General features: G+C 69.1%; 62 protein-coding genes (1 of these 62 cut by a window edge). 29 read left to right on the plus strand and 33 right to left on the minus strand.

Annotated elements, in window-relative coordinates:
• Positions 1-831, minus strand: an 831-nt coding sequence (locus QM638_RS00480; RefSeq protein WP_415139963.1) for an S-adenosylmethionine:tRNA ribosyltransferase-isomerase, incomplete at its 3' end; no start/stop codon positions are given.
• Positions 831-1,547 carry an SDR family oxidoreductase gene (locus QM638_RS00485; RefSeq protein ID WP_415139964.1) on the minus strand — a complete coding sequence of 239 codons (717 nt, stop codon included), beginning with the start codon at positions 1,545-1,547 and terminating at the stop codon, positions 831-833. The genes QM638_RS00480 and QM638_RS00485, both read right to left, overlap by 1 nt.
• 71 nt (positions 1,548-1,618) lie before the next feature.
• Between QM638_RS00485 and soxR the strand changes: the two genes are divergently transcribed.
• A complete protein-coding gene (gene soxR / locus QM638_RS00490; protein WP_415139965.1) occupies positions 1,619-2,110 on the plus strand; it encodes a redox-sensitive transcriptional activator SoxR in 492 nt (163 codons plus the stop codon).
• Here soxR and QM638_RS00495 read toward each other — a convergent pair.
• Positions 2,097-2,828, minus strand: a complete 732-nt coding sequence (locus QM638_RS00495; protein WP_415139966.1) for a peptidylprolyl isomerase — start codon at positions 2,826-2,828, stop codon at positions 2,097-2,099. The two genes, soxR and QM638_RS00495, sit on opposite strands and share 14 nt — an antisense overlap.
• Positions 2,829-2,912: 84 nt before the next feature.
• Between QM638_RS00495 and QM638_RS00500 the strand changes: the two genes are divergently transcribed.
• The 4 genes from QM638_RS00500 (at position 2,913) to QM638_RS00515 (ending at position 4,891) form a co-directional block, all read left to right on the plus strand.
• Positions 2,913-3,788: an LLM class F420-dependent oxidoreductase gene (locus QM638_RS00500; RefSeq protein ID WP_415139967.1), complete on the plus strand. Its 876-nt coding sequence runs from the start codon at positions 2,913-2,915 to the stop codon at positions 3,786-3,788.
• Positions 3,789-3,858: 70 nt separating this feature from the next.
• Positions 3,859-4,107, plus strand: a complete 249-nt coding sequence (locus QM638_RS00505; RefSeq protein ID WP_415139968.1) for a DUF2630 family protein — start codon at positions 3,859-3,861, stop codon at positions 4,105-4,107.
• 8 nt (positions 4,108-4,115) lie between these two features.
• Positions 4,116-4,697: an ABC transporter ATP-binding protein gene (locus tag QM638_RS00510; RefSeq protein ID WP_415139969.1), complete on the plus strand. Its 582-nt coding sequence runs from the start codon at positions 4,116-4,118 to the stop codon at positions 4,695-4,697.
• Between the two features lie 5 nt (positions 4,698-4,702).
• On the plus strand, positions 4,703-4,891 hold the full coding sequence (locus QM638_RS00515; protein ID WP_415139970.1) for a hypothetical protein: 189 nt from the start codon (positions 4,703-4,705) through the stop codon (positions 4,889-4,891).
• A gap of 22 nt (positions 4,892-4,913) precedes the next feature.
• Here QM638_RS00515 and QM638_RS00520 read toward each other — a convergent pair whose 3' ends face one another.
• Positions 4,914-5,888: an ABC transporter ATP-binding protein gene (locus tag QM638_RS00520; protein ID WP_415139971.1), complete on the minus strand. Its 975-nt coding sequence runs from the start codon at positions 5,886-5,888 to the stop codon at positions 4,914-4,916.
• Between QM638_RS00520 and QM638_RS00525 the strand changes: the two genes are divergently transcribed.
• The 4 genes from QM638_RS00525 to QM638_RS00540 are packed head-to-tail and all read left to right on the plus strand — an operon-like array spanning position 5,887 to position 9,674.
• The gene (locus tag QM638_RS00525; RefSeq protein WP_415139972.1) at positions 5,887-6,579 is read left to right on the plus strand and encodes an ABC transporter permease; all 693 of its coding nucleotides are present in this window, start codon (positions 5,887-5,889) and stop codon (positions 6,577-6,579) included. The genes QM638_RS00520 and QM638_RS00525 overlap by 2 nt on opposite strands.
• Entirely contained in the window at positions 6,576-7,274 is a 699-nt protein-coding gene (locus QM638_RS00530) for an ABC transporter permease (protein WP_415139973.1), read from the plus strand. The genes QM638_RS00525 and QM638_RS00530 overlap by 4 nt, the downstream gene beginning before the upstream one ends.
• A gap of 16 nt (positions 7,275-7,290) precedes the next feature.
• Positions 7,291-8,268 (plus strand): ABC transporter substrate-binding protein, encoded by a 978-nt coding sequence (locus tag QM638_RS00535; protein ID WP_415139974.1) that lies wholly within the window; start codon positions 7,291-7,293, stop codon positions 8,266-8,268.
• Positions 8,265-9,674 carry a dihydrolipoyl dehydrogenase family protein gene (locus QM638_RS00540; protein WP_415139975.1) on the plus strand — a complete coding sequence of 470 codons (1,410 nt, stop codon included), beginning with the start codon at positions 8,265-8,267 and terminating at the stop codon, positions 9,672-9,674. Before QM638_RS00535 ends, QM638_RS00540 begins: the two co-directional genes overlap by 4 nt.
• Here QM638_RS00540 and QM638_RS00545 read toward each other — a convergent pair.
• On the minus strand, positions 9,646-12,684 hold the full coding sequence (locus QM638_RS00545; RefSeq protein WP_415139976.1) for a glycosyl hydrolase: 3,039 nt from the start codon (positions 12,682-12,684) through the stop codon (positions 9,646-9,648). The two genes, QM638_RS00540 and QM638_RS00545, sit on opposite strands and share 29 nt — an antisense overlap.
• Before the next feature lie 107 nt (positions 12,685-12,791).
• Between QM638_RS00545 and QM638_RS00550 the strand changes: the two genes are divergently transcribed.
• A complete protein-coding gene (locus tag QM638_RS00550) occupies positions 12,792-13,424 on the plus strand; it encodes an HD domain-containing protein (RefSeq protein ID WP_415139977.1) in 633 nt (210 codons plus the stop codon).
• Between the two features lie 37 nt (positions 13,425-13,461).
• Here the strand turns inward: QM638_RS00550 and mftR are convergent, their stop codons facing one another.
• Positions 13,462-14,064 (minus strand): mycofactocin system transcriptional regulator, encoded by a 603-nt coding sequence (gene mftR, locus QM638_RS00555; protein WP_415139978.1) that lies wholly within the window; start codon positions 14,062-14,064, stop codon positions 13,462-13,464.
• Positions 14,065-14,206: 142 nt separating this feature from the next.
• On the opposite strand from mftR, the gene QM638_RS00560 reads away from it, so the two are divergent.
• Complete coding sequence (locus QM638_RS00560) at positions 14,207-15,037, plus strand: mycofactocin-coupled SDR family oxidoreductase (protein WP_415139979.1); 831 nt, start codon at positions 14,207-14,209, stop codon at positions 15,035-15,037.
• 28 nt (positions 15,038-15,065) lie between these two features.
• On the opposite strand, the gene QM638_RS00565 is transcribed toward QM638_RS00560, so the two are convergent.
• Entirely contained in the window at positions 15,066-15,431 is a 366-nt protein-coding gene (locus QM638_RS00565; protein WP_415139980.1) for a cupin domain-containing protein, read from the minus strand.
• A gap of 85 nt (positions 15,432-15,516) precedes the next feature.
• Here QM638_RS00565 and QM638_RS00570 point away from each other — a divergent pair, with 85 nt between their 5' ends.
• Positions 15,517-15,957 carry an NUDIX domain-containing protein gene (locus tag QM638_RS00570; protein ID WP_415139981.1) on the plus strand — a complete coding sequence of 147 codons (441 nt, stop codon included), beginning with the start codon at positions 15,517-15,519 and terminating at the stop codon, positions 15,955-15,957.
• Between the two features lie 33 nt (positions 15,958-15,990).
• On the opposite strand, the gene QM638_RS00575 is transcribed toward QM638_RS00570, so the two are convergent.
• Positions 15,991-16,392, minus strand: coding sequence for a nitroreductase family deazaflavin-dependent oxidoreductase (locus QM638_RS00575; RefSeq protein ID WP_415139982.1), 402 nt, complete (start codon positions 16,390-16,392; stop codon positions 15,991-15,993).
• 57 nt (positions 16,393-16,449) lie between these two features.
• Here QM638_RS00575 and QM638_RS00580 point away from each other — a divergent pair, with 57 nt between their 5' ends.
• The gene (locus tag QM638_RS00580) at positions 16,450-16,809 is read left to right on the plus strand and encodes a gamma-glutamylcyclotransferase family protein (RefSeq protein WP_415139983.1); all 360 of its coding nucleotides are present in this window, start codon (positions 16,450-16,452) and stop codon (positions 16,807-16,809) included.
• A gap of 35 nt (positions 16,810-16,844) precedes the next feature.
• Here the strand turns inward: QM638_RS00580 and QM638_RS00585 are convergent, their stop codons facing one another.
• A complete protein-coding gene (locus tag QM638_RS00585) occupies positions 16,845-17,360 on the minus strand; it encodes a hypothetical protein (RefSeq protein ID WP_415139984.1) in 516 nt (171 codons plus the stop codon).
• Between the two features lie 220 nt (positions 17,361-17,580).
• Between QM638_RS00585 and QM638_RS00590 the strand changes: the two genes are divergently transcribed.
• On the plus strand, positions 17,581-18,021 hold the full coding sequence (locus QM638_RS00590; RefSeq protein WP_415139985.1) for a hypothetical protein: 441 nt from the start codon (positions 17,581-17,583) through the stop codon (positions 18,019-18,021).
• A gap of 64 nt (positions 18,022-18,085) precedes the next feature.
• On the opposite strand, the gene QM638_RS00595 is transcribed toward QM638_RS00590, so the two are convergent.
• From QM638_RS00595 to QM638_RS00610, 4 genes are all read right to left on the minus strand, one after another.
• Positions 18,086-18,232 (minus strand): hypothetical protein, encoded by a 147-nt coding sequence (locus tag QM638_RS00595; RefSeq protein WP_415139986.1) that lies wholly within the window; start codon positions 18,230-18,232, stop codon positions 18,086-18,088.
• A gap of 3 nt (positions 18,233-18,235) precedes the next feature.
• On the minus strand, positions 18,236-18,805 hold the full coding sequence (locus QM638_RS00600; RefSeq protein WP_415139987.1) for a hypothetical protein: 570 nt from the start codon (positions 18,803-18,805) through the stop codon (positions 18,236-18,238).
• Between the two features lie 56 nt (positions 18,806-18,861).
• Entirely contained in the window at positions 18,862-19,380 is a 519-nt protein-coding gene (locus QM638_RS00605) for a hypothetical protein (RefSeq protein WP_415139988.1), read from the minus strand.
• 147 nt (positions 19,381-19,527) lie between these two features.
• Entirely contained in the window at positions 19,528-20,451 is a 924-nt protein-coding gene (locus tag QM638_RS00610) for a metallophosphoesterase family protein (protein ID WP_415140033.1), read from the minus strand.
• A 247-nt stretch (positions 20,452-20,698) separates the two neighbouring features.
• Between QM638_RS00610 and QM638_RS00615 the strand changes: the two genes are divergently transcribed.
• Positions 20,699-21,157 carry an SRPBCC family protein gene (locus tag QM638_RS00615; RefSeq protein WP_415139989.1) on the plus strand — a complete coding sequence of 153 codons (459 nt, stop codon included), beginning with the start codon at positions 20,699-20,701 and terminating at the stop codon, positions 21,155-21,157.
• Positions 21,158-21,447: 290 nt separating this feature from the next.
• Positions 21,448-22,611, plus strand: a complete 1,164-nt coding sequence (locus QM638_RS00620) for an NAD(P)/FAD-dependent oxidoreductase (RefSeq protein ID WP_415139990.1) — start codon at positions 21,448-21,450, stop codon at positions 22,609-22,611.
• A 231-nt stretch (positions 22,612-22,842) separates the two neighbouring features.
• Here QM638_RS00620 and QM638_RS00625 read toward each other — a convergent pair whose 3' ends face one another.
• Positions 22,843-23,646 carry an inositol monophosphatase family protein gene (locus QM638_RS00625; protein WP_415139991.1) on the minus strand — a complete coding sequence of 268 codons (804 nt, stop codon included), beginning with the start codon at positions 23,644-23,646 and terminating at the stop codon, positions 22,843-22,845.
• A 120-nt stretch (positions 23,647-23,766) separates the two neighbouring features.
• Between QM638_RS00625 and QM638_RS00630 the strand changes: the two genes are divergently transcribed.
• Positions 23,767-24,276 (plus strand): GNAT family N-acetyltransferase, encoded by a 510-nt coding sequence (locus QM638_RS00630; protein WP_415139992.1) that lies wholly within the window; start codon positions 23,767-23,769, stop codon positions 24,274-24,276.
• A gap of 37 nt (positions 24,277-24,313) precedes the next feature.
• Here the strand turns inward: QM638_RS00630 and mraY are convergent, their stop codons facing one another.
• Positions 24,314-25,396, minus strand: a complete 1,083-nt coding sequence (gene mraY / locus QM638_RS00635; protein WP_415140034.1) for a phospho-N-acetylmuramoyl-pentapeptide-transferase — start codon at positions 25,394-25,396, stop codon at positions 24,314-24,316.
• Between the two features lie 1,815 nt (positions 25,397-27,211).
• Between mraY and QM638_RS00640 the strand changes: the two genes are divergently transcribed.
• The 3 genes from QM638_RS00640 to QM638_RS00650 all read left to right on the plus strand — a co-directional run bounded on the left by QM638_RS00640 (position 27,212) and on the right by QM638_RS00650 (position 29,343).
• The gene (locus QM638_RS00640; protein ID WP_415139993.1) at positions 27,212-27,430 is read left to right on the plus strand and encodes a tyrosine-type recombinase/integrase; all 219 of its coding nucleotides are present in this window, start codon (positions 27,212-27,214) and stop codon (positions 27,428-27,430) included.
• A gap of 82 nt (positions 27,431-27,512) precedes the next feature.
• Positions 27,513-27,866 (plus strand): helix-turn-helix domain-containing protein, encoded by a 354-nt coding sequence (locus QM638_RS00645; RefSeq protein ID WP_415139994.1) that lies wholly within the window; start codon positions 27,513-27,515, stop codon positions 27,864-27,866.
• Positions 27,867-27,873: 7 nt separating this feature from the next.
• Positions 27,874-29,343 carry a hypothetical protein gene (locus QM638_RS00650; RefSeq protein ID WP_415139995.1) on the plus strand — a complete coding sequence of 490 codons (1,470 nt, stop codon included), beginning with the start codon at positions 27,874-27,876 and terminating at the stop codon, positions 29,341-29,343.
• A gap of 313 nt (positions 29,344-29,656) precedes the next feature.
• Here QM638_RS00650 and QM638_RS00655 read toward each other — a convergent pair whose 3' ends face one another.
• The 6 genes from QM638_RS00655 to QM638_RS00680 all read right to left on the minus strand — a co-directional run bounded on the left by QM638_RS00655 (position 29,657) and on the right by QM638_RS00680 (position 34,028).
• Complete coding sequence (locus QM638_RS00655; protein ID WP_415139996.1) at positions 29,657-30,289, minus strand: DUF4276 family protein; 633 nt, start codon at positions 30,287-30,289, stop codon at positions 29,657-29,659.
• Positions 30,290-31,690: an AAA family ATPase gene (locus QM638_RS00660; RefSeq protein WP_415139997.1), complete on the minus strand. Its 1,401-nt coding sequence runs from the start codon at positions 31,688-31,690 to the stop codon at positions 30,290-30,292.
• Between the two features lie 9 nt (positions 31,691-31,699).
• Positions 31,700-31,981 carry a hypothetical protein gene (locus QM638_RS00665; protein ID WP_415139998.1) on the minus strand — a complete coding sequence of 94 codons (282 nt, stop codon included), beginning with the start codon at positions 31,979-31,981 and terminating at the stop codon, positions 31,700-31,702.
• Between the two features lie 219 nt (positions 31,982-32,200).
• Positions 32,201-32,497 (minus strand): hypothetical protein, encoded by a 297-nt coding sequence (locus QM638_RS00670; RefSeq protein ID WP_415139999.1) that lies wholly within the window; start codon positions 32,495-32,497, stop codon positions 32,201-32,203.
• Between the two features lie 350 nt (positions 32,498-32,847).
• Positions 32,848-33,561: a C39 family peptidase gene (locus QM638_RS00675; RefSeq protein WP_415140000.1), complete on the minus strand. Its 714-nt coding sequence runs from the start codon at positions 33,559-33,561 to the stop codon at positions 32,848-32,850.
• Positions 33,558-34,028 carry an MFS transporter gene (locus QM638_RS00680; protein WP_415140001.1) on the minus strand — a complete coding sequence of 157 codons (471 nt, stop codon included), beginning with the start codon at positions 34,026-34,028 and terminating at the stop codon, positions 33,558-33,560. The genes QM638_RS00675 and QM638_RS00680 overlap by 4 nt, the downstream gene beginning before the upstream one ends.
• A 171-nt stretch (positions 34,029-34,199) precedes the next feature.
• Here QM638_RS00680 and QM638_RS00685 point away from each other — a divergent pair, with 171 nt between their 5' ends.
• Positions 34,200-34,952, plus strand: a complete 753-nt coding sequence (locus tag QM638_RS00685) for an acyl-CoA thioester hydrolase/BAAT C-terminal domain-containing protein (RefSeq protein WP_415140035.1) — start codon at positions 34,200-34,202, stop codon at positions 34,950-34,952.
• Positions 34,930-35,733: a nucleotidyltransferase domain-containing protein gene (locus tag QM638_RS00690; RefSeq protein WP_415140002.1), complete on the plus strand. Its 804-nt coding sequence runs from the start codon at positions 34,930-34,932 to the stop codon at positions 35,731-35,733. Before QM638_RS00685 ends, QM638_RS00690 begins: the two co-directional genes overlap by 23 nt.
• Positions 35,734-35,882: 149 nt before the next feature.
• Here QM638_RS00690 and QM638_RS00695 read toward each other — a convergent pair whose 3' ends face one another.
• From QM638_RS00695 to QM638_RS00710, 4 genes are all read right to left on the minus strand, one after another.
• On the minus strand, positions 35,883-36,893 hold the full coding sequence (locus QM638_RS00695) for a S66 family peptidase (RefSeq protein ID WP_415140003.1): 1,011 nt from the start codon (positions 36,891-36,893) through the stop codon (positions 35,883-35,885).
• Between the two features lie 360 nt (positions 36,894-37,253).
• The gene (locus QM638_RS00700; protein ID WP_415140004.1) at positions 37,254-37,697 is read right to left on the minus strand and encodes a hypothetical protein; all 444 of its coding nucleotides are present in this window, start codon (positions 37,695-37,697) and stop codon (positions 37,254-37,256) included.
• 310 nt (positions 37,698-38,007) lie between these two features.
• Positions 38,008-38,748, minus strand: a complete 741-nt coding sequence (locus tag QM638_RS00705; protein WP_415140005.1) for a class I SAM-dependent DNA methyltransferase — start codon at positions 38,746-38,748, stop codon at positions 38,008-38,010.
• Positions 38,749-38,965: 217 nt separating this feature from the next.
• Complete coding sequence (locus QM638_RS00710; protein ID WP_415140006.1) at positions 38,966-39,595, minus strand: hypothetical protein; 630 nt, start codon at positions 39,593-39,595, stop codon at positions 38,966-38,968.
• A 771-nt stretch (positions 39,596-40,366) separates the two neighbouring features.
• On the opposite strand from QM638_RS00710, the gene QM638_RS00715 reads away from it, so the two are divergent.
• Positions 40,367-40,909: a DinB family protein gene (locus tag QM638_RS00715; RefSeq protein ID WP_415140007.1), complete on the plus strand. Its 543-nt coding sequence runs from the start codon at positions 40,367-40,369 to the stop codon at positions 40,907-40,909.
• A 178-nt stretch (positions 40,910-41,087) separates the two neighbouring features.
• The gene (locus QM638_RS00720; protein WP_415140008.1) at positions 41,088-41,747 is read left to right on the plus strand and encodes a GNAT family N-acetyltransferase; all 660 of its coding nucleotides are present in this window, start codon (positions 41,088-41,090) and stop codon (positions 41,745-41,747) included.
• Here the strand turns inward: QM638_RS00720 and QM638_RS00725 are convergent.
• The 3 genes from QM638_RS00725 to QM638_RS00735 all read right to left on the minus strand — a co-directional run bounded on the left by QM638_RS00725 (position 41,708) and on the right by QM638_RS00735 (position 43,180).
• Positions 41,708-42,235 (minus strand): GNAT family N-acetyltransferase, encoded by a 528-nt coding sequence (locus QM638_RS00725; protein ID WP_415140009.1) that lies wholly within the window; start codon positions 42,233-42,235, stop codon positions 41,708-41,710. The two genes, QM638_RS00720 and QM638_RS00725, sit on opposite strands and share 40 nt — an antisense overlap.
• 81 nt (positions 42,236-42,316) lie before the next feature.
• Positions 42,317-42,694: an iron chaperone gene (locus tag QM638_RS00730; RefSeq protein ID WP_415140010.1), complete on the minus strand. Its 378-nt coding sequence runs from the start codon at positions 42,692-42,694 to the stop codon at positions 42,317-42,319.
• A gap of 48 nt (positions 42,695-42,742) precedes the next feature.
• Complete coding sequence (locus QM638_RS00735) at positions 42,743-43,180, minus strand: YdeI/OmpD-associated family protein (RefSeq protein ID WP_415140011.1); 438 nt, start codon at positions 43,178-43,180, stop codon at positions 42,743-42,745.
• A 173-nt stretch (positions 43,181-43,353) separates the two neighbouring features.
• Between QM638_RS00735 and QM638_RS00740 the strand changes: the two genes are divergently transcribed.
• The 3 genes from QM638_RS00740 (at position 43,354) to QM638_RS00750 (ending at position 45,887) form a co-directional block, all read left to right on the plus strand.
• The gene (locus QM638_RS00740) at positions 43,354-43,740 is read left to right on the plus strand and encodes a hypothetical protein (RefSeq protein ID WP_415140012.1); all 387 of its coding nucleotides are present in this window, start codon (positions 43,354-43,356) and stop codon (positions 43,738-43,740) included.
• A 68-nt stretch (positions 43,741-43,808) separates the two neighbouring features.
• Positions 43,809-45,392, plus strand: coding sequence for a DUF2332 family protein (locus tag QM638_RS00745; protein ID WP_415140013.1), 1,584 nt, complete (start codon positions 43,809-43,811; stop codon positions 45,390-45,392).
• A gap of 24 nt (positions 45,393-45,416) precedes the next feature.
• Positions 45,417-45,887: a VanZ family protein gene (locus QM638_RS00750; RefSeq protein ID WP_415140014.1), complete on the plus strand. Its 471-nt coding sequence runs from the start codon at positions 45,417-45,419 to the stop codon at positions 45,885-45,887.
• Here the strand turns inward: QM638_RS00750 and QM638_RS00755 are convergent.
• The 5 genes from QM638_RS00755 to QM638_RS00775 form a co-directional block, all read right to left on the minus strand.
• Complete coding sequence (locus QM638_RS00755) at positions 45,867-46,664, minus strand: SDR family oxidoreductase (protein WP_415140015.1); 798 nt, start codon at positions 46,662-46,664, stop codon at positions 45,867-45,869. The genes QM638_RS00750 and QM638_RS00755 overlap by 21 nt on opposite strands.
• A gap of 254 nt (positions 46,665-46,918) precedes the next feature.
• The gene (locus tag QM638_RS00760; RefSeq protein ID WP_415140036.1) at positions 46,919-47,941 is read right to left on the minus strand and encodes an LLM class flavin-dependent oxidoreductase; all 1,023 of its coding nucleotides are present in this window, start codon (positions 47,939-47,941) and stop codon (positions 46,919-46,921) included.
• Between the two features lie 18 nt (positions 47,942-47,959).
• The gene (locus QM638_RS00765; protein WP_415140016.1) at positions 47,960-49,159 is read right to left on the minus strand and encodes an MFS transporter; all 1,200 of its coding nucleotides are present in this window, start codon (positions 49,157-49,159) and stop codon (positions 47,960-47,962) included.
• Positions 49,156-50,862 carry an AMP-binding protein gene (locus QM638_RS00770; protein ID WP_415140017.1) on the minus strand — a complete coding sequence of 569 codons (1,707 nt, stop codon included), beginning with the start codon at positions 50,860-50,862 and terminating at the stop codon, positions 49,156-49,158. Before QM638_RS00770 ends, QM638_RS00765 begins: the two co-directional genes overlap by 4 nt.
• 87 nt (positions 50,863-50,949) lie before the next feature.
• Positions 50,950-51,969, minus strand: a complete 1,020-nt coding sequence (locus QM638_RS00775; protein WP_415140018.1) for a zinc-dependent alcohol dehydrogenase family protein — start codon at positions 51,967-51,969, stop codon at positions 50,950-50,952.
• 127 nt (positions 51,970-52,096) lie between these two features.
• On the opposite strand from QM638_RS00775, the gene QM638_RS00780 reads away from it, so the two are divergent.
• Together QM638_RS00780 and QM638_RS00785 are read left to right on the plus strand one after the other, a co-directional pair.
• Positions 52,097-53,623, plus strand: coding sequence for a UDP-N-acetylglucosamine 1-carboxyvinyltransferase (locus QM638_RS00780; protein ID WP_415140019.1), 1,527 nt, complete (start codon positions 52,097-52,099; stop codon positions 53,621-53,623).
• A 36-nt stretch (positions 53,624-53,659) separates the two neighbouring features.
• Positions 53,660-54,121, plus strand: partial view of a glycerophosphodiester phosphodiesterase family protein gene (locus QM638_RS00785; protein ID WP_415140020.1) — the 5' portion only. Its footprint extends 366 nt past the window's final position; 462 of the gene's 828 nt are visible here — the first part of the coding sequence; it begins with the start codon at positions 53,660-53,662; its stop codon lies beyond the right edge, outside the window.

Below are 54,121 nucleotides of genomic sequence, written 5' to 3' on the forward strand. Positions count from 1 at the left end.
CCGGCGGACGACCGCCGACTCGACCGCACGGGCGGCGGTGGTGCCGACCGCGATCACGCGGCCACCGGCGATCGCGGTCTCCCGGATCACCCGGGCGGTGCTCGCCGACACCTCGAACCACTCCGCGCCGGGCGCCTCGCCGGCCTCCTGGGAGGAGACGCCGGTGTGCAGGGTGATCGGCGCGAGCGAGATCCCGCCGGCCACCAGCCGGGTGACGAGCTCGGCGGTGAACGGCCGCGACGCCGAGGGCGACTCGGCGCTGCCCGGCCGGATCCCGAAGACGGACTGATAGGCGGACAGCGGATAGCGCCGGTCCAGGTAGCCGTAGGCGATCGGTCGGGCGTGGGCGCGCAGCTCGGCCTCGACCGGCCCCTCGGCGCGGGCCCGCCAGAGCCGATTGCCTCGACCCGTCGGGGAGGAGGACCGGCCGGGGTAGGGGGCGACCAGCGTGAGCCGCGCCGGTCCGAGGGTGACCTGGTCACCCGGATCGGCATCGAGCACCGACCGCGACGCGTTCGGGCTGCTCCGCAGCTCGATCACCCAGGAGTCCCGGTCGAGGCGCTGCGCCAGATGGGCGATCACCCGGCCGCGCCCCACCAGGTTCGCGTCGAGCTGCCGTGGCTCGACCGCGGAGTTGTTGACCACCAGCAGGTCGCCGGGCTGGAGCTGGTCGGGAAGGTCGCGGAAGCGCTGATGTCGGAGGCCGTCCCCGGTCGCCACCAGCAGTCGGATCTCGTCGCGGGCCAGGCCGCGCCATTCCGCGGGCGCCGGCGCCGTCGTCGTACCCGGGTCGGGGAAGGTGGTCGTCGGACGCTCCTGCAGCAGGCTCATCACGCCACCACGCTCGGGTCGTCGACCCGCCGGGCGGCGAGGTCCGCCGCGCGGTACCGTCCCGACGGCAGCGCGCCGGAGAACAGTCGCATCAGCGCCGGGACGACGCTGGCCGGCTCGGGACGATCGGAGATGTCCTCGCCGGGGAAGGCGTGCTGGTGCATCTCGGTGCGCATGTCGCCCGGGTCGACGGCGTACGCGGTCAGGCCGGTCTCCGCACCGAGGGTGAGGATGACCTGGTCGAGCGCTGCCTTGCTGGCGGCATAGAGGCCCCAGGTGGGGTAGTGCTCGACCGCGGCATCGCTGGAGATGCCGACGAGCCGCCCGCCGCTGGCCAGCAGGTGGGGGAGCAGTCGCCGGGTGAGCAGCAGCGGGGCGAGCGCGTTGGTCCGCCAGACCGGCTCGGCGAGCTCGGCCGAGACCTCGGCGAGCGGAAGCATCGGTCCGAGGGCACTGGCGTTGTGCACCAGCAGGTCGAGTCGGCCGGCGGTGGCCACGGCGGCTGCCAGCCGGTCGCGATGCGCCGGGTCGCCGACGTCGCCGGGGACCGGCAGGACGTCGGGGCTCAGTGCCGTGGTGGCCTCGGCGAGGCGTCGGGCGTCGCGGGCGTCGGTGATGACCTGCCAGCCGGCGTCGCCCAGTGCGTGGACCAGGGCCAGGCCGAGACCGGCCGAGCCTCCGGTGATCAGTGCGGTGGGTGGGATGTCTCTGTTCATGACGCCAGTCTTCAAGCTAAAGTGAACTTGAGATCAAGGGATCCGGCGAGAAATCCTCGGAGGTGAGCCGAGTGCCCAAGGACACCCACGACCTGCTCAGCATGGGCGAGGTCACCAGACGCAGCGGGTTCGCCGCGTCGGCGATCCGGTTCTACGAGGCCGAGGGCCTGATCGCCGCGCACCGATCGGGCGGGGGACACCGCACCTTCGAGCGCAGCGTGCTGCGCCGGCTCGCCTTCATCCGCGCCGCCACCAACATCGGCCTCACCCTGGAGGAGGTGCGCGCCGAACTGGCCTGTCTGCCGGCCGAACGTACGCCGACCAGGGCCGACTGGCAGCGCATCTCCCGGCACTGGCGCCGCCGCCTGGACGATCAGATCAGGGCGCTGGAGAAGCTGCGCGACGGCCTCGACTCCTGCATCGGGTGTGGTTGTCTGTCGCTGCAGCGATGCGCGTTCTCCAACCCCGACGACGTCCTGGCGAAGGACGGTTCTGGGGCCGCCTACCTACCGGTGGCCCTGCGCCGCGAGCACCCGGCCAGGCGCGGGGTCAGCCGATCGTGACGCCGGTGATCTCGACCGTCTTCTTTGGGGTGCCGTCGGCCTCACCGGTGGTGGTGCCGGCCTTCGCCGCCTTCGCGATCGCCTTGACGCTCCGCGCGGTGAGCTGGCCGAAGATCGTGTACTTGGCGTTGGCACCGTCGAGGTAGCTGGAGTCGGCGTAGACCAGGAAGAACTGCGACCCGTTGGTGTCGGTGCCGGCGTTCGCCATCGCCACCACCCCCTTGCCGTAGTGCTCGTCGCCGTTCAACTCATCGGCGAAGGAGTAGCCCGGTCCACCGGTGGTGGTCCCGGTCGGATCGCCGCACTGCAGCACCGAGATGCCGGACTCGGCGGTGGTCAGCCGCGGACACGAGGTGTCGTCGTAGAAGCCCTGCGTGGCCAGCGAGGCGAACGAGTTGACCGTGCACGGGGCGGAGTCGGCGTCCAGGTTCATCGTCAGGTCGCCGATCGAGGTCTCCAGCGTCGCCTTGACGGTTCCGGAGTAGGCCGCGGTGGTCGGCGGGGTGTCGACCTTCCGGGCGGCGGTCCCGCTGCTCGGGTAGGAGCACGAGACGGCACCCGCGCCGGTCGTCGTACCGGCCGAGGACGTGGCCACTGATGAGGTGGCTGCCGAGGAGGTGGAGCCCGGGTCCGACGCCTCGTCGGAGGAGGAGCCGCAGGCGGCCAGGGTTGCGAGCAGGGTCACCGCGGCGAGGACCGGGAGCAGGCGCGAGAGCATGGAGGCGATCGTAGAGCCCGACCCTGGGCCCCTCGCCTCGGGCTCTCACACTCGGCCTCCCACCGCGGGGCTAACGTCGCACCCATGGACCTCGGCGTGCACTACTTCACCTTCACCCACCCCGAGTGGGAGACCACCCTGACCGACCGGCTCACCGCCACCGCCCGGATCGCGGACGAGGGTGGCGTCAGCCTGTTCACCGTGATGGACCACTGGTTCCAGATGCTCCACTCCGGTGGCCCGTTCGAGCCGATGCTCGAGGGCTACACGACCCTGGGCTACCTGGCCGGCGTGACCGAGCGGGTGCGGCTCAGCCTGCTGGTCACCGGTGTCACCTACCGGTATCCGGGTCTGCTCGCCAAGACCGTCACCACCCTCGACCAGCTCTCCGGCGGCCGCGCGCTGCTCGGCATCGGGGCGGCCTGGTACGACCGGGAGCACGCCGGTCTCGGCGTACCGTTCCCGCCGACCGCGGAGCGGTTCGAGCGGCTGGAGGAGGCCCTCCAGATCGCGCGACAGATGTGGTCCGACGACGACGGCGCGTACGACGGCACGCACTACCAGCTCGCCGAGACCATCTGCCTGCCCAGGCCGGTGCGCGGCACCGTCCCGATCCTGATCGGCGGTGGTGGCGAGCGGAAGACGCTGCGGCTGGTGGCGCAGTACGCCCAGGCCTGCAACCTGTTCGGCGCCCCGGGCGAGGAGGGCCGCGAGACCATCCGGCACAAGCTCGACGTGCTGCGCGGCCACTGCGAGCGGCTGGGCACCGACTACGACGCGATCGAGAAGACCATGCTCTACCGCGGCCCGACCGAGGATGCCGACGCGTTCCTGCGCGAGATGGCGGCCTACGCCGCCCTGGGCATCTCGCTGGTGAGCCTGACCCCGCCGCAGTACGCCGACCCGGTGCCGTGGGCTGAACAGGTCACCGCGCTGGTGCCGCGGCTCGGCTCGATCTGAGCGATCTGAGCGACCTGGTCGACCGGGATCGTCCGCCCACCTCGCCCGGGTGAGTGGCACAGTTGATCCCATGACCGAGGATCTCGACATTCGCCAGCGGATCACCAGCCTCGCCGACGAGGAGCACACGCTGCGCCAGCAGCTCTCCGACCACCGGATCGGGGTGAGCGAGGAGCACGAGCGCCTGCGCGCCGTGGAGACCGAGCTCGACCAGTGCTGGGACCTGCTGCGTCAGCGCGACGCGCGCCGCAACGCCGGCGAGGACCCGGCGGATGCCGAGGTGCGCCCGGCGAGCGTCGTCGAGAACTACCGGAACTGAGTGGCCGGGTGGACCAGAGCGCACTCGAGCTGCACGACGTCGTCTTCATCCGCGACGATCGGCGACTGCTCGACGACATCACCTTCGTGGTGCGCCGCGGCGAGCACTGGGCGCTGATCGGCCCCAACGGCGCCGGCAAGAGCACGCTGCTCAACATCTGCGGTGCCGTGACGTTCCCCAGCCGGGGGAGCGCCTCGATCCTGGGCGCCCGGATGGGTCGCATCGACCTGCGGGAGCTGCGGCGCTCGATCGGGTTCGTCAACCCGCGGCATCCGCTGCGCTCCAATCTGAGCGCCGAGGAGATCGTGCTCACCGGCGAGACCGGATCCATCGAGCTGGTGCCGCGCTGGCAGCCGACCGAGGCGGTCCTGGACCGCGCCCGGCTGCTGCTCAAGACGATGGGGATCGACGACGAGCCGCACTGGCACACCATGTCGCAGGGGGAGCGCGGCCGGGCCCTGATCGCCCGGGCCCTGATGACCGATCCGCCGCTGCTGCTCCTCGACGAGCCCTCCACCGGCCTGGACGTGGCCGCGCGCGAGCAGATGATCCGGACCATCGCCGACCTGCCCGTCTCCACCCCGGCCTGACCAGCGTGATGGTGACCCACCACTTCGAGGAGCTGCCACCCTCGACCACCCATGCCGCGCTGCTGCGCCGGGGCCGGTTGGTGGCGGCCGGGCCGGTCGATGCGGTGCTGACCTCCGAGCGCGTCACGGAGTGCTTCGACCACCCGATCGAGGTGGTGCGCCGACGGGGACGCTGGAGCGCGGTCGCCGGCTGAGCCGGCTCGGGTCCGTCCCCGATCAGCCGGCGGCCCGAAGCGCGGCGTGCACCCCCGCCGGGGTGAGCACGCCGAGGAACCTCGGCCCGTCGGTCACCCCGATCATCGGCCGGTCGTCGGCCAGCATCAGCGCCAGCGCCTCCTCCAGGCTGGCCCCGATCGGCACCGTCGCCGCCAGCCCGCTGGCCGCGACGCCGTCCAGCGGCTCGAGCGCGGTCTCGGTGATGGGCGTGACGCTGAGTCGGCGCAGCGAGGAGTCCGCGCCGACGAACGAGGCCACGAACTCGTCGGCCGGATGCGCCAGCACCTCGGCCGGCGTGCCCCAGTGGGCGAGTCGTCCGCCGGGCGCCATCACCGCCACCCGGTCGCCGAGCCGCACCGCCTCGTCGAGGTCATGGGTGACCAGCACGACGGTGGTGCCCAGCTCCCGCTGCAGCCGGGCGAACTCGTCCTGCAGCCGGCGTCGCTCCAGCGGGTCGACCGCACCGAACGGCTCGTCCATCAGCAGCACCGGCGGGTCCGCGGCGAGCGCTCGGGCCACTCCCACCCGCTGCTGTTGACCACCGCTGAGCTGGTGCGGATAGCGAGCGGCGTACGTCGCCGGTGGCAGCCCGACCAGCTCGAGCAGCTCCTCGGCCCGGGCCCGGGCCTGCGCCCGCGGCGTGCCGAGCAGGGACGGCACCGTCATCACGTTGGCCAGGATCCGCTGGTGGGGGAAGAGGCCGACCTGCTGGATGACGTAGCCGATGCCGCGACGCAGCTCGACCGGGTCGGTGACGGCGACGTCCCGGCCGGCGACGCTGATCCGGCCGGCGGTGGGCTCGATCAGCCGGTTGATCATCCGCAGCGTGGTCGACTTCCCGCAGCCGGACGGACCGACCAGCGCGGCGATCTGCCCGCGCTCCACGGCCAGGGTGAGGTCGTGGACCGCACTGGTCTGATCGGCGTACGTCTTCGACACGCCGTCCATCACGATCATCGGCCCGGTAACGTCCATGCCTGTGACCCTACTGGCCATCTCGCCCGGGCCGAGCTGCTACAGCCGGCTGGTCAACGACTGGGTCTGCCCTGCCTACTGGCGTGACCGGGGTGCGGAGATCCGGGAGGCGACGGTGCAGCACCTGGAGATCACCGTGCTCGCCCTGCTGCTCGGGCTGGTGGTGGCGGTGCCGCTGGCGTTGGTCGCGCGGCGGCTCGGCTGGCTGCGCACCGGTGTGCTCGGGCTGACCACCGCGCTCTACACCATCCCGAGCCTGGCCCTGTTGCCGCTGCTGGTGCCGTTCACCGGACTGACCATGACCACCGTCGTGATCGGACTGGCGGCGTACGCCCTGACGATTCTGGTCCGGGCGGTGGTGGACGGCCTCGACTCGGTCCCCGCCGAGGTGCGCGATGCCGCCGTCGGGCTCGGCTACGGCCCGGCCCGACGGCTGCTGCGCATCGAGCTGCCGCTCGCCTCACCGGTGATCCTCGCCGGGCTGCGGGTGGCGGCGGTCTCCACCGTCGCGCTGACCACCATCGGATCGCTGGTCTCCTACGGCGGACTGGGCAACCTGATCGCCGACGGGGTGCGCACCGACTTCCGCGCCGAACTGCTCACCGCGGCCGTGCTGTGCGTCGTGCTCGCCCTGCTGCTCGACCTGATCCTGGTCGGCTGCGGCCGGATGCTGACCCGGTGGCGCCGATGAGACTCTTCGGCGACACCTGGAGCTATCTGACCACCGGCGCCAGCTGGCACGGCGAGCTCGGCCTGGCGCCACTGCTGGCCCAGCAGCTGCTGCTCACCCTCACCGCGCTGCTGATCGCACTGGTGGTCGGCCTGCCGGTCGCCCTCTGGCTCGGGCATCTGGGTCGCGGTGGCTGGCTGGCGATCAACCTGTCCGCCATCGGCCGGGCGATCCCGGTCTTCGCGCTGTTGGCGCTGCTGGTCACCGCGTCGTGGCCCGGCGTGCGCTCGGCCGGGCCGTACGGACGTGCCGGCCTGGCCACGCTGATCGCGCTCGCGCTGTTCGCGCTGCCGCCGATCATCACCAACGCCTACGTCGCCGTCCGCGAGGTCCCCGAGGCGGTCAGGGACGCCGCCCGGGGGATGGGCATGACCGCGGCCCAGCGGTTCTGGCGCGCCGAGCTCCCGTTGGCGCTTCCGCTGGTCTTCTCCGGCATCCGGCTGGCCATGGTCCAGGTGTGGGCCACCGCCACCATCGCCGCCCTGGTGGCGGGGCCGGGACTGGGTCGGGTGATCACCGACGGCTTCGCGCGGAACAAGTACGGCGAGGGACTGGCCGGGGCGGTGGTCGTGGCGGTGGTCGCGGTGATCCTGGAGGTCGGCTGCGCCGCGCTGGTCAGAATGTCGGTCCTGGCCCCTAGGGTGGAGACCACCTAATCCTCGGAGGTTCGCCATGTTCGCTCGACGTCATGTTCGCCGGCTGTCCGCAGCGCTGTTCTCGGTCGGTGTGCTCGTGCTCGCCACCGGCTGTGGCGCCGGCGACGACCTGTCCGGCTCGTCGGACTCCTCGTCCTCGGTGGCCTCGGACTCCGGTGGCACCGAGGCGAAGGGCGCGGTGACGATCGCCAGCCAGAACTTCCCCGAAGCGGCGCTGGTCGCGCAGATGTATGAGGATCTGCTCTCGCACGCCGGCTACGACCCGACGGTGAAGCTGGTCGACACCCGCGACGCCTACCTGGGCATCTTCCCGGGCCAGGTCGACGTGGTGCCGGAATACGTCGGCGGGCTGGTCAACGCGCTCAGTGCCAAGGCCGGCGGCGACAACGCCAAGGAGTACACCGCCGGTGACGGGGCGACCCTGGCCAAGCAGGGCGCGGGGTTGCTCAAGAAGGCCGGCATCACCCTGCTGGACCAGTCCACCGCCACCGACACCAACGCCTTCTTCGTCACCAAGAAGTACGCCGAGGCGAACGACGTCTCCACCCTCTCCGACCTCAAGGGCACCAAGGTCGTCCTGGCCGCCGCCGCCGACTGCGAGGGCCGACTGGACTGCGAGGGCGGGCTGAGCTCGAAGTACGGCATCGACGTGACCAAGGTGCTCCCGCTGGGCTACGCCAGCGACCAGACCTACAAGTCGGTGCTCGACGGCGAGTCCCAGCTCGGTGAGACCAGCACGACCGACGGCACCCTCGACTCCCAGGGCCTGGTCGTGCTCACCGACGACAAGCAGATCCAGCCGGCGCAGAACCTGGTGCCCGCCGTGGGCACCGACTTCCTCAGCGCGCACCCGGACGTGGCGGATGTGCTCAACCCGCTGATGTCGGCGCTGACCACCGAGAAGCTGACCGAGCTCAACGGGAAGATCTCCGTCGACCGGGAGAAGACCACCGACGTGGCCGAGGAGTTCCTCACCTCCGCGGGCCTGCTGTGAGCACTCCCGAGGAGGTCGATCTGGTCGTCGTCGGCGCCGGGCCGGGCGGGGAGTCGCTCGCGCTGGCCGCCGCCTCGGCGGGCCTGCGGACCTTCGTGGTGGACAAGCACCTGGTGGGTGGGGAGTGCCCCTACTACGCCTGTATCCCGACCAAGATGATGCTGCGCGCCGCCGAGACCCTCACCGAGGCCGGCCGGGCGAACGAGCTGGCCGGCGAGGTCACCGTCCGACCGGACTGGGCGCGGGTCGCGCACCGACTGGACACCGAGGCGACCGATGGCTGGTCGGACGAGGCGGCGGTCGACCGGCTGGTCGCCGCCGGCGCCGAGGTGATGCACGGGATCGGCCGGATCTCGGGGCCGGGCCAGGTGAGCGTGACACCTGCGGACGGCGGTGCGCCGCGGGTGGTCCGGGCCAGCCGGGGCGTCGTACTCAATCCGGGGACGCGGCCGGCCGTGCCGGACCTGCCCGGTCTGGCCGAGGCCGGCTATCTGACCAACCGGGAGGCGGTGCGGCTCACCGCGCTGCCGGGCTCGCTGGTGGTGCTCGGCGGCGGACCGGTCGCGGTGGAGCTCGCCCAGGCGTTCGCCCGGTTCGGGGTGGCGGTGACCATCGCCCAGCGCGGCGAGCGGCTGCTGCCGCGCGACGAGCCCGAGGCCTCCGGGGTGGTGACCGAAGCGCTTCGCGACGACGGGGTCACGGTGATGACGAATGCGGCGGCACGCTCGGTGACCGGCGGTGACGAGGTCACCGTCACCTTCGAGGACGGCCGCGAGGCGAGCGCCGCCGCGATCCTGGTGGCGACCGGACGCCGGCCTAATCTGGAGGATCTCGGTCTCGACGTGCTCGGTCTCGATCCTGCCGGGCTCGAGGTCGACGACCAGCTCCGCGTGATGGGCGCCTCCGCGCTCTGGCTGATCGGTGACGCGGCCGGTCGAGGCGCGTTCACCCACGTGTCGACCTACCAGGCGAACATCGTGCGGCGCCAGCTCCTGGACGAGGACCGGCGCCGCGCCGACTATCGAGCGCTGCCGCACGTCACCTTCACCGAGCCCGAGGTGGCGGGTGTCGGACTCACCGAGCAGGCCGCGCGAGCGGCGGGCCTGGCGGTCGCGACGGGCCAGGCCGACCTCGGCTCTCGAGGCTTCACCCACGGCCCCGGCGCAAACGGCCTGGTCAAGCTCGTCGCGGACGCCGACCGCGGCGTCCTGGTCGGTGCCACGGCGGTCGGTCCCTACGCCGGCGAGGTCCTCTCGATGCTCACCTTGGCGGTCCATGCCGAGATCCCGCTCGAGACGATGTCGACGATGATCTATGCCTACCCGACGTTCCATCGGGCGGTGGCCACGGCGCTGGCGCAGCTGCCCGCGGATCTCCTCACACGTGGGCCTCGCGGTACGGCGTGATCTTCACCGGCCCGAGTAGGCCGTAGGACTGGCGTGCCGAGGAGCCGAACACCTCCGGGCTGGTGGTGCGCAACCGGTTCCACAGCGTGGTGGAGGTCTCGATCCGGAGCGTGTTCTCTCCGGGACGAAGCGCCCGGCCGAGGTCGATCCGACTCACCAGCGGGCTCACCGGAGCGACCTCGGTGCCGTTCAGGGTGACCTTGACGGTGTCGAAGACGGTGCCGAGGTCCAGGTAGGCACCCGCACCGGTCCAGTCGGCGGGCAGGGTGAGCGTCGTGGTGTAGCGCCCGATCCCGGACACGTCCTCGAGCCCGTCGATCTCGGTCCACGCCGCGAGTGTGTCGAGCGTCCGGGTGGAGGTCGACACGGCCGTCTCCCAGATCTCGTCGCCGGGCCGCCAGTCCTCCACCTCCAGCGTCCACGTGCCGATCTGCGGCGCGGCGGGCGGGGCGGCAACCGTGGTGGAGACGGTCCGGCCCGAGTCGAGCGTGCTCGTCACCGTGCCGCCGGTCAGTGAGCGCACCACCAGCCGGGTGCCGTCGTAGCGGACCAGGTCCGCCTCAGTCGCGGTCACCGACCGGGCCGGCCGGCGCCGCCCGGTCAGCACGCCGGGTGCGGCCAGGGCGATGACGGTGCTCTCGCCGGGGTTCAGCGTGACCCGCACGGTGAACCGCGCTCCGTCGCGGGTGAACTGCGCGATCGGCTCGATGGCTCCGGTCCAGGTGTCGAGCCGGTAGGGGAGTGCGTCTGCGTTGCTCGCGGTCAGGGTCACGTCCTGGGACACCTGGACGAGCGTGCGGTTCTCGGCGTGCCGAGCGTTGGCGAGGTAGAACAGGTCGGCCCGCTCGACGACCCGGTGGAGGTGCATCAGGGTCGAGCTGTCATGGGTGACGGTGCGCTCGATGCCGAGGGCGGCGAGGCCGTCGGGGATCTTGGTGTAGTCGGACACGACGGCGACCTTCGACCGGCCGAGGAGCTCGGCGATGATCCTGCGAATGGCCGCGTTCTCCGCCTCGTCGGCGTTGCCGGTGCCGTGCGCCTGCGACCAGTCGCCGACCACGACGATCGGCAGCCCGTGCTCGGCCATCGCCAGGATCCGCCGGGCGGAGGCGAGCGGGATGGCCGTCTCCTCACTGGCGAAGGGGTCGCCGGCCAGGATGAGCGCCTTGTAGGCGGGCCCATCGGGGTAGAGACGGCCCCGCCGGACCATCGGCGGCACGAGGTCCATCACCGCGTCGGTGAGGAAGGCGTGCGTCCAGCCGATCGGGATCCCGTCGTTCGTGAAGTAGCGGGCGCCGATGCCGGTGCCGGCCGCGCCACGCTGCCGGAAGATGGTGACGTCGGTCTGCGGGACGCCGGATTGGAGGACCAGCTGAGTCCGCCCGAGATGATCGGCGATCGGGGCGACGTGTCGCCAGCTGGGCATTCGCGGACCCCAGGCCTCGCCGTACCCGGGAGCGCCGTGGTAGGGCGAGAACGCGGCGAAGCCGGGCCACGCCGCGCCGGGGACATCCCGGTACGGATAGCCGTGGAAGACGCTCTGGCTCACGCCCTGGCTCACGCCACCGGCCATGAAGCTGCCCACCGTCACCAGCGCCTTCTGCCAGGTGGTGTTGTAGGCGCCACCGGCGTAGCAGGCCGCCTCACAGGAGAGGACCGACCTGCCGGCGATGTCGCGGCCCGAGGCGAGGATGCGGTAGTCGTCGAGGTTCTTGAAGCCGAGCGACTCGCCCTCCGGGACGTCGAGGATGGCCGCGGCCGCGACCGAGTCCAGGGTGATGCCGTAGGCCTGCAGCCGCAGTCCCATCCCCAGCCGTCGGGCCCATCGGGTCACCGGAGTCAGGTGGCGTTCGACGTAGAGCCGGCCGAGCGCCTCGCTGACGTCGAAGCGGACCTGTCCACTCAAGGTGGCGTCGAGGACGTAGGCGTACTTCTCGCTGACCTGCACGATCGCGGACAGGTACGGCGTCAGGTCGTAGCCGTAGCGGTGCCGGAACTCGTCCAGGAAGCCCGGGGTCCACAGCGTCGCGTCGTACTCCAGCTCGATGGAGTCGCAGAAGACGTTGCCGCCGACCTGCCTGAGCAGGCGTGTGATCGTCGGGGTGAGCACTGCCTCGTCCCAGTAGTCGAAGACCGCCTGGGCGCCTGCGGCGGAGAAGTGGTCGACGACATAGGCGAGCGGGCTCGTGTGTGGCCCGGACTCGGGTTGTTGGGCGGTGCCGCGCTCCCAGTAGGAGAGGACGATCCACTCGCCACCATCATCGGGGGCGGTCCAGGTCAGGGTGCCGTCGCTGACCTGGTCGGTGACGTCGGTGACCGAGGTCGGGTCGAGCTGGACCGGCGGCTTCGCCGGACGCTCGAGCACCTTGGCGACCTGGACCGCGATGAGCTTCCGTGCGCTGACGCCGTCGGCCGCCGCCACCACCGGGTCCGGCAGCGGGCCGTCGAAGGTGGTGCCGGACGGCACGCTCGCCTCGCCGTGCGCGAGCTCGTGCGCGGCGGCGACCGAGTCCGGGGTGATCGTCGGCACCGCCGCCGGCCAGGCCGGCCCGATCGTCATGTCGACCCGCAGGTCGCGGGCTTTCGCCCGGGTGAGCGCGGCCTCGACGCCCGCCCGCCAGGCCGCGGTTCCCCAGCCGTGACCCACGGGGTCGAGGGCGGTCTCGACGCTGTGATGAACGTCGGAGATCTCCAGCAGGCCGAAGCCGGCGTCGGCGACCGCATCGACCTCGCGCGCGATCTCGGCCGGGTCGACCAGTCCGTGCGGCCACCACCACCGGAATCCCGCGCGGACCCGAGCCGGCGGGTCGGCGAACTGGCCGGCCACCTGGGCAGCACCGAGACCCGGTGTCGCCGGCGTGGACGCTGCGGCCGCACCGAGGCCTGTCGCCCCCACGGCACCGGCGGCACCCAGGATCGCGCCGATCTGGAGCACCGTACGGCGACTCATCGAGGTGTCCAGTGGGACGGTCTCGGGCGTGGGGCAGGAGGCGGACACGGTTCCTCGCATCTATGAAACGATTCATACACGGACGGCTCACCACGCTAGGGAGGTGACCGCGGTCACGTCAACGTCCGGATCCGGCCAGTGCTGCCGGGCGTGAGAGGCTCATCGGCGTGCAGGAACGCCTGATCGACCGCAACCCGCTCCCGCCGGGCATCGGCGCCCGGCTGGCCTCGCAGCTCGCCTTCGTCGCCGAGGTGGACCGGCTCAAGTCGGTCCTTCGGGCGTCGCTGCTCGCCGCCGAGGAGCGCCGGGAGAACGACGCGGAGCACTCCTGGCACCTCGCGTTGATGGTGATCGTGCTCGCCGAGTACGCCGAGGAGCCGATCGACGTCGGCCGCACGATCCAGCTGGTCGTCATCCACGACCTGATCGAGATCTATGCCGGCGACAGTCCCGTCTACGATCCGGCGGCGGTCCGGACGCAGGCCGTCCGGGAGGCGGCCGCCGCCGACCGGCTCTTCACCCAACTCCCCGAGGATCAGGCAGCCCAGCTGCGGGCGATGTGGGAGGAGTACGAGGCCGGCACCACCCCCGAGGCACGCTTCGGCAGGGCGCTGGACCGGGTGGAGCCGATGCTGCTCAACTGGCTCAACGAGGGCGGCACCTGGGGCATGCCGGGCGCGAACCTCGGCACCGTGCGTGCCCGTGCCGCCGGCATCGAACCCGGCTCGAGCCGCCTGCACGCGGCCGTGTCCGCCCTCATCGCCGAGAGCACGGCCCGTGGATGGATCAGGCCGGAGTGATGAGCGATCCGGCGGCGGGCTCGCCCACGGTCCGGGCTCAGCCGCCGAAGGTCGTCCCGACCTGCCGGATCGCCCGGTCGAGGACGTCGAGCAGGTCGGCGTCCTCGTGGCGCAGCCACTCCTCGTAGGCGGCCAGCGAGGTCGCCAGCAACGTCCAGGCGACGACCTGCGCCTCGAGGTCGTCCTCGTCGAGGTGGCATCGGCGGGCGACGTACTCGGCGATCACCTGCCGCCAGGACTCATAGCGCAGCGCCGAGTGTGCGACGAGGCTCGGGACCCGCAACAGCAGCTCCATCCGCTGCCGCAAGGGCAGCAGCTCCTCGGGCGGATAGGTGTTGAACGCGATCACCGCGTCGCGTAGCGCGTCCACCAGTGGCACCTCGTCGGAGGTCTGGGAGAGTCGCTGGCGCATCTGGGCGACCAGGGCGTCGAAGTCACCCCAGGGGAGGTCGTTCTTGGAGGCGAAGTAGCGGAAGAAGGTACGCCGTCCGATGCCGGCGGCGTCCGCGATCTCGTCCACGGTGGTCTCGTCGAAACCGTGCTCGAAGAACAGCTGCAGGCCGACTCGGGACAGGTGGGCGGCCGACGTGGCACGGCGTCCGTCTCCGGTGGTCACGGTGGTGTCGGTGGCGACGCTCATCCGCTCATTGTGCCTCGCCGGGAGTCCGGTGGCGCTCATCGGCCCGACGGCTCGCCTTGATGTGGCACGCAGTGCCACATAGCCTGGGGGCAGCAGTGAGGTGTCCCACACGAGACAGTCCCACACGAGACAGGGGAGTGGCATGTCAGGTCGGCTCGAGGGTCAGGTCGCGTTCATCACCGGCGCGGCACGCGGACAGGGAAGGAGCCACGCGCTCACGTTGGCGCGCGAGGGCGCCGACATCATCGCCGTCGACGCCTGCCGGGACATCGAGACCGTGCCGTACCCCGGCGCCACGCCCGCGGAGCTCGCCGAGACCGTCCGTCAGGTCGAGGCGCTCGACCGGCGCATCATCGCCGGCGAGGTCGACATCCGGGACTCGGCGGCGTTGACGCGGACGGTCGACGACGGCGTGGCGGAGCTGGGCCGGCTCGACATCGTGCTCGCCAACGCCGGGATCTCGGTGCCGGCGCCGACGCTGGAGATGGACGACGAGACCTGGGACACGATGATCGAGGTGAACCTCTCCGGCCAGTTCCGCACGATCCGGGCGGCGGTCCCGCACATCGTCGCGGGCGGGCGCGGTGGCTCGGTGGTGATCACCTCCTCGCTGGCCGCGCTGAAGGCCAACGCCAACACCGCGCACTACTCGGCGGCCAAGGCCGGACTGATCGGACTGATGAAGGTGCTCGCGGTCGAGCTGGCGCCACACAGCATCCGGGTGAACACGATCCACCCGACCACGGTCAACACCGAGATGGTGCTCAACGAGCCGACCTACCGGCTCTTCCGTCCCGACCTGGAGAACCCGACCCGGGCCGACTACGAGGTGGCCGCGCGCCAGCTCAACAAGCTGCCCACGGCCGGCCTGGACGCCCAGGACATCTCCGACGCCGTGCTCTACCTGGTCGCCGACTCCGGTCGGTTCGTCACGGGTACGACGCACGTGGTGGACGCCGGCGGTCAGCTCTGAGCCATCGGTCCCTCGATCCGGCGGACCCTCACCCGGCTCGAGTGCCTTCGGCGGGCCCGAAGACCACCAGCACGGTGAGGTCCTCGGCGATGTCGATGAAGCGATGCTCCTCGCCTGCGGGGACGAAGGCCACCACTCCCGGCCGGATCTCGGCGGTCGCCGTCGGCGTCCACAGCCGGGCATGGCCGGCGATGCAGAGGTAGAGCTCGTCCTCGCTGTGCGGCCGCTGCGGATCGGTGCCGCCGGCCGGCAGCGAGTAGGTGCCGAGGCTGAGGTCCGGCACGCGCAGGTGCTCGCGGTAGCTGGCCTGGGTGGCGGGGGAGGGCGCACCGGCATCGGCGACGATATGCACCCGCGCACCGTAGGCGCCGGCCGGCTTCGCGCGCCAGCCCACCCGCGCCAGTCCGGTCAGCGTCGGTGGTCGGCGCGTCGCGGCGGATGATCGGGATCGGTGGATCTGGACTGGCACAATCGGGGCGATGGTGAGATTCGCGTGCGTCGTACTCGTCAATGCCGACGGCTGGCTGCTGATGCAGGAGCGCGACGAGCACGCCACGATCGCGCCGGACCGATGGGGGCTGCCGGGCGGCCACGTCGAGCCCGGTGAGGAGTTCCTCGCGGCGGCGATCCGTGAGCTGAAGGAGGAGACCGCGCTGCGGCTCCCACCCGAGGCGCTCACCCTGGTGGGGGAGTACGACGTCTTCCACGTCGAGACCGGCTCGCACGACCGGATGGCGATGTACGTCGCCGAGGCCGACCTGAGCGACGCGGATGTGGAGTGTCACGAGGGCAGACGGATCGTCTTCGTGGACCCCACCCTGGTGCCCGGGTTACCGCTCACCGATTCGGCTCGGCAGACGTTGGTGCCCTTCCTCGCCTCGGACCGGTTCCCGCGTAGCCGGTCCGCGGAGCGCTCCTGACGGCCGGTGTCGCCGTCGGGCGCAGGCCGAGCGCTACGACGTGGTCGGGCGCGCGATGCGGAGGAAGTCCCGCATCGGCATCCGGGAGACGACCTGACGCTTGACCGAGTTGCACGCCGCGGCCGCCTGGTCGCGGTCGACGAAGCTCACCTCGGTGACCGGGATCTTGTCGCCCTTCCACACGATCGTGCCGCCGGCCGCCTGGAGGTTGCGCACCCAGTCGGTGGTGCGGCCCCAGGGCAGGCCGACGTAGATCGCCTCGTCGTCGGCGACGACGATCGCCACCGGCGTGCGATAGGCGGTCCCGGACTTGCGACCGCGATGCTCGATCGTCGCCCACATCGGCATCCACCGGGTGCCCGATGCCCGCAGCGCGACCTTGTTGAAGCCGCGGGCGGCCCGCGGCGGCGTACGACGTGCCGAGTTCTCTGCCATCGCTCCACCGTCCTCCCCATCACCCCCGGGGTCAATGCCGCACCGTAGGTTTGACCCATGACGCACCGGGTCTTCTCCTACGGCACGCTCCGCCAGCCCGAGGTCCAGGCCGCGGTGTTCGGCCGCGCGGTGCCGACCACCGACGACGCGCTGCCGGGGTTCGGCCTCGGCTGGGTGCGGATCACCGATCCTGCGGTGGTCGCCACCAGCGGCTCGGATCGGCATCCGATCCTGCGGCGGGGAAGCGCCGACGGGGTCGTGACCGGTGCCTACCTCGAGCTCGACGATGCGGAGCTGGCCGCCGCGGACGACTACGAGGTCGACGACTACACCCGGATCGAGGTGCGGCTCGCCTCCGGCGTCACCGCGTGGGTCTACGTTGCGGCGGAGGAGGTGGATCGCGCCGTACGTCCTTAGCCGGGTGGCCGTCGGCGCGGTCCATCAGGTCCGGCTCAGCAGTTCTTGTCCAGGTACGTGCTGACCACCGCCGGGGTGTCCAGGGCGTCGCTGCTCTGCTTCTCCAACGCCTCCCACCGGGTCTTCTTGGCGTCGTCGGTGCGCAGGTCCGAGATCGTCTCGTCGCCGAACGCCCGAAGCGCCTTGATGAAGGACTCCATCCCGGGGTACTGGTCCTCGATCGCGGATTGGACGTTGGTGGGCATGCCGTCGGGGTAGCCGAGGGACCGGAGATCCTGCAATGTCTTGTCCAACTCGTCGGCAACCTCGGTGGCGGTCATGTCGTTCGACATCTCCGGCTCGCTGGTGTACGCCGTGCACCACGCGGTGACCGAGGGTGCCGAGGCGGTGGTCGTCGGCGTGGAGGTCGTGTCGTCGGCCGTGCTGCTGGCCGGGGCAGAGGACGTGGCACCGGTGTCGCCAGTCGAGTCGGCCGAGTCATCCGATGAACCACAGCCGACCAGGGAGAAGGTAGCGATGGCGGCGATCGCCGCGAGTCCGAGCTTGCGCATGTGCGCGCCTCTCGGTGGTGGCAGGGTCCGGGAGCGAACCCCTCCGATCGGCGTGCCCGGGAACGCGAAGGCAAGAACATGACCCATGTCACAGTCGCGAGGTCACCGTCGGCTCGGGTCGCACCGCGAGCTCGGCGCCGTACCCAGGTGGGGCACAGGCTCCTGCCAGTCTGGTCGGACGGATGCACAGCTTGAGGGCACATCGTTGACGGTTCCTCCGATGTCCTCGACCGAAAGCGACACTGTGCTCCGTACCGGGCTCGCCCTGACCGCGGTCCTCGCCACCACGCTGCTGACCGCCGGCTGCGGAAGCCAGTCCGACTCGGCCTCCTCGGCCAGCGCGTCCGCCTCGGCGTCGAGCGGCAGCAGCGCACCGACCGACGCGAAGACAAGTGACTTCTGCTCCGCGCTGACCAGCACCACGGTGAAGAACGGCAAGGACGTCGCCAAGGTCGCCGCCGCGATGGAGAAGACCGGTACGCCGTCGGACATCTCCGCCAAGCAGCGCCTGGGCTTCGAGGCCTATCTCTCGGTGCTCGAGTCGATCGACGAGAGCACGACCAAGAAACAGCTCAATGCGATGACCGACCTGGGACTCAGCACGAAGCAGGAGAAGCAGGTGCGGGCGTTCCTGGTCTACGCGAGCTCCGCCTGCAGCTGACCGGGACTGAGCGCCCCCTCGGCGAACCCTCGACCGGTCGCCGGGTCGCACCCGCACGGGCCGTTCACCGGTAGTCGGCGACCAGGCGGTGGGCGCTGCCGTCCATGGCCTGCTGGTGGATCGCGGAGGCGACGGCCGGAGCCGCGAACGAGGGCGAGAGCACCGCGACCTTGTCCCCGGGCCGCGCCTTCGGCACCGAGACGAACTCCATGGGCTAGGGCCTCTCGGCAGCGAGCCATGCGTCGAACGACCGCACGAACTGGCCGTGGCTGGCCACCATCGCGACCGGGTCGCCGGGGACTCGTAGGACGTGGTCGCCGGCGACCAGCAGACGTTCTCCGGGAAGCGCGTCGAACACGGCGCGGCGGAAGTACGGGTCTTCGGAGCCGATGACCGAGAGCTGTCTGCCGGGATAGGTCAGGAGGACCTCGGCGACGTCCGGCTCACCCAGGAGCGGCGTGAGCCAGACTGCGTCGTAGTCGCGCTCCGCGGCGCGCGCGGCCGCCAGGGTGCCCAGCGACTTGGCGACGATCAGCACCGATCCGTCGTAGCCGTCGACGGCGGCGTCGAGTTGATCGCACACCCAGGACGTCTCCTCGGAGATGTCACGGCGATCGCGCGCTGGGGGCTCCCACCAGACCTGACGGACCTCCCAGCCTCGCATCGACGCCACCTCGGTGGCGAAGAACAGGAGCGGTCGATCGGCGGTGTATTGCCGCCCCGGGAGGACGACGCAGCGGCCGACCGGTGCTCCCTCGGCGGGATAGTCGACGTACCGGCTCATGACGACACCCTCGTCGTCCCGCTGCCAGGCGTCAACGACATTCGCGGCCGCGAGAGTCAGTCGGCCGCTTCGGTCGGACGGGTCGCGTCGCCCGGGCGTCCCGTCGATGGGACGAAGTAGCCCACCACGGTCACTCCATCGGCTGCGTAGATGGTGATGCGCGTCCCGGCGTTGGCCGATTGTCGGGCCAGCGCCTCGGCTGGCGTTCTCGGCTGGGGCCGGTCGGCGTCGTCGATGTCGTCGCTGTAGACATAGCCGACGTCGGCGTCCCCTTCCGCGCCGGGGATGTACATCGCGACGAGATCCGGCCAGGTGCTGGCCGGCTCGGCCATCCCGTGATCGGGGATCGCGCCGTAGGTCTGGCCACGTGCGTTCACGCCGAAGTGCGGTGTTTGGGGGACCTCGTCGCTGGTCATCGGAGCGTTGAGCGAACCAGCTGCGGCGGCACCGGCCCGCGCCGTGGCGTCGGTGGCCGTTCCTGCCCGAGAGTTGCTTCGTGCCACGCCGATACCGTCGGCGCCGGCCGCCACCACGACTGCGACCGCAACCGCTGCGAGCACCACCCGTGCCTTCATCACTGCCTCCTCGAGCGGGCGACGATCCTCCGACCTGATCATCTGCAGGTCGACGACACCGTCCGTCAGTCGGTCCGACGCGCCGCCCGGGCTGGAGGTTGCCGAGCGGAGAGGGGGACAGGCGGCGGGATCGACCTGCCGAAGGGATCACGAGGGTGAAGAAGCTCCCGCTCGTCGATCACGACTGTGTTCTGGTGGATACCCCTCCGTGGTGTCTGCGCCGCTCTCGGCGTCGTAGAGGTAGACCTGCTCACCTGCGCGTTGATCGCGGGCGATGAGGAGGTGGAAGGTCGGGGCGGCGCCGTCGTCGGGCAGTTCGACCACCGTGGCGCCGGCGCCCAGCACACCGCGAACGAGGTGCGGTGGCGCGGATGTGTCGATGCGAGTGACGACGCCGGGGGTCACCCAGACAGGGATGCCCGTCAGGTAGCCACTGAGTTGGAAGTGCAAGTGGCCGGTGAGGATTGCGCGGACGTCGCTTCCTCGCACCCTCTCCTCGAGGTCCCCGATGTTCTGAAGGACGACCTTGGCCACCTGCGGGATCGAAGCCGGGTGAATCGGTGGATGGTGAAAGGCGAGAACCGTGCCGTGAGGCGCCGGCGACGCCAGGATCCGCGAGAGGTGTGCCAACTGATCCTTCTCGAGGAGGCCCCATGTGGAGCCAGGAACCAGACTGTCCAATGTGATGACACGGAGACCGCCGACGTAGCTCTCCGCAGCACAGAACTCGGTGTCAGGGTCGATCAACGCACCGCGATCACGTCCGTCGGGACTCAGGTGTCCGCTGCCGAGTACCTCCCGGAAGGAGTCTCGGGTGTCGTGATTTCCGGTGCTGTAGAGGTGCGGGATGCCCCGGTCGGCGGCGAAGGCGCCGACCCGTTCGAGAACTGCCTTGCAACCAGAAGCTGACCCGTCGTCGGCGATGTCCCCGCTGACGACGACGGCGTCGAGGCCGGGCACGTGACGTGCGTCGAACAGGATGCGCTCAACGGCCGCGATGGCGTCGACGCCGTCCATGTCCCTACCTGTTGTGGACACGTGCGTGTCGGAGAGGTGGAGAATCCGCGTCATGGCACTCCTGAGGTGGCTGCGCAAGCACCCAGGCGGTCGATGCCCCGCTTTCCACTCCCCGGTGGTGGCCCACCCACGCCAGTCGTCTCCGGCAACCGTAAGGTCGTCGGCGCCTCGGTGGCAACGCAGCATGGGACAGCGGACCGTGGAACGCGGTGCCGGGTGTCGTTCTACGTCGTCCTGCCCCGGGCGTAGGTGACTCTCCGCGGCAGGAGACGTAGGTGCGAAAGAGTGGTTGCATGGCCCCATGACCGATGACGAGTCAGGTCCGCGCATCGTCAGCGCCAGTCGCGAGATCGCGGCCGGAGCCGCCGAGATCTTCGAGCTGATCGCCGAGCCGACCGAGCAGCCCCGCTGGGACGGCAATGACAACCTGTCGCAGGGGCGTCCCGGCGAGCGAGTCCGGTCGGTCGGCGATGTCTTCACGATGACGATCACGAACGGGAACGTTCGGGAGAACCATGTGGTCGAGTTCGCCGAGGGCAGGTGCATCGCGTGGAGGCCGGCCGAACCGGGTCAGGAGCCGCCCGGGCACCTGTGGCGATGGGAGCTGGAGCCGGTCGGCGCGTCGAGGACGCGGGTCACCCATACGTACGACTGGACGCAGCTCTCCGATGACCAGCGGATTCCCCGGGCGAAGGCGACGACGTCTGCCAAGCTCCAGGCATCGATCGATCGGCTGGCATCGATCGCGGAGGATCGCTGACCGTCGCGGCTGGGCCGACCGCTCATCGGGAGGTCACCCGGCGCCAGGTACGTGACACACCACCGGTGCGGCTGATCGAACAACCCGATCAAACAGGAACAGGCCAGGGTGCTGTCGAGGCTCGCCGACGTCTCCGGCGTGGCTCAGTCGATGACGGAGGCGCTCACAGCGACGGCGACCAACCCCGGCAGGCCCGGCCTGGACCGCGGTAGCGAGCACGGCAAAGGTACTTGTCGGTTTGGGTAGCAGCCGACAGGATCTCAATCAGTGCGCACAGGAAGGCAGAGTCGATGAAGGTTGCTGTCATCGGCGGAGGCGTTGTCGGCACGGCCCTCGCACATCGCCTGAGTGAGTACGCCGCCGACGTGCTGCTCTTCGAGTCCGGTGATCTTGGACAGGGCGCCAGCGGTGTTAGCTTCGCGTGGGTCAACGCCAGTTCCAAGGACCCGGGTCCCTACTTCGATCTCTGTCGGAGAGGAATGGCGGCGCATCGCGCGCTAGCCAAGGACCTCGGAAACGGAACGTGGCTTCACCAGGCCGGACATCTGCTGTGGTCCGACAACGAGGAGCGGACGCCGATGCTACAAGCACGCGTGCATGAACTCCGTGCCGCGGGCTATCAAATCGAGATGCGTCCCGCCCGCGTCATCGCCGAGGCACTCGAACCCGGCGTCACTTTTCCCAGCCCCGACCACCCCGTTGTCTATGCCCCGGAGGAGTCGTGGATCGACGTTCCTGACCTGATTCAGCATCTGACCAGGCGGGCTGCCACGCTCGGCGCGGAGATCCATCTGCGATCGCATGTCGACCGGATCGAGACGGCAGACGGCACGGTCGTGGGCGTCGGATGCGCAGATGGCCGACAGTGGCACGTCGACGCCGTCGTCAATGCCGCAGGTGCCTCTGCGGGACGAGTGGGCGCACTGGTGGGGCAGCCGTTGCCGATGCAATACAGTCCAGGTCTCGTGGTGCGCCTGCGCGCTCCCGGCAGGCTGGTGCACACCGCCATGCACACGCCCAAGGTCGAGATCCGTCCGGATAGTCAGGGACGTATCCTGCTGCACAGCAGGAGGGTCGATGCTCTACTGGAGTCCCTTGACGTCGACGATAACGCTCAGGCCGTCGACATGCTGATGAAGTTGGCGGTCGAGGTCGTTCCGGCCCTTCGAGGCAGCGACACACAGGAGGCTCGGATCGTGTGTCGGCCCATCCCGCTAGACGGTCTGCCCAGCCTGGGACGGTTGCACGAACTCGGTGGCTACTACGAAGCTGTCACACACAGCGGAGTGACCCTGGCACCGGCCATAGCCGACCTGCTCAGCGCAGCGATCATCAGATCCGAGTCACGACCAGAGCTCACCACCTTCAGTCCCGACCGATTTGACCGCACGCAGATTCCGGCCGACACGGGGGCGCGAACTGACCGCGGCTCAGCTGGCGCGTGGAACAACTGAGAGGGCTGCCAGTCACCGGTCACATGGTCTCGTACGGAGCGCTGGGTGCGTCAGAACTGTTGAGACAGGCGACCGGATTGGTGGCGCTGTGGTCATATCCTCCCACCACCCAATTGCCGGGTGGCTCAGATCCGATCGACGTGACTATCACCGAGCCGATCGAAGTGCGGCACGAGCCGGCCGAGTGACGCTGGGGGAGCGGGCCTTGGTGTTCCGGAGGGGCCGGGCTCCTCATGAGTTCGAGCGCACTGCTCGAAGATGCGGCTCCACCAGTTCGAGCATCCGGTCATGGGTGTCCTGGTCGGCCGAGATGATCAGGCCTCGACCGGTGTGGAGCGGATTCCCGTCGAGATCGCTGATGACGCAGCCCGAGGCGTCACAAAGTGCGATGCCCGCGGCGAAGTGAACGTTGTCCCGGAACCGACCGTCCGATACGTACGCCGCTCGACGTCCGGCTGCGACCCATGCGACACCCAACGTGGAGGAGATGACCCGCGGACCGTAGGCCGTCCGCAGCCGGGCGTCGCCCACGAGTTGGCCGCCGACGAACGGTCGGTCCAGTGGTCCGTCACAGTTGATGTCGACCAGACCGGAGTGGGAGGTCGGGGTCAGAGCCTGATCTTGCGCCCCTCGACGACAGTAGGCCCGCGTGCCGTCGGACCAGAAGAGCTCCTCCGAAACCGGATCTGCGGCCGCTGCCGCCAAGGCAGCGCCCGCAGAGACCAGGGCGACGTTGACCACGACAAGCGGTGTGGTGGCGGCGAAGTTCAGCGTCCCGCAGAGCGGGTCCACAAGCCAGCGCCGAGCGGCGCTGCGGACGCCCGACTCGCCGGACTCTTCTCCGGTCCGTGCATCGTCGGGACGGTGTCGGGCCAGGACCTCGAGGATCGCCGCCTCGGCGTCGATGTCCGTCTGGGTGGCGAAGTCGGTGGCCGACTTGGCAAACCGCATCTGCGGGCCGCCGTACGAGCGTGCCACCACGTCGGCTCCTGCCCGGGCGGCGGCGATCGCAACCTCGGCGTCACTCAAGGCCATAGCCTGACGATAGCGACCGCGGCTGTCGTGTGCCGGCGGGAGTAGGGCTTCGACAAGCGTTCCGGGCTCCCGAACATCGGGGAGAGGCTGACCACCAGAGACAGTGAGATTGAGGCAGACATGAGCGACACTTCGGTCCCCAGGGACACGCTGCGGGTCACGACGTGCGACACCGACGAGACGCTCGCAGCGGCCAGCGGCTTGTTCAACCGGTACCGGCACCACTACGGCGAGCCGTCAGACGGGGACCAACGCACCCTCGGCTGGCTCACCGACATGGTCGAGTCGAACATGCTCACGGTCTATACAGCGTCCGTTGACTCGCTGGCTGAGGCACCTCCCATCGGCCTGGCGACCGGCCACGCTGTCCCCGCGTCTTTGGTCATGGGACGGTTCTGGCTGCTCCGTGACCTTTACGTCCTACCCGGGTTCCGTCGCCAAGGAGCGGCAACCGCTCTGGTCGGCGCCGTCCGCCAGGCAGCGCGTGCAGCAGGCGCGACACGGCTGTCCCTCGTGACTGAACCGGACAACCAAACCGCGCTCGGCCTCTATCGGAGACTCGGATTCAGGCCTGTCGAAGGTCTGGCATCGCTCAGCCTCGACCTCGCTCCCCAAGCGATCAGGGAATAGGGCGGGTCCCACGCCGGGCGTCATGGCCCTTGGAGGCTCAGGCCAGCCAGGAGGCATAGAAGACTCCGAGCCCGCCCGCGACGCAGATCCCCGCAATGGTCCAGAAGCGGATGACGACGGTGACCTCGTCCCACCCCAGGTGCTCGAAGTGATGGTGGATGGGAGCGATCCGGAATAGGCGACGCCCGGTGCCCGTGAGACGTCTCGTCAGCTTGAAATAGCTCATCTGCAGAACCACCGACATCGTTTCGAGGACGAAGAGTCCAGCGATGACCGCCATCAGGAACTCGGTACGGGACATGATGGCCAGTCCGGCCAGGGCGCCACCGATGGCGAGGGAGCCGACATCACCCATGATGATCCGCGCGGGCTTGGCGTTCCACCAGAGGAAGCCGACACAGGCCGCAGCGATGGCGGCCGCAAAGACCGCGAGGTCGAGAGGGTCGCGCACCTGGTAGCACTGCGACTCCACCACGGTGGGCCGCGAGGAGCCGCACATCTGGTTGTTCTGCCAGACGTTCACGGTGGTGTAGGCGCCGAAGATGATCGCCGAGGCCCCAGCGAGCAGGCCGTCCGCGCCATCAGCGAGGTTGGCGCCGTTGGAGGTCGCGGTGACGATGAACCAGATCACCAGCAAGACCACGACCAGGGGCAGCTTGACCCAGTCGTGGGTGGTGGAGATGTAGTGCGACGCCGGCCTGACACCTCGCTCGTCGGCGAAGAAGTGCGTGGCCAGGATTCCGAAGGCGAGCGCGACCAGCGTCTGGCCAATCATCTTGGCTCGGCTGCTCAGGCCCTGATTGTTCTGGGTGTAGACCTTGATGAAATCGTCGAGGAACCCCACGACCCCACAACCGAGGAACAGCAACATCAGAAGCCAGGCGCTGGCACTCGGCCACCTGCCGGTGAGGATCGTCGCCGCCAGGTACGCCGCCGTGGCGCTCAGGAGAATCACGAGACCGCCCATGGTCGGCGTACCCCGCTTGACGTGATGTGTCGTCGGACCGTCCTCCCTGATCGGCTGGCCGAAGCCGCGACGGGTGAACCATCCGATGGCGACGTGGGTTCCCACCAGCGCGCAGATCACACCCAGCCCGCCACTCAGGAGCAACGCGCGCATGAAGTACAGCCCCTCCCGGCATTCGGATCGTCGATCCCATCGCAGCAAGAGGGAGTCGTCTGACGGCAATTCTGGGGAAGGAGGAGGGGCCAGCCGGCCAAGGCGCACCGGTTGGGGGAGATCGGATTGAGGGCGTACGCGGGGCTGCTTCCCTCGCGGGGTGGTATGCGAGACCTCGGAACCCCGTCGAGTTCGCCAAACGAGAGGGGGTGGAACAAGCATGGGAGAACAGGCGACGGGATTACCGACGTGATGGGGTGGGTCCGACGGTCTGCTCGACCTGGTGCCGGCGTCCAGGAGCGCGTCCGTGACTTCTTGGGCGTGACAGTGGAGTATCCCGAGAGTCGGCGAACGTTCGCGGATAGCAGGGGAGTTATGTCGCCCTGGTTGGCGGTCGCGTCGAACACGTGTGCATCCTTCGCAGCCCGCTCGTCGCGGCGCACTTCGATCATGACCGCTTGCCGTCTGACATTCCGCCGACGTAGTCGGGCGTGTGCCTACGCGATCCACACGACGGAGGCCGGCAGCATCACGGCGAAACGGCTGGGCGCCGACGTCACGACCTCAGGGGCAAAGTTCAGGAGCATCGGGCGGTCACGTTCAAGCGCCAACTCGCCTGAACGTGGACCTGCACGCCCAGATCGCGACGAGCGACCGCCAGAGTCGCCTTGTACGAGACGGATCTCGAACGTGTCAGGTTCAGTGAGGCTGCCACGACTCAACCGAGACAGGACAGGGGACCGGGTGGTCACTGCTGGAGGACACCAACATGATTAGAAGTTGACATAATGTCGCTTATCGGCGATCAAGTACGACGAGTCGAAACAGATGAGAGAACTCGTCTCTGGCCGTGATGAGGCATCTATGCAGGCCAGGCGCCGTGTGGCGCGTCGTATTAGGTGCGTACGGCGCGAGCGGTGTGGGGCAACAGCCCAGGTCAGCGGCGTTGTCTCTCGTTTAGTGAGAGAAACCCGCGTATAGTTCGCTCATGGAGATCGTGCCAGGACGGATCCCGGACATGCTGCTCAGGCAGGAAATCGGGCTGCTCCGTGCTGACCAGCGAGTCTTCGAGGCCATGGTCGATGGCTGGCGCTCGCAGCTGTTGGCGCGTGGACTGTCGACGCAGTACATCAAGGCGTCGTGCCGCGTTGTGGAGCGATTCCAGGAGCACGCCAACGAGTACCCGTGGCGTTGGCGACCGTTCCACCTCGAGCACTACCTTGCCGATCGCCGAACCGCGGAGAAGCCTGCGACGGTCTCAACACTGCGCATGCAGGCCGGCGCCATCCGGGCGTTCTGCAGCTACCTGTCCGAGCCGGCCTACGGCTGGGCACCCTTTTGTGAGCGACTCTTCAACGACCTGCCGAGCCAGATCGTCTTCGACTGGAACTCGCCACGTCATACGACCGATGACGCCGTTCCGCCAGGTCGACGGGCACTGACCCTCGACGAGATGGAGGCACTGCTGAACGCCGCGGACGACATCGTCGACGAGGAGTACGCCGCCGGCTCGAAGGGCTGGCTGCCGGCACTGCGCGACTCGGTCGCGATCAAGGTCGGGTATGCCTACGGGCTGCACCGACGCGAGCTGACGATGCTGGAGTACGTCGACTTCGGTCCGAACCCTCACGTTCCCGCCTACGGGAATTTCGGTTCCCTCCAGGTCCGCTGGGCCAAGGGGACCAAGGGGTCGGGACCCCGGCGCCGCACGGTGCTGACGGTTCCGCAGTTCGAGTGGGTCGTTGACCTGGTGAAGTTCTGGCTGTCGCCTGCGGGTCGTGAGCTGTTCGCGACCGCTGACCGCTCAACCGCGATGTGGCCCTCGGAGCGCAGCGGCTCAGTCGTGGTGAGGACGCTGGACCGATCCTCCAAACGCGCGCGAGAGCGTGCCGGACTGCCGGACGAGCTCACGCTGCACGCCCTACGTCACTCCTACGTCACTCCTACGTCACCCACCTGATCGAGGCCGGCTACGACCCGATGTTCGTCCAGCATCAGGTGGGTCACAGCTACTCCTCGACAACGGCGCTGTAGACATCCGTATCCTCCGACTTCAAGCAGAAGACCGTGCAAAAGATGATCGCCCAACGCCTTGCCGGAAGGCAGATACCGAGTCATGACTGAGCAACGCCGCATCGGATTCAAGTGGAACCTTCGCCAGGTCATGGCCCAACGCAATCTGTGGAAGACCACCGAGCTGATCCCGCTGTTGAAGTCGCGCGGGATCAGCCTCTCCCCTGCCCAGGTCCACCGGCTTGTGACCGCCGCACCCGAGCGGATCCCGGCACGCACCTTCGCGGCCCTGTGCGACATCTTGGACTGTGCGCCCGGCGATCTCTTCGAGCCCGTCGTGGAGCTGCGAGCGGCCGCGACCGCTGATGCGCCGCGGCGTCCGCAAGACATCGGGGTTCAGCCTGGCCAGCCGATCGCGAGACGAGTGAAGCTGATCCGCCCCAGCGACGAGGGCTGATCACTCGATGGCCCGGCCGCGCAAGCCCGACGATCCCGAGCGTCGACGCGAGATCCCCTGCGATCGGTGCGGCGGTGGCTACTACCTCGTGGTGCGGTGGGGGTCGGGCGATGAGATCTGTGGCTATTGCTACCAGCAGGCGGAGCGGACCCGGGGAACATGCTCGTGTGGCCACGTGGGGGTGCTTCCTGGCCGCGTTGACGGAGAGCCGGCGTGTCGCTCCTGTGCTGGCATCACCCTCAACATCGACTGCGTCCGCTGCGGTGCCGAGGACGAGCTGTACCGGCACGGCCTGTGCTGGCACTGCACGTTGAGCGACACCGTCGACCGGCTGCTCACCGACCCTGAGGCCGGGGCCGTGGCCCAGATCCTCCTCCCGCTTGCCGAGGCCTTGAAGTCGATGGAGCGCGCGAACAGCGGCTTGACCTGGATCAACCAGACTCACGTGACGGCCTTCCTCAAGGAGCTCGCGGTTCACCCGCGCATCAACCACGAAGGAATCGACGAACTCCCCCGCTCACGCACACGCGACTATGTCCGCGGGCTGCTCGTCGAGCACGGGGTCCTCCCCCGCCGCGATGAGGCGATCGTGCGCTACCAGGAGTGGGCACGATCAGCGCTCGAGCGCCTCACCCACGACGACAACCGCGCCGTCATCGACCGCTACGTCCGGTGGCATCACCTGCGCCGCATGCACGAGATGGAGACCGTCCTCAACGGCACATTGCTACGCAGCAAGCAGACCGTGACCGTCGCGATCAACTTCCTCAACTGGCTGCACGAGCAGGAGATCCCCCTCGAGGACCTCCGCCAGGCCGACGTCGACCGATGGATCCTCACCGGATCGACCACCCACCTCATCGTCGACCGGTTCCTCAACTGGTGCATGCAGAACCGCATCGCACCAGCCGGGCTCAAGGTCCCGCGCCACCGCCGAGGAACGAGCACGAAGCTCAGTCCCGCCGACCAGGAGCTGACCCTCAACGAGGTCGTCGCCGGAACCGCCCTTACCGTGCGCGACCGCGCTGCCGCCATCCTCGTGCTGGTCTTCGGGCAGCAGATCGAGCGGGTCGTCGCCTTGACCTGGGACGACGTCCAGGTGAGCGAGGAGCTCGTGAGCGTCACCCTCGGTAGCTTCGCGATCGCCCTGACTGCTCCTCTGGACGCGCCCTGGCGCAAACTCGCTGCGAACCCCGGTCACGACAAGACCGCGGCCCGCCCCAACAGCAACTGGGTCTTCCGAGGCTTCTCCCCTGGCCAGCACATCCACGCGATGAGCCTGCGTGACCGCCCGCGCCAACGGGGCTTCGGCACCCGCGCGGCCCGGCTGGGCACGCTGCATGAGCTGACCAAGCTCGCGCCGGTCGCGATCGTGGCTGAGGCCCTCGGCTACAGCGCGAAGACGCACGAGTCCCACGCCACGGCCGCCGGCGCCGACTATGCGCGCTACGTCAGCGTGCTCGTCGACGACCGCTGAGTTGAACCAGGCGCCCGGGCCGCGACGTCGCGCCGACGGCCACGGACCAGCTCGCTCAGGTCGGCGCCGGGGCTCAAGCCGTGAGGACTATCCGGGCAAGTCCCGAAGTGCGATGGTTGATTCTCCGCGGTACCAGCCCACTCAAGGACAGCAGCAACGGCAGTTCCAGGGGGAGCGCGACACGCTCAGCGGTAGTTGCCAGTGATTGTTGGAAATATGGGCTGACCTGCGACAAGGCATTGGACGTTGTTGGCGTCTCCCGGCCGCGAATGGTCGTCCTGCCACAGTTCTGCCACAGCGAACTCCCGCAAGGTCACGGTCCAATGGCTCCAGCCAGTAGTCGCGCCGCCGCTGCATTCAGATCCGTCACAAAGCGTTGCCATGAGGGCAGTTGACTGACAGGGCCGTCTATGTCCAACTGTTCAAGAAGGCTGGCCCGACGGGTGCTGAACCGAGCCGCCTCCTTCTTGCGACGTGCACCGGACGTCTCACTGGCGTCGATACACGCGGAACGGAGCACCTCCTTCGGGCTTGAGGTCGCTTCGAGACGCGCGACACGTGGCACGCTCAACTGGGTCCGCCCGTTGGGCCGCCCAACAACGGACCGTATGGCCGCCTGGTCCGTTAGGAGCCAGGCCTCAAGCTCCTGAACCGGAACCACTGAAACCACGCGATCGGTGCAATCGAGTGACGCAGCGGCGTCGTGAATTTCCCGGTGCCTGGGCGCTGGGTCGGCTGCGTCGGCGTCTCTGTGCACGAAGATCAACTCTGGGACTGCCCCTTCACTCAGCACCGTCACTAAGCGCTCGGCGACGGTCCCCTTGTATTGAAGCGGCGCCCCGATTACGTCGTCGAACCCCGCACGCACAAGAAGATCCCGAATGTGGCGCACCAGGCCATCGTCTGACGTGCCCTCACGGATGAGAGCAAAATGAACACTCGGCATCTACGCGGTCTCTACGAGCGGGCGCCCGGGAAAGTCGAGCATCATCGGCGCGTCCTCCGGAGCGAGCAGATAGTCACCGATGAGACCTTTCGACACACCAGACCCGTCGCTTGCCCTCCATGTTCCCCAGATCGGAGCGAAGGTCACTGTCTGGAAGCTCGTCCCGCCCTTCACGAGGCTCCGCGGCAACGCGAGCAGCACGTCAGCATCGTCTTGGAACAGGACGAACCGCGGAGAGTGAGTGTTAACGATGACCTGGCGCACCGGGTTGTCGCTCCCGGGGGGTTCTTGCGGATCGACAGCGAGGTCGCGGAGCAAATCCACCATTGCTTCGATCTTGGCGGGATGGATCCCGTTCTCGGGCTCTTCCATGCACACCAGACCGCCGAACGATTCGTCCTCTTGAATCACGGAGAGTGCGAGAAACCGCATCGTGCCGTCGGAGAGCGCCCGTGACGGGAGAAAAGGGCCGCGCCCCAGTCGCGCCTCAAGAGTGAGGAGGTCCCGTCTGGCATCGAAATCGACAGTAACCTCGCGAATGTCCGTCAGAGCGGACGCCGTTGCTGCCACCCGCGCGTATACATCGGGACTCTGCCCCTGATGCGCCAGGCGAAACAGGGCGCCAGCCAGATGAGCTCCGTTCGGGCCAATCCGCGGAGGCTCGTTAATCGAGTCAGGGGCCCGCATGGCCGAAGGCTCAAGCGCGAGGTTGCGCCACTGCTGAATCTCCCGCCGCGCAGCGAGTGCGGTGGGATCATCGGCGGTGTTGATTGTTGATAGCACTGTCCGAAGCGCAGCAGGCGAACGTCGAGGCTGCCCTCGGCTGCCCCCGTCCTGATGCACCTGGAACGTGCCCGCCTCGCCTGTCGAGATGTACCCGGTCCCTTTGCGGTCGTTCTTCACGACCTGCTGACGGAACTTCGCCGCGCTGTGCGCCCACCGCAAGTTCTGGACCGCCCTACCCTGCGTGATGTAGTTCAGGTCCTCACTGACGAGACGGATTGAGCCGAGTTGCACTGGTCCGTTCGCGCCCGGCGGGACGTACTCCAACTCAAGTTCGTAGCGGAGGAAGGTACTGGTAGCAGTTGCTTCCTGCCCAAAGTCATCCTCAACTTGCTCCGGGACGATCATCTCAACCGCGAGCGTCATGGACGGCGGCGGCGTGTCAGTTTCGTCGACCCAGAAAAGTGTCCGCGGATCTCCCATCCGCGATCCTGCTGACCGAACTTGCTGGGCCGCTTCCATGAAGGGGTAGTCCATAAGCAGCGAGAGGAACTCAATCGCATCCAACAGGTTTGACTTGCCGAGCGCGTTCGGGCCGGCAATGCAGGTGTACGGCCCGAACTCCACGGAGACATCGAACAGGTTCTTGAACCCGTCGACCTCAAGTTTCGTCAGCATGGACTCACGCTACCTTCTGGTCAGTTGCACGGCGAACGCTGGGTCGGCGTGGACGCGGGCGAAGACGAGGTCGGGCTCTGAGTCGGCGGAGAAGTGCCAGGTCCCGCGGGTCACCTGAGCGGCAGAATCGTACGTCGCTGCCACGTCCACTCTCATGTTGCCACGGTCGGAGTCTTCGAACGACAAGGCATCGCGGGTACGTCGAACACCGTCGGCGTCGGCAAGGAACCGCCGGTTCGGATTGAAGACGTCGAAGATGAAGCGTGCTCCTGGCGCCAGATCCGCTCGCACGGATCGGAAGCAGCTGATCACGTCGTTGGCCTTGTGCAGATGGAGCCCGTTGTCGACGTACTCGACCTTGCGGCTGACAGATGCTGAGGCGTGATTCCCCACGATGTAGCCAGACGCGCACCCTGAGCACCGAGTTCGTCGAACGCGAAGCGAACGGCAAGCTGACGCATCAACGGGCCGGTCCCCTTCCCGTGTGGGCCCGCCCCAGCCACGAGCCGGTCATGGCGTGGCGAGTTTGTGGGAAGTCCCCTTCGCATGCAGGTCCTGCATTCCGACGGGCGCGCCGTCGTGACGGACCACGAGGGCCAGGTGCCACTCGTCGGGCGCGAAAGTGGCCCTTTGGGTCCACCACCACGCCAGAGAGGTCGCCGAGAAGCCGTCAGAGCATGCGGGCGCGAACAGCTCCTGGTGCCAGGCCCGGAGGAAGGACATGGGCAGGTCAGGATCTTGGATGCCTCCACGCACGAGTTCGACGAGCTCTGGCAGGTCGTCGTCGCGCAAGACAGTGAGCACCACAGGACCGCAAGCGATCCGTAGCGCGAACGGCGGGGAGATCTCCTCCAGCGTGAGCCTGCTGGATTCTTTCCGAAGCGGCCTGCACACCGACAGCAGATTTCCGTCGCCCGGTGGCCAGCGGGGGCGCGAAGACACTCCGACCGCTACTTGTCCCACCCCGACACGTCCCGTTACCAGTTAAATCCGACGAGTTGAAAATAGATGAGGGAGTCCGTCGCTACCCCGGATTGAGTCGTTTGCGCTGGCCAGTGCGCAGGTCCCGCACCGGCGCGAGGGCTCCAACACGAGCGTCGACATGACGTCAGAATGTCCAACGGAACGTCAAATCCGCAGTCGGTGGCACAGCGTTCTCAGCCGAACAGCCGGCGAACACCTCGGTCCGGTCGGGCGGGCACAGTCATGCCCCGTCGGGCGAAGAACAGCTCGAACTCCGTCCAGCACAGTACCGCCCTGCGGCTGCTCTCTCGGTGCCCTGAGGGGTTGTTGACGTGCAGGACGGCGGCGGCCGTCGAGCCCTGCTCGTTCTCGATCCCCGTCACGAGCACGAGGTGACCACCGCGGCCGGCCGCAGGCTGCTCGGGCCGGCGCAGGGAGGGATGGACCGAGGCCACGACGAGCCTGCCGGATCCCAGCGCGGCGGTAATCCCATCGAGCGTCAGGCTGGTCTCGACGGTGACGTCCAGGCCGTACCGATCGCGCGTGTGCTCGACGAACGGCTGATAGAGCAGGCCGTCGAGGCCGCCGTCGGGTCGGGGTCGGTAGCAGCCGGCAGCCAACGCCGCCTCGGCCGCGTCCACCAGCAGCGGCACCGGGCGGCCGTGGTGCTCGAGCACCATCTGCAGACAGACAATGCCGCACGACCGGCTTGCCCAGAACCCATAGTGTGCGCGATCCCGAGCGCCGGATTCGCGCCACCGCGGGTCGTCGCCGGCGTCATGGCCGGCGTAGACGATGGCCTCGATCAGCTCGGGACTCGCGAACTGCGTGCGCGGTTCGACACAGTGATGGACCGACGCGAGTGCTGGGTCGGCGCCGATAGCCGCGCAGCCAGGACAATCGATCATCGTCGATACAGGGTAACTGACGAGGGCCGCGGCCCGTGCCCGACCACTCGCTCCGGGACCTCCCCGACACGGCGCAGCCAGGCGTCGCAGCCGGTGGCGACCAGCCCGCTCGCCGCACACACTAGCCACAAGGTCATGCGTGGGGCCAAGTCCACCAGCAGGACGCCCAGCGGTGGCGCGACAAACGTCGCCGTGCTCCAGAACGCGGCGGCGATGCCGCTTGCTCGTCCGAGATCGCTGCTCGGGACCACCCGCATCAACATCGGCTGGAAGCTGGGGCTGTACCAGCATTCTCCGAGGGTGAACACGACAGCGAAGGCGAGGACAGGCCCGATGATCGCGACACCCGGTACGGCCGACAGCGCACCCACCACGAACGCGACCGCCCAGCACGAACCCACCAGTGCCAGCGCGACCGGCTCGGCGATCCGCGTACGCCGCCTACGCCGCAGCCGTTCGTGATGCATGAGAGACGAGCGGCCCGCGACCAACGTCAGGACCACCGCCCCTGCGTCGCCCCGTGACCGTCCCGGCTGGTGATCCACACATGAGAGAGTCCGGCTATGCGGCAGATTGACCTCTCAGGAGTGGAAGGTGGGCGTTGGGTCCCTGCGACCCCCACCGGGGTTGGCGCCTTGGTGCTCGCAGGCTCCAGCGGACGGATCGACTTCGCGCGCGCCGAACTGCTGGCACGAAACGGCGCGATGGCCGAGTCCATTCGTTGGTTCGGCGGTGCGGGCCAGCACGACGGGCCGTGGGAAATTCCACTGGAGCTGTTCCTAGGGCGCGTCGCAGAACTCAAACGAGGTTGTGACCGCGTGTTGGTGTTCGGGACCTCATTCGGGGCCGAGGCCGCGCTCCTGACCGGTTGCCACAGCGGAGCGGTCGACGCTGTGGTTGCGTTCGCTCCGTCTGACGTTGTCTGGGCCGGTGTCCGATCGGACGGCACGCAGACCTCGCATTGGACGCTCGGCGGCGTACCGCTTCCGTACGTTCCCTTCGACGAGGACTGGGAGTCGGACAACGACATACCGGCCTTCGTCGACCTCTATGAGGCGAGTCGCAAGCGGTACCCCGAGCATGTGGCCGAGGCCGCGATCGCCGTCGAAGACATCACGGACCTGCTCCTCGTCGCGGGCGGCGACGACCAGGTATGGCCTGCCGATGCGATGTCGGCCGCGATCAAAGCTCGGAGGACGGAGCACGGCCTCACGACCACGATCGTGTCCGACCCAGATGCCGGTCACCGTGCGATCCTCCCTGGCGAGCCGGCCGTCAGCGGAGGAATCCGCATGCGACGGGGCGGCACCGAGAACGCCGATCGCCACCTCGGTACAGCCGCCTGGGCGCAGATTCAGACCCTGCTCCGTGCCGGTGAAGCCGATGCCTGATCCTTTCGAAGGCATTGAGCAAGACGGCACGATCAAGACTGGCGCTCGACGCGACCGCGTACCGCCACAGTTCGCGGCCGTCGTGCGTGAAGCGATCGCTGCGGTCGAGCACGACGCGTCGCTCTACCTCTATGGATCTGTCGCGAATGGCACCGCGCGACCAGGAAGCTCCGACGTCGACTTGCTATCGATCGATCTGCCGAGTGCCGCCGCCGTTGCGACTCGCCTTTCACGGGAGTTCGCGCAGCTGTGCCGAGGCGTAGAAGTCGCTGCTGCCACGGCTGACGACTTCGTTGGCGAGTCTGACGAGGCGTACGGCAATCGCGTCTTCCTGCGTCACTACTGCATCCATCTCGCCGGGCCCGATCACGCAGTCGACCTACCGGCTTTCCCCGCAGACGCCCGAGCGGCACGAGGCTTCAACGGAGATCTCGCCCAACATCTTCGGCGATGGCGGGACCAACACGAGTCCGGCGCAGCTCAGGCTGATGTACTCGGCGTCCGGATCGCGCGGAAGACACTCCTGGCCGTCGCCGGACTTGTGAGCGTGCACGACCGGACCTGGACGACCAGCCGGTCGGTCGGAGCTCAGCGCTGGACCGAGATCGAGCCGGAGCTCGGCTCAGGGCTGTCACTCCTGGAGTCGTGGGCCGACGGGTCGGATCGACCAACTCATCCCGACGTCACGCGGGCGCTCAACGCTCCCGGAGTCGTGCCGGCGATCGTCGAGCGATTCAGCAACCTGATCGGGCTTTGGCCAGACACCCGGCGCACTCGGTAAGCCCACCCGGGCCGCGTACTCACGGGCGACTCCCGGCTCATAACTGCCGTGCCCGCCAGTTCGTTCCGGTGTCGCGCGTCTCCACCTTCTAGTGTTCCTATTGATCGTCAAGGTGAGTTCGGCGGACCTTGACGACCGGAGTTGGCGTCCTACCGCAGCTCTTGCGTGATCTGCCGGGTCCCCCCGTCGACAGTCACTGTCGCCAGCGCGCCGTTGATCAATGGGAGATGCGGCGGCACGTGCCCGATCTCGACGTCGAAGACAATCGGCAGGTCGAGGCGCCCGAGTGCGTCGAGCACGGCCTCGTCCTGAGTCATCTTGGGGCTGTCGGCGGCGCTGGTCCGTCCGATGAGGATCGCGTTGGCGTGCTCGAACCATCCGGCCAGGCGGATGCCGTGCAGGATGCGGCAGATCGCTACTGCCTCATCTTCGGCGGCCTCGAGGTAGACGATCAGTCCGTCCTCGGCATGCTGTTCGCCGAACGCGGCGACGTCGCCATAGGGCGTGCCCGCCAGATTGGCGACGGTCTCGATGCATCCGCCGATGAGGCGACCGGACGCGGCGATGGATTCGGCGCCGTGGAGTCGCCAACTTCCGGTGCCAACGTCCTTCCAGCCGACGGCGTGGGCGTCTTTCTGCAATCGCCACCAGCTAGCGATCAAGCCCGAGTCGCTCTGAACATGGGGCCCCGTGTCTGACGCCAACTCGATCCACGACTTCAGTCCGGCCGGGGTTCGGTAGGGCGTGTCGGCGAGGTTGTCGCCATGCAGCGTCGCCCAGCCCAAGCGTGTGGTGACGGGCAGCAGGAGAGTCGAGATATCGGAGTAGCCGACGAGCCACGTCGGGTCGGCGTCTGCGAGGGCGTTCCAGTCGAGCAGGTCGACGAGGTCGATCGCGGTTTCACCACCTCTTGGAGGAACGACTGCGCGGATGTCGGGGTCGCACAGCATCGCGGTGAGTTCGGTGGCGCGCCGCTCGGACGGTGCTGAGGTGATGCCCGACCCGTCCATGCAGTCCCCGACGATCACTTCGTAGCCCTCGTGACGCAGCCAGTTCGCGCAGAACGCGACCCGCTCCGCGCCCGGGCCGCTCACCCCGGCCGATGGCGACGTCACGGCGATCTTGTCTCCCGGCTTGAGCGGGGTCGGGAAGCGAAGCATGGCCCGATCCTGCCAGTCGGGACAGACGCAGCCCACCGAGAACCGGATCAAGCCGCGGACGGCCAGAGGCGGTAGGTCTGGGCGAGGTCGTCGTTCCTGCCGATGCCGCATTCGCGGCCGAGGTCAGGGTGATGTCGCTGGCCCAGCGCAGTGGCCACAGGTCGTCGACGTCAGGCACGGCAACGGGGTCTCGACCAGCCCCCAGTTGTGATCGGCGACGACCCCGGCGACTGGGGCTCAACCAGCTAGAAGTTCTCGCTGCTCGGGCCCGAGCCCGGGCAATCCGTCCACCACGACCAGCAGGCTACTGAGTGCTTCGCAGCCATTCCGACACCATGTGTCTTCGCCGACGCCATGTGCCTACGCTCGCCACGACCACGGCGGATCAAACCGGCGCACGTAGTCGCGGGCCCGCGGCCGAGGGTCGTCGTAGTAGTGATGAGGCATCCGGTGATAGTGCTGGCGGCAGAACTCCGCGAGATCCGCTCCGATCTCAACCCGCACCAGCGGGCAACCAACGAAGTCCTGGTTCACGTTGACCAGGTCGTCCGCCGGGTGCCATCCGCAGTGGTCGAACGCCCACTCGTTCCACGTGGCGAAAGTGTGGAAGACCTGATCCTCGTCGGCGGCGCGTACCGCCGCGATACCGATCGACTGCGCCGGGTAGAGCTCACGGCAGGTCCACGCCAGGATGTGGCACGCCCCAGAGGCAAAGAACGCTCGGTCGGTCCTCTGCCAAGACAGGAACTGGTCGTCTCGCTCGGCTTGGGTCCGCCGATAGAGGCTGGCCGCTTCAAGATCCACGACGAAGGACTGTATCGCCGTGTGCAGTACTCCCGGTTCATCAACTCCCGTCCTGCCAATTAAGGTCGAAACAGACGAAGGAACCCGTCCGCTCCGCTCGCTCGACGATCCGGCGAGTACCGGTGGACCCGGCGTCCGCATCACGTCGAGGAGTTCGCCACCGACCTGCGATGCGATGAGCGCCCACTGAGGATCTCAACGCTGCGGTCCTACACCACGGCCGTCCGCCAGTCTGCAGGCGTGATCACTCCTGGCTGTGACTCGTCGCCCTCTCGAATGTTGCTTCGCCAGTCCTCTGCTGGACGTGCGATCAGACCTTGCGCCAGACCGACACATGACTGCCGCTGGTGGCGACGAAAGGCGTGCCCGTCCAGTCAGCCCACCGCGACTCGAGCTCGAGGCCGGCCAACTGGGCCATGAGGTCACATTCGGACGGCCAGATGTACCGGAAGTGACCGGTCCCCTGCCGAAGGCTGCCGTCCCCGTCGCGGTAGTAGTGGTGCGAGGCGCACTCCTGCGTGACCAGGTCGTAAGTATCGAAGACCAAGTGCTCCTCGCTGATGCTCACTGGAACAGCCTCCTCCCCCGGCCACAGGCGCTGGATCGGCGGAACCCAGAGCTCGATCACGAAGCGACCGCCGGAGCGAAGGTGATGTGCCGCGTTCTTGAAGCACTGCACCTGCTCGGCCTGCGTCCGGAGGTTCGAGATGCTGTTCCACACAAGGAAGACGAGCGAGAACGACCCGGCGCCGGGCACAACCGTCGTGGCCATGTCGCCGACGGTCACAGGAATCCGCTCGTCTCCCACCTTCCGTCGAAGCTCGGCCACCATCGGCTCGGACAACTCAATACCCGTCACGGGAACGCCGCGTGACGCCAATGGAATGCCAACCCGGCCCGTCCCGATGGCGAACTCCAACGCAGGACCTCCCTCGGCCAGACGCTCAAGGAGGTCGACTGCTGGATCCAGCACGTCTGGAGCAAAGTGCTCTGCGGCGTCGGCGTCGTACTTGGCGGCGGTCTCTTCGTCCCAGACTTCGCTACTGGTCACGCTGCTGAGCGTTCCATGACGTGCGTGACCGTTGTCAACAGATTTCGACCCTGTAGACCTCGCCCTCCCAGCACCATGCCCATCTTCAGCACCAGGTCTTCGACCTCCTCGGGGCGTACCCTCTGCGACACCCACAACGACCTCGTCCACGGCCCTGGCGGTATCGGCCGACCCGGGCGCGCCCATTGCGACGACTGGCAGTGGCGGCGGGCGAGGCTCAGTCCGGCCAGTCCATGATGGGGGCGCGCCCGCTCAATTCCAGGCCGGGGAACAGGCCGTCGGCTGCCAGCTGCTCGAGCTTGGTCAGCCGGGCTCCGTCCAGGATCGTGTGCAGTCGGGTCGACTGCGCCGAGTCAGCGAGTCGGACGCACGCCGCGATGACCTCCGTCGTGCAGTGCGCCTGCGTCTGGGAGCGCGCACGCTGTAGTCGGTCGTGAAGCCAGGCGAGGAGGGGCTCGACGACGCCCGAGTCTTCGCTCCCTCCGATGAAACTCGCGGCAAGCTCGGCCACGGTGAAGTCCCTTTGGTCCAAGGCCTCGATGAGGAACTTGATCCTCTCCTCGGGGCCGAGGAGGTCATTGAGTGCCCACACCGCACTTGCCTGGGTGTCCCGCGGTCTCTTTCCTGGGTTCTCGAATGCCTCGCGGATCTGCGGGATCGCCTCCCACACCCCGCACTCCCCGCACTTCGCGACGAGCCCAATATGCCGGTAGCTGCCAGACGGCAGCCTAGCCAGCAGCTCGACCGCGGTTGCCCTCGCCGACTCATCGCCAGGAAGGAGCTCGTCAAGCAGCTCGTCGAAGCGAGCACCATCACGCGTCCGCTCAAGTCGCTCAAGCATGTCCACTGGAGGTTGTCCTCTCACTTCAGGAGCTGGGCTCGGAAGATTAGATTGCAAGCTCGATCGTGAGAAGGAATGGAAGGGTCGCGCCACAGAGTTGCAGGCCCCTCTCATCGTCGATGTCGTGGAGGACGAGCCGATCAAGGCTCCAAGGAGTCAGGCACTCTTGTGTCGTGTCGGCGCTCTCCTGTGCCTGCACACGAGTGACCGTGATCCGAGAAGGAGTCAATCCGAAGAGCAGGACCTCGCTCCCGCGTATTGCGATACGTTCCGCCAAGTCCATGGAGCGAAGGTAACTGACGGCGCTACTCGAGACGGCGGACTTCCGGTCCGCGACCGGCCACCTCGTCGCCACCGTCGATGTCGCCAACCGGCTGTTGAACGCGGCCGAGCCCTGGAGGGCGCCGGCGCCGTCCGCCGTGAGTACACCTTCTGGATGCGGCCCTGGACGGTCTCCGAATTGCAGGTTCGACTGACCCGAGCCGGCTTCGAACGGATCGAGATCCTGCCCGGCGTCGGGAGACGAACCAGGGACCGGCTGCTGGTCACCGCACGACGCTCATGACCGTACGTCTCCTGGCGGTGATCTCGAGGCTGCCCGCCGGCGACCAGCCACCGTTGGCCAGCCTCTCAACGAGCAAATCTCCGCTGATCGGCGGCGAGTCCGCGGCCCGGTTGGAGAGAGCAACGCTGACACCAGGGTCGAGGCCAGCGCGCCGTTCGCGGGCTCTGGCAATGCAGGTGAACTCGCACGCCGCGCGTGGTTGTGTGATGGCCATGAGCTCCGAGCAGACCACCCTTCCTGAACGCGAGGACACCCGCGACCACGGGCCGATGACCGGTACGGTCCGGGAGGTGCTCGACCACTGGATCGACACCTACCGCGAGACGGTGCTCCTCAAGGTCGCCGGTCTCGACGCCGAACAGCTGTGCGAGCGCGCCGTACCGCCGTCGACGATGAGCCTGATCGGGCTGGTCCGCCACCTGACCGAGGTGGAGGCCTACTGGGTGCGGGTCGTGGTCGAGGGCGATGAGGACGTGCCGGACTACTACTGCAGCGAGGGGAGCCGCGACGGGGACTTCGACGACGTCTCCCCCGCCACCGCACTCGCCGACGTCGCAACGTACGAACGCGAGATCGCCGACACCCGCGAGATCCTCTCCGACTGGGACGATCTGGACGCCCTGGCGCGTGGGAAACGCCGCGGCGCCAGCGTCAATCTGGCCTGGATCCTGACCCACCTCGTCGAGGAGTACGCCCGCCACCTCGGTCACATGGACCTGCTGCGCGAGCGTGTCGACGGACGTACCGGCTACTGATACAGAACCGTCGGCCCGACCATCGTGCCGAGCGGATCAGGCGCCACGCCCACGATGTCGGACTCGACGCCGGTTCGACACGGAAATTCGATGGCGAGCTCCGTTGCTCCGTTGCGACGATGCGTCGTGGCGCCCTGACCTGTGCGCGCCTCGACCCTGGAAGCAGAGGGACGGACCCATGAAGAACTATCCCCTTCTCGATGTGCGCGTCAGTACGCCGACACTGGAGCTGCGCGCTGCCACGGACGAGTTGTTGGACCAGCTCGCCGACCTGGTGCGCGCGGGCAAGACCCAGGCCGACCCTCCGCCGTACGACGACCCGATGTCGTTCTACGAGGCCGATCCCGACCGCCGCGTGGCCACGTGGCTCCGGGCGATCTGGCGACATCGCGGGAACATCGCGCCCGACGCCTGGCGACTCTCCTTCGTGGTGATGGTCGACGGTCGCCCTGTCGGAGAGCAGAGCCTGATCGGCGCGAACTTCGCCACCCTGCGGACGGTCACCACCTTCTCGTGGCTCTCCGCCGATGAGCGCGGTCGTGGGCTCGGACACGAGATGCGGGCCGCGATCCTGCATCTGGCCTTCGACGGCCTCGGCGCCGCCGAGGCGGGCAGCGACGCCTTCGTCGACAACCACGGCTCCAACGCGATCTCACGGGGCCTCGGATACGAACCCAACGGGTCCGACTGGGCGACGCGGCAAGGCGAGCCCGCCCTGCTCAACCGGTGGCGACTGACCAGAGACACCTGGGAACGGCAACGCCGAGACGACATCCGACTCCACCACCTGGAGGCCTGTCAGGCTCTCTTGCCCCTGCCCCGATCGCCCCTGCCCTGATCGCCGACCGCAGCGGTTCGATGAACCATCCAGACCTGGTCGGGCCAGCCCTTCTGCGGTGGGGCCTCGCGTCGCAGTTCGACGAAGCCGTGGCGCCGGTAGAAGTCCGCAGCACGGGTGTTGCCGGCGGCGTACTCGAGCAGAACCTCCGACCCCGGAGGCACCTCGGCGAGAAGACGCGCCATGAGTGCGTGACCGGCCCCGGTCCCCTGGTGGCCCGGCACCACGTAGAGCTTCCAGATGATCGGCCTCTCCGGGCGGAGATCGACGTTCCCCATGCCGATCACGTCGCCACTGAGCTCGGCGACGAAGGTCCGCGTCGTCTCGATGCCACGCAGCACCGCTTCGTCGGACCACCATGTCGCGAGGCCGTGGGCGATGTACGCCTCCCCGGCGAAGGCGCAGGTGCTCGGCCACGTCTCTCGTCCGATGCGCCTGATCGCGGCGGCATCCGTCGCTGTCGCCGGACGCACGTCCACGTTGCCCATGACCGACGAGGCTATCGGGCTACCGGGAACGGCGAGCCATCCCGGTGACTCGCGTCGCCGCTCGACCTGACCTCGGGATCGTCAGGGGCGCCAGAAGCTGGTCAACTCCGCCTTGTCCGCGAGCTGCCATTCGATCATCTCGCGGAGCAGGTCGTGGTCGACCGGGTCGTCCCACCTGATCCGGAAGAGTCGCAGTGTCGTGGTGTATCCGGCGGCGTGGATCGCCTCGCGGAAGCGCTCCATGCCGGCGTCCTCCGGGCTGACGGCGATGTTCTTGGCGAAGACCGAGAAGCCGATGATGAACGTGCCGTGATGGGTGAACATGGGCTGCTTCCACTTCACGACGGCCTCGAGCTCGGCCCACGTCGTGGAGATCCAGTCCAGGATGTCGGCGAGCTTGGCGCGATGCGCCTCGTTCTCGATGGTGGCGAGGTACTCCGCGTGCACGGGCGCGATCATGACAGGACAGTAGCGAACCGGCGGCCACTCGGCGGCCGGTTCGACCCGTCACCGCTCGCGCAGTGACTCGATCGCCTGCCGGATCCGTCGCAGACGGGTCTCCGGCCTCTTCGCGCTCTCGATGGCGCGCACGTGCTGCCGTCGCTGGCTCGCGGTGAGGCGACCGTACGCCGCCCCGGCGACCGGGTCCTGGGCCAGTGCCGCCGCGAGGTCGTCCGGCTCGGTGACCGTGACAGGCTCGGTGTCGAGCTCCACCGCCACCTCGACCTCCTGCCCGGTCGCGACCCCGGCCGCCGCCCGATTCGCGTTGCTGAGGCCGATCAGATGCCGGCCACGCATGATCGCGATCCTGGTGCGCCAGGTGTGGCCGTTGATCGTGACCCGCACCCGTGGACGGGCGGCATCGGTCAGGGACGCGACCACCTCGGCCGGCACCTCCAGGCCCCGCATCGGCTCCGGCGGCTCGACCCGGCTGTGGAATCTCATCTCTCACCACTCCTTCGTCGCGTCATGACGTCCATCCTGGTGACGAACCGGCTCACGCAGGTGTGACATCGCGACCCCGGACCGGCCGAGCGGGCTACCCGGCGTAGTCACTTCGGGTGGTTCACGAGCGACCCGCGACGCGCCACCGTGCACGGTCACTACGGTCGCGGATCGTGACTCTCAACGCATCCCCCCGTACCAGGCTCGCCCTGACGCTCGCCTCCGCCGCCGTCGTACTCGGACTTCCGGTCATCGGCACCGGAGCCGCGGATGCGGCGGCGCCGCTGACCTGCCACGCGAGCATGTCGAACGCCCATCCCAAGAAGTACAGCAGCACCTTCGTCCGCGTGCGGACCGCCTCGCACGCGAAGGTACGCACCCTCGCCCACTACAAGACCACTACCACGCCTCATCGCGCCAAGGCGAACGCCAAGGGCCGAGCCACCGTGAAGTACTACATCTCCGGCGCCACCGCGGGCTACCGGGTCCGGGTCGACGTCAGAGTGCGTAAGAACGGGCACGTCCGGACCTGCTCGACCTCGTTCGTCCCGCACTCCTGAGCGAACCCGGTGCCGGTCGCGGTGAGCCCGGTGCGCGCCCGGTGGCGATAGCGGGTCATGATCGGAGCATGGCGATTGAGGTGGTGCCCTACTCCCCCGCGTGGCCGGACCAGTTCGAGCAGGTGGCGTCCTCCCTGCGCGCGGCGGTGAGGGAGATCGCCTCCGCGACGGTGGAGCATGTCGGGTCCACCGCGGTCCCCGGGCTCGCCGCCAAGCCGGTCATCGACATCGACGTCCTGGTCGGCGCCGCCGACGTGCCGGCCGCCGTCGCCGCCCTGGTCTCGCTGGGCTATCAGCATCGCGGCGACCTCGGCGTCCACGGTCGGGAGGCGTTCCGAGCGCCCGACGACCACCCTCGGCGCCACGTCTACGTCTGCCAGCGCGACGCCCTCAGCGCGCGCAACCACCTCGCCGTGCGCGACGTGCTCCGCCGCCGGGCCGACCTGCGCGAGGAGTACGGCGCCACCAAGCTCACCCTCGCGGCCGACCGGTCGATGGACATCGACCGCTATCTCGCCGGCAAGTCGGCGGTGCTCAACCGGATCCTCGCCACCGCCGACCTCACCCGCGAGGAGCGCCGCCAGATCTGGATGCTGAACGACCCGTCCTTCTCCGAGCGGCTCCCGCTCGCCGACCAGTTCCGCAGTCACTTCGGCCACCGCGACCACCTGTACGGCGTCCTCCTCGATCACCTGGCCGACGATCTCGAGGCGGGTGGGCCGACCGCACAGATCTGCCGGGACCATCTGCACGCCCCGCGCGCCGACGCCATCCAGCTGCGGCTGCTCGCCGGCCTGTTCCGCATCGCGCTGCGCGGCGATGCCGCCGAGCTGGCCCGCTTCTACCCGTCCGAGGGCGGCACCGCCGACCCACAGCTGGTCTGGCCGGTGGCCGCTCCGGTGCTGGCCGGCCACGTCGACGAGCTGCGACGGGCACTTGACCTGGCTCCCCAGACCAACGAGGTCGGCCGGTCCGCCTGCCTCGTGATCGGCCTCTTCGACGCGGTACGGCGCTCGGGCCGATCCCGGATCCGGCTGCTCGAGCTCGGCGCCTCGGCCGGGCTCAACCTCAACGTCGACCACTACCGCTTCACCGGACCCGGCTGGTCCTACGGTCCGGCGAACAGCCCGCTCAGCATCGAGACCACGGCACGCGGCGTACGGCCGATCGACCTCACCGTCATCGAGCGCCGCGGCTGTGACCTCGCCCCGGTCGACGCCGCCAGCGCGGCGGGCGCGCGCTATCTGACGTCGTTCGTGTGGCCGTTCGACCTGACCCGGCACGCGCGCCTGTCCGCGGCCCTGCGGATCGTGGCCGCGCACCCGGTCCAGGTCGATCGCGCCTCGGTGGAGCGATGGATCGCCGCACAGCTCGCCACCCCGGTCGACCACGACGTGCTGACCGTGGTGTGGCAGTCGATCACCGAGCAGTACTGGCCCGCCGAGGTGTCGGCGGCCGTCGCCGAGGTGATCGCCGAACACCGCGACCGGCTGCCGCTCGCGCACCTGTCGCTGGAGGGCGTGCCGCCGCGGCAGACCAGCTCGGGCTACTCCATCGCGACCCACGGCGCCGCGCTCCGTCTCGACGGCAGGCTGCTCGGGCACGCCCATCACCACGGCACGCCGATCGCGCTCCTCGATGCGGAGTCGTGACCAGACCTCCGGCACACTGGAGGAATGCTGCACCGACACCCGTTCCTCAGCCTGCTCTCCGGCGGCTACCTGATCTTCGTCGGCTGGCTGACCCTGACCCCGCAGCCCATCGGCCCGAGCCAGGAGGACCTGATCGAGCGCGCCATCGAGGGACTGCACCGGCGCGGCCTGGCGATGTCGCTGGACTACGACCGGCTCGAGTTCCTGGCGAACATCGGGCTGTTCGTGCCGATCGGCGTCTTCCTGCTGCTGCTCTTCGGGTCGCGGCTGTGGTGGCTGGCGCTCATCGGATGTGTCGCGATGACCTGTGGCATCGAATACGCCCAGGAGTACATCCCGGGCCGCGTCTCGGACAGCCGTGACCTGGTCGCGAACTCCCTCGGCGGCCTGATCGGCGTCGTGCTCGCGCTGATCCTGACGCTGCCCGCCACGCTCCGCCGCCGCGAGCGGCGTCGTCGCGAGCAGCAGCGCCGGTTAGCCGCGGCGCGCTCCTGACCTGTCCGTCGTCAGGCGTCCGTTGACCGCTCGCAGCAGCCAGCTCGGCGCGATCTGAGAGGCCGCCATCATCGCCCTGGCCTGGCCTCCGACCGCGCGGTGGACGCCGCCGAGCCGACCGTGGCCGGTGGTCGCGGCGCGGTAGACCTGGGCCGCGACGTCCTCGGCGGTGAGGTTGATCCCCATCCGCCGCGTGGCCGGGTTCGACATGGTGGCGGTCATCGCGGTGCGCACGAACATCGGCCACAGCGCGGTGACGGTGATGTCGTCGTCGCGCCACTCCAGATCGAGCGCCTCGCTCAGTCCGCGCACCGCGAACTTGGTGGCCGAGTACGTCGCCAGCTCGGGCTGTCCGTAGATCGCCGAGGCCGACGCCAGGTTGACCACGTGCGCGCCCGGCGCGCGTCGTAGGTAAGGGTGGGCCAGGTAGCACCCCAGCACCACGCCCTTGACGTTGACGTCCACCGTGCGCAGCTGGTCGGCGAGCGGAAGCTCGGCGAACGCACCGCCCTGCAGGATGCCGGCGTTGTTCACCAGGACGTCGAGCCGGCCGTCGGGTGCCGCGACGGCCTCGAGCGCGGCGCGCCACTCCCCCTCGTCTCGTACGTCGAGCCGCCCGGTGTGCACCGCGTCCCCGCATTCGTCCGCCAGGTCGGCCAGGCCGTCCTCGTCGACGTCGAAGGCGCCGACCCGCCAGCCGGCGGCGGCGAACCGGACCGCGCTGGCCCGGCCGATGCCGGCGGCGGCGCCGGTGATGAGAGCGCGGGGTGGGGTCATGGAGCAAACCTACTCCACAGTAGCTTTGTCACCGGTCGGCCCCTGACAGCTCGTCGGGTCGAGATGCGCTCGCTATTCGGCCAGCGATGGCCAGCTCTTCGTTGGTCGAGTAGCCCTCCCGAGGAACGAGCGAGGGCTACTCGAGACCACCGGTCACCGGGTCTCGATACGCTCGGCTCGCTACTCGACCGACGATGCCGACAGCCGGCGACCGTCACTCGACCGACGACGTCGCGCCCGGGCGGCCTGCGTCGTCAGCGCCAGCCGAGCTCGGGAGCCACGTGCGTCAGGATCGATTCGAGCACGTGGGCGTTGTAGTCCACGCCGAGCTGGTTGGGCACCGTGAGCAGCAGCGTGTCGGCCGCCGCGATCGCCTCGTCCTCGGCCAGCTGCTTGACCAGCAGCTCCGGCTCGGCGGCGTACGAGCGGCCGAAGACCGCCCGGGTGTGGGCGTCGAGATAGCCGACCTGGTCCTCGCTGTCGCCGTCGGCGCCGAAGTAGCGCCGGTCCTGCTCGGTGGTGAGCGCGAAGATGCTGCGACTCACCGAGACCCGCGGCTCGCGCTCGTGCCCGGCCTCCTTCCAGGCCTCGCGATACCGCTCGATCTGCTTGCGCTGCTGCACGTGCAACGGCTCTCCGGACTCGTCGTTCTTCAGCGTCGAGCTCTGCAGGTTCATCCCGAGCCTGGCCGCCCACTGTGCCGTGCCGTTCGAGCCGGAGCCCCACCAGATCCGGTCCCGCAGGCCCGGGGACTGCGGCTCCAGCCCGAGCCTGCCCGGCGGGTTCGGGAACATCGGTCGTGGGCTGGGCTCGGCGAACCGGGCACCCGCGATGACCTCCAGGAACACCTCGGTGTGGGCTCGCGCCATGTCGGCGTCGCTCTGTCCCTCGCCGGGCTCGTAGCCGAAGTAGGTGTAGCCGTCGATGACCTGCTCCGGCGAGCCGCGACTGATGCCGAGCTGGAGGCGCTCCCCCGCGATCAGGTCCGCCGCGCCGGCGTCCTCGGCCATGTACAGCGGGTTCTCGTAGCGCATGTCGATCACGCCGGTGCCGATCTCGATCCGCGAGGTCCGGGCACCGATCGCGGCCAGCAGCGGGAACGGCGAGGCGAGCTGCCGGGCGTAGTGATGCACCCGGAAGTACGCGCCGTCGGCGCCGAGCTCCTCGGCGGCGACCGCGAGGTCGATGGACTGCAGCAGGGTGTCGGAGGCGGACCTGGTGTGGGAGGTCGGCGACGGCGTCCAATGGCCGAACGAGAGGAACCCGATCTTCTTCATGTGTGGTTCAACCATCAACTATATCCGGTCATTCCCGGCCATTCCCGTTCGCTCCGCGCGCAGGCCGGGCAGTCCGGGCAGCACCGCGATGGCCGCCACCAGGTAGAGGCCCGCCGCCACGCCGGTGAACAGCGTCGGGTCGTCCGAGCCGAGTGCCCCGGCGAGGTAGGCCCCCGCTCCGGCCGCACTGATCTTCAGGCTCGCGCCGGTGGTGAAGATCTGGGTCCGCAGCCGCGCCGGCGCGCGCAGGTGGCGGACCTGGATCAACGCCGCCAGCTGCGGGCCGTCGCCCAGGCCGATCAGCGCCGCCGCGATCAGGGCGGCCGGACGGGTGGGCACGGTCATGACCAGCAGGCCCGCGGCGACCAGGACGGTGCCGGCCACGAACAGCGGCCCCGGCCGGCTGAGCAGGTCGAGGCGGTCCGCCGCTGCGGCCGCGGCCAGCGCGGCGGCGGCCATCAGGGCGAGCAGGATGGTGCCGTTCCCGGCACTGCCGAGGCGCTCCGCACCGAGCAGGGGTACGGCGACCGAGAGCATCCCGAAGCCCACGAAGCCGATGCACGAGGCGCTCGTCACGGCGCGAAGCGGTCGGTCGTGCCAGATCGTCCGGATCCCGTCGACCATGTCGCCGAGCGCGGAGGCCGCGGACCGGTCGCGGTCCGCGGTGGCCCGCCGGGTCGCCGCCCGCACGGCGCAGCAGGTGCCGAACCCGAGCAGCACCACCGTGACCACCACCGGCGTGCTCGCCCCGCCGAGCGCATAGGCCACCCCGGCGATGAGCGGTCCGATCAGGCTGGCCAGGCTGTAGGAGGCGGCGTCGAAGGCGGCGAGCCGGCGTCCGCGCTGGCGATCGGTGCTGGTCAGCATGCCCGACCAGCCGCCCGCCACCGCCGGACCGAGGAGTCCCGCGACCAGCGCCACCAGCGCGGCCAGGACGGTCAGCCCGGCGTGCAACGCCAGGGCGCAGCCGATCAATCCGACGCCGTAGAGGCCGAGCGCGATCGCCAGCCCGTGCCGGGAGCGGTCCAGGAGCACGCCGAGGAGCGGTCCGCCGATCGCCGCGGAGATGGTCAGCGAGCCGACCGCCGCCGCTCCGGCGCCGACCCGTCCGGTGGCGGCCAGGGCGAGCAGCAGGAGCGCCGTGCCCGACATCTCGTCGGCGGTGCGCGATCCCAGCGCACCGACCATCGCCCACCGCGGGTAGCGGTCCGCACTCACCCGCGCAGACCGAAGTCCTCGTCCCGGTACTCCCCCGGCGGCCGGTCGTCGACGGCCTCGACCTCACGCTGGCGCAGCTCCACCCGCCGGATCTTGCCGGAGATCGTCTTGGGCAGCTCGAAGAACTCCAGCCGGCGCACCCGCAGGTACGGCGGCAGCCGGTCCCGGGCGAAGGCGAGGATCGACTCCGCCGTCTGGGCGGTCGGCTCGTGCCCGGGCGCCAGGGCGACGTACGCCTTCGGCACGGCGAGCCGGACCGGATCGGGTGCCGGCACGATGGCCGCCTCGGCCACCGCGACGTGCTCGATCAGCACGCTCTCCAGCTCGAACGGGCTCACCTTGTAGTCACTGGCCTTGAAGACGTCGTCGGTGCGGCCGACGTAGGTGATGTAGCCGTCCTCGTCCCGGCCGGCCACGTCGCCGGTGTGGTAGAAGCCGCCCACCATCGCGTGTGCGTTGCGTGCCTCGTCGCCCTGGTAGCCGGTCATCAGGGTGAGCGGCCGACCGTCCGGGCCGGTCAGATCCAGGCAGATCTCCCCCTCCCCGACCCCGTCGACCAGCTCGCCGCTCTCCGGATCGACCAGCACCACCGGGACCCCGGGCAGCGGGCGGCCCATCGAGCCCGCCTTCACCGGCTCGCCGGGCGTGTTGGCCACCGACGCGGTGCACTCCGTCTGGCCGAAGCCGTCACGGATGGTCAGCCCCCAGTGCCGCTCGATCTGGGCGATCACCTCGGGGTTCAGCGGCTCGCCGGCGCCGATCGCCTCGCGCAGCCGGCTCGGCCTCTCGCCCAGGTCGGCGTTGATGAGCATCCGCCACACCGTGGGCGGCGCGCAGAACGTCGTGACGTGCTCGCGGCGCAGCTCGGCGAGCAGTCGGGCGGCGTCGAACCTGGCGTAGTTGAACACCAGCACCCGGGCCTCGGCCAGCCACGGGGCGAAGAAGTTCGACCAGGCGTGCTTCGCCCAGCCCGGCGAGGAGATGTTGAGATGCACGTCGCCGGGCTCCAGGCCCAGCCAGTACATCGTGGACAGGTGTCCCACCGGGTAGGACAGATGCGTGTGCTCGACCAGCTTGGGCCGGCTGGTGGTCCCCGAAGTGAAGTAGAGCAGCAGTCGGTCGGTGGAGGCGTTGCCCGGGTGCGGCACACTCACCTCGCCGAGATCGTAGGCGGCGCCGTGGTCCGACCAGCCCTCGGGCGCACCGCCGACGGCGAACCGCAGGTAGTCGCCCGGCACATCGTCGAACTTCGCGGCGTCGACGGCGTTGCAGATCACCGCCCGCGCCTCGCCACGCGCCAGTCGGTCGACCAGATCGGCCGTGCCGACGGCGGTGGTGGTCGGCATGATGACCGCGCCGAGCTTGATCACGGCGAGCATCGACTCCCACAGCTCGACCTGGTTGCCGAGCATGATCACCACACTGTCGCCCCGGCCGATCCCGGCCGCGCCCAACCGGGCCGCCACCTGGTCGGAGCGGCGCACCAGCTCGTCGAAGGTGTACGACGCCCGGCTGCCGTCCTCCTCGACGATCACCAGTCCCGGGTCATCGTTGCCGCGCGCGAAGGTGTCGAACCAGTCGTGGGCGAAGTTGAAGCTCTCCCCCACCTCGGGCCACCGGAATCGGGCCACCGCCTCGGCGTACGAGGTGCGGAGGGCGATCAGTTGGTCGCGCGCGGCGCGTAGCGCATCGGTGCCGGTCATGTGTCCATGACTACACCATCGTCACGCCATCGCGCTCGGCCGGCGCGGCGGTGGCCCGACAGGTCAGCCGGTCAGCCGGTCAACAGGTCAGTACGTCAGCTGGACCTTGATCGCGGTCCGCTCGTCCATCGCCCGGTAGCCGTCGGCCGCCCGCTCGACCGGAAGCGCCAGGTCGAGCACGCGTCCGGGGTCGATGCGGCCGGCGCGGACCAGGTCGAGCAGCGTCTCGACGTAACCACGCACCGGCGCCATCCCACCCTTGAGGCCCACGTTGGTGTCGAAGAGAAGCCGGATCGGCACCTCGACGCCGTGCGGCACACCGACGAACCCGACCGTCGCGCCGGCCCTGGCCACGTGCAGCGCGGTGCGCATCGCGGCGTCGTTGCCGACGCACTCCAAGACGTAGTCCGCACCGACGCCGCCGGTCAGCTCGGCCACCGCGGCCTCACCCTCGGCGCCACGGCTGGCCACGATGTCGGTGGCGCCGAACTCCCGTGCCAGCCGCTGCCGGTCGGCGTGCCGCGACATCGCGATCACCCGTTCGGCGCCCAGCTCCACGGCGGCGATGACCCCACACAGCCCGACCGCGCCGTCACCGACCACCACCGCCGTACCGCCGGGTCGCACGCCGGACATCACCGCCGCATGCCAGCCGGTGGCCATCACGTCGGTCAACGCGAGCAGGTCGGGGATCTCGTCCCTCGCCGGCGCGCCGCCGAGGGAGAACAGGGTCCCGTCGGCCTCGGCGACCCGGGCGTACTCGCCCTGCCCACTCGTCGTGGTGGCGTGGTTGACGCAGGCGGACTGATAGCCCGCCACGCACGCCGGGCAGGTGTTGTCACAGTGGTCGAACGGCACCAGCACGTGATCTCCGACGCGGAACGTGCGCACCGCGCTGCCGACCTCGACCACCTCGCCGAGGCACTCGTGCCCGATCGTCCGGGGCCGCTCGATCGGGCCGTTGTCGCCGCGGTAGCTCCACAGGTCGGAGCCGCAGATGCAGGCGGCGGTGACGCGGACGATCGCGTCGGTCGGCTCGGCGATCACCGGGTCGGGCACGTCGGTGTAGCGGATGTCCCGGACGCCGTGGATCGTGGTCGCGCGCATGGCATCATCCTGGCATCGCCGCACCCGCCGCCGATGACCGCCCGTCGTGACCCGGCCCGGGATGTGACGAGCGAAACGCCGACGCTGGACTTCGCGTTATCTCATATGTGAGTTACTGTCGGTATCCATGAGCGAGGGATACAAGGGCCGCATCGGCAACCTCATCCGTGACGCCCGCAAGCATCGGGGGCTCACCCAGACCCAGTTGGCGGACCGACTCGGCACCAGCCAGAGCGCGATCAACCGGATCGAGAAGGGCCAACAGAACCTCTCCCTGGAGATGATCGCCCGCATCGGCGCGGCGGTGGACTCCTCCATCGTCGACATCGGCGCCGGCCCGACCCACCTGCGGGTGACCGGGCCTACCACGCTGAGCGGCGAGATCGACGTCAAGACCTCCAAGAACGCCGGGGTGGCGTTGCTCTGCGCCTGTCTGCTCAACCGTGGTCGCACCACGCTCCGCAAGGTCGCCCGGATCGAGGAGGTCAACCGGCTGCTGGAGGTGCTCAGCTCGCTCGGCGTGCAGACCCGGTGGCTCAACGACGAGAACGACCTCGAGATCGTGCCGCCGAAGGAGCTGCGGCTCGACGCCGTGGACGAGGCCGCGGCTCGGCGTACCCGGTCGGTGATCATGTTCCTCGGCCCGCTGCTGCACCGCGCGGAGACCTTCGAGCTGCCGTACGCCGGCGGCTGCCAGCTCGGCACCCGCACCGTGGAGCCGCACATGTCGGCGCTGCGACCCTTCGGCCTGGAGGTCAAGGCGACCGAGGGCAGCTACCACGCCCGGGTCGATCCCGGGGTGACGCCCACCCGCGCGATCGTGCTCACCGAGCGCGGCGACACGGTCACCGAGAACGCCCTGATGGCGGCGGCGCTGCACCCGGGGACCACCGTGATCCGCAACGCGTCGTCGAACTACATGGTCCAGGACCTGTGCTTCTTCCTGCGCAAGCTCGGAGTCTCGGTCGACGGGATCGGGACCACCACGCTCACCGTCACCGGTACCGCGGAGATCGACGTCGACGTCGACTACGCGCCCTCCGAGGACCCGATCGAGGCCATGTCGCTGCTGGCGGCGGCGATCGTGACCGACTCCGAGATCACCATCCGGCGGGTGCCGATCGAGTTCCTCGAGATCGAGCTGGCCACGCTGGAGGAGATGGGGTTCAGCTACACCCGCTCCGAGGAGTACGTCGCCCGCAACGGCATGACCCGGCTGGTCGACCTGACCACTCATCACTCGGTGCTGCACGCTCCGCTGGACAAGATCCACCCGATGCCCTTCCCGGGTCTCAACATCGACAACCTGCCGTTCTTCGCGGTGATCGCGGCGGTGGCCACCGGTCAGACGCTGCTGCACGACTGGGTCTACGAGAACCGGGCCATCTATCTGACCGAGCTCTCCAAGCTCGGCGCCCAGGTGAAGCTGCTGGACCCGCACCGGGTGATGATCGAGGGACCGACCCACTTCTCCGGCGCCGAGATCGTCTGCCCGCCGGCGCTGCGGCCGGCGGTGGTCGTCCTGCTGGCGATGCTCGCCTCGAAGGGCACCTCGGTGCTGCGCTCGACGTACGTGATCGCGCGCGGCTACGAGGACCTGGCCGAGCGGCTCAACCAGCTCGGCGCCAACATCACGCCGTTCCGGGACATCTGAGCCGACCCGGACGGGACGTGCGGTTTACTGCTCGGTGTGAGCCAGACCTACCGCGGGCCGGTGCGCGCCTACGCCCATCGCGGTGGAGCCCACCACCCCGACATCGAGGGATACGAGAACACGCTCGCCGCCTTCCGGCATGCGGTCTCGCTGGGCTACACGCACCTGGAGACCGACGTCCACATCACCCGGGACGGCGTGCTGATCGCCTTCCACGACGAGGCACTTGATCGGGTCACCGACGCCCGCGGCCGGATCGGCGAGCTGACCTACGCCGAGGTCAGCGCGGCCCGGGTCGGCGGCAGGTATCCGGTGCCGCGGCTGGCCGAGCTCTTCGAGGAGTTCGGCGGCGTCACCTTCAACATCGATCTCAAGGCCGATGGTGCGGCCGCGGCGCTGGCCGACTTCCTGCTCGCCACCGGCACCGAGGACCGGGTCATCGTCGGATCCTTCTCCCGGCGCCGGCTCGCCGAGTTCCGCCGGCTCAGCGCCGGTCGC

Source organism: Nocardioides sp. (genome assembly GCF_047606145.1).
Classification (GTDB): Bacteria; Actinomycetota; Actinomycetes; order Propionibacteriales; family Nocardioidaceae; genus Nocardioides.

Excerpts from the sequence above, each read along its gene's own strand:
- QM638_RS00545 (WP_415139976.1), bottom strand. The coding sequence starts at position 12,684 with ATGCGAGGAACCGTGTCCGCCTCCTGCCCCACGCCCGAGACCGTCCCA.
- QM638_RS00590 (WP_415139985.1), top strand. The coding sequence starts at position 17,581 with ATGTCCTCGACCGAAAGCGACACTGTGCTCCGTACCGGGCTCGCCCTG.
- QM638_RS00630 (WP_415139992.1), top strand. The coding sequence starts at position 23,767 with ATGAGCGACACTTCGGTCCCCAGGGACACGCTGCGGGTCACGACGTGC.
- QM638_RS00525 (WP_415139972.1), top strand. The coding sequence starts at position 5,887 with ATGCCTGTGACCCTACTGGCCATCTCGCCCGGGCCGAGCTGCTACAGC.
- QM638_RS00715 (WP_415140007.1), top strand. The coding sequence starts at position 40,367 with ATGAGCTCCGAGCAGACCACCCTTCCTGAACGCGAGGACACCCGCGAC.
- mftR (WP_415139978.1), bottom strand. The coding sequence starts at position 14,064 with ATGAGCGTCGCCACCGACACCACCGTGACCACCGGAGACGGACGCCGT.
- QM638_RS00620 (WP_415139990.1), top strand. The coding sequence starts at position 21,448 with ATGAAGGTTGCTGTCATCGGCGGAGGCGTTGTCGGCACGGCCCTCGCA.
- QM638_RS00605 (WP_415139988.1), bottom strand. The coding sequence starts at position 19,380 with ATGAAGGCACGGGTGGTGCTCGCAGCGGTTGCGGTCGCAGTCGTGGTG.
- QM638_RS00725 (WP_415140009.1), bottom strand. The coding sequence starts at position 42,235 with ATGGGCAACGTGGACGTGCGTCCGGCGACAGCGACGGATGCCGCCGCG.
- QM638_RS00750 (WP_415140014.1), top strand. The coding sequence starts at position 45,417 with ATGCTGCACCGACACCCGTTCCTCAGCCTGCTCTCCGGCGGCTACCTG.
- QM638_RS00780 (WP_415140019.1), top strand. The coding sequence starts at position 52,097 with ATGAGCGAGGGATACAAGGGCCGCATCGGCAACCTCATCCGTGACGCC.
- QM638_RS00575 (WP_415139982.1), bottom strand. The coding sequence starts at position 16,392 with ATGGCAGAGAACTCGGCACGTCGTACGCCGCCGCGGGCCGCCCGCGGC.
- QM638_RS00520 (WP_415139971.1), bottom strand. The coding sequence starts at position 5,888 with ATGGACGTTACCGGGCCGATGATCGTGATGGACGGCGTGTCGAAGACG.
- QM638_RS00695 (WP_415140003.1), bottom strand. The coding sequence starts at position 36,893 with ATGCTTCGCTTCCCGACCCCGCTCAAGCCGGGAGACAAGATCGCCGTG.
- QM638_RS00560 (WP_415139979.1), top strand. The coding sequence starts at position 14,207 with ATGTCAGGTCGGCTCGAGGGTCAGGTCGCGTTCATCACCGGCGCGGCA.
- QM638_RS00610 (WP_415140033.1), bottom strand. The coding sequence starts at position 20,451 with ATGACGCGGATTCTCCACCTCTCCGACACGCACGTGTCCACAACAGGT.
- QM638_RS00485 (WP_415139964.1), bottom strand. The coding sequence starts at position 1,547 with ATGAACAGAGACATCCCACCCACCGCACTGATCACCGGAGGCTCGGCC.
- QM638_RS00770 (WP_415140017.1), bottom strand. The coding sequence starts at position 50,862 with ATGACCGGCACCGATGCGCTACGCGCCGCGCGCGACCAACTGATCGCC.
- QM638_RS00745 (WP_415140013.1), top strand. The coding sequence starts at position 43,809 with ATGGCGATTGAGGTGGTGCCCTACTCCCCCGCGTGGCCGGACCAGTTC.
- mraY (WP_415140034.1), bottom strand. The coding sequence starts at position 25,396 with ATGCGCGCGTTGCTCCTGAGTGGCGGGCTGGGTGTGATCTGCGCGCTG.
- QM638_RS00645 (WP_415139994.1), top strand. The coding sequence starts at position 27,513 with ATGACTGAGCAACGCCGCATCGGATTCAAGTGGAACCTTCGCCAGGTC.
- QM638_RS00535 (WP_415139974.1), top strand. The coding sequence starts at position 7,291 with ATGTTCGCTCGACGTCATGTTCGCCGGCTGTCCGCAGCGCTGTTCTCG.
- QM638_RS00660 (WP_415139997.1), bottom strand. The coding sequence starts at position 31,690 with ATGCTGACGAAACTTGAGGTCGACGGGTTCAAGAACCTGTTCGATGTC.
- QM638_RS00595 (WP_415139986.1), bottom strand. The coding sequence starts at position 18,232 with ATGGAGTTCGTCTCGGTGCCGAAGGCGCGGCCCGGGGACAAGGTCGCG.
- QM638_RS00675 (WP_415140000.1), bottom strand. The coding sequence starts at position 33,561 with ATGATCGATTGTCCTGGCTGCGCGGCTATCGGCGCCGACCCAGCACTC.
- QM638_RS00500 (WP_415139967.1), top strand. The coding sequence starts at position 2,913 with ATGGACCTCGGCGTGCACTACTTCACCTTCACCCACCCCGAGTGGGAG.
- QM638_RS00650 (WP_415139995.1), top strand. The coding sequence starts at position 27,874 with ATGGCCCGGCCGCGCAAGCCCGACGATCCCGAGCGTCGACGCGAGATC.
- QM638_RS00505 (WP_415139968.1), top strand. The coding sequence starts at position 3,859 with ATGACCGAGGATCTCGACATTCGCCAGCGGATCACCAGCCTCGCCGAC.
- QM638_RS00775 (WP_415140018.1), bottom strand. The coding sequence starts at position 51,969 with ATGCGCGCGACCACGATCCACGGCGTCCGGGACATCCGCTACACCGAC.
- QM638_RS00680 (WP_415140001.1), bottom strand. The coding sequence starts at position 34,028 with ATGCATCACGAACGGCTGCGGCGTAGGCGGCGTACGCGGATCGCCGAG.
- QM638_RS00760 (WP_415140036.1), bottom strand. The coding sequence starts at position 47,941 with ATGAAGAAGATCGGGTTCCTCTCGTTCGGCCATTGGACGCCGTCGCCG.
- QM638_RS00625 (WP_415139991.1), bottom strand. The coding sequence starts at position 23,646 with ATGGCCTTGAGTGACGCCGAGGTTGCGATCGCCGCCGCCCGGGCAGGA.
- QM638_RS00730 (WP_415140010.1), bottom strand. The coding sequence starts at position 42,694 with ATGATCGCGCCCGTGCACGCGGAGTACCTCGCCACCATCGAGAACGAG.
- QM638_RS00585 (WP_415139984.1), bottom strand. The coding sequence starts at position 17,360 with ATGCGCAAGCTCGGACTCGCGGCGATCGCCGCCATCGCTACCTTCTCC.
- QM638_RS00600 (WP_415139987.1), bottom strand. The coding sequence starts at position 18,805 with ATGAGCCGGTACGTCGACTATCCCGCCGAGGGAGCACCGGTCGGCCGC.
- QM638_RS00615 (WP_415139989.1), top strand. The coding sequence starts at position 20,699 with ATGACCGATGACGAGTCAGGTCCGCGCATCGTCAGCGCCAGTCGCGAG.
- QM638_RS00655 (WP_415139996.1), bottom strand. The coding sequence starts at position 30,289 with ATGCCGAGTGTTCATTTTGCTCTCATCCGTGAGGGCACGTCAGACGAT.
- QM638_RS00580 (WP_415139983.1), top strand. The coding sequence starts at position 16,450 with ATGACGCACCGGGTCTTCTCCTACGGCACGCTCCGCCAGCCCGAGGTC.
- QM638_RS00735 (WP_415140011.1), bottom strand. The coding sequence starts at position 43,180 with ATGAGATTCCACAGCCGGGTCGAGCCGCCGGAGCCGATGCGGGGCCTG.
- QM638_RS00530 (WP_415139973.1), top strand. The coding sequence starts at position 6,576 with ATGAGACTCTTCGGCGACACCTGGAGCTATCTGACCACCGGCGCCAGC.
- QM638_RS00495 (WP_415139966.1), bottom strand. The coding sequence starts at position 2,828 with ATGCTCTCGCGCCTGCTCCCGGTCCTCGCCGCGGTGACCCTGCTCGCA.
- QM638_RS00755 (WP_415140015.1), bottom strand. The coding sequence starts at position 46,664 with ATGACCCCACCCCGCGCTCTCATCACCGGCGCCGCCGCCGGCATCGGC.
- QM638_RS00570 (WP_415139981.1), top strand. The coding sequence starts at position 15,517 with ATGGTGAGATTCGCGTGCGTCGTACTCGTCAATGCCGACGGCTGGCTG.
- QM638_RS00720 (WP_415140008.1), top strand. The coding sequence starts at position 41,088 with ATGAAGAACTATCCCCTTCTCGATGTGCGCGTCAGTACGCCGACACTG.